This is a genomic window from Dryocola clanedunensis subsp. sulfonylureivorans (assembly GCF_016756775.1).
GTDB classification, from domain to species: Bacteria; Pseudomonadota; Gammaproteobacteria; order Enterobacterales; family Enterobacteriaceae; genus Dryocola; species Dryocola clanedunensis.
The window spans coordinates 57,672-105,318 of record NZ_JAERMU010000017.1 but is presented as its reverse complement, the minus strand read 5'-3'; the positions used below and the strand labels follow the sequence as shown (position 1 = coordinate 105,318).

Annotated in this window: 52 protein-coding genes (1 of these 52 running past the window's edge); 12 read left to right on the top strand and 40 right to left on the bottom strand. The window is 55.2% G+C overall.

What is annotated here, in order from left to right; translation table 11 throughout:
* The 9 genes from HYQ67_RS17360 to fkpA form a co-directional block, all read right to left on the bottom strand.
* Nucleotides 1–245 (bottom strand): GTP-binding protein (locus tag HYQ67_RS17360; RefSeq protein WP_000031670.1); only part of this gene is annotated, 245 nt, incomplete at its 3' end.
* A 71-nt stretch (nt 246–316) separates the two neighbouring features.
* Complete coding sequence (gene fusA / locus HYQ67_RS17355) at nt 317–2,431, bottom strand: elongation factor G (protein ID WP_202305541.1); 2,115 nt, start codon at nt 2,429–2,431, stop codon at nt 317–319.
* Nucleotides 2,432–2,524: 93 nt separating this feature from the next.
* The gene (gene rpsG / locus HYQ67_RS17350; RefSeq protein ID WP_017803037.1) at nt 2,525–2,995 is read right to left on the bottom strand and encodes a 30S ribosomal protein S7; all 471 of its coding nucleotides are present in this window, start codon (nt 2,993–2,995) and stop codon (nt 2,525–2,527) included.
* Nucleotides 2,996–3,090: 95 nt separating this feature from the next.
* Nucleotides 3,091–3,465, bottom strand: a complete 375-nt coding sequence (rpsL, locus tag HYQ67_RS17345) for a 30S ribosomal protein S12 (RefSeq protein ID WP_003023654.1) — start codon at nt 3,463–3,465, stop codon at nt 3,091–3,093.
* Nucleotides 3,466–3,590: 125 nt separating this feature from the next.
* Entirely contained in the window at nt 3,591–3,878 is a 288-nt protein-coding gene (tusB, locus tag HYQ67_RS17340; RefSeq protein ID WP_202305540.1) for a sulfurtransferase complex subunit TusB, read from the bottom strand.
* Between the two features lie 6 nt (nt 3,879–3,884).
* Nucleotides 3,885–4,244, bottom strand: coding sequence for a sulfurtransferase complex subunit TusC (gene tusC, locus HYQ67_RS17335; RefSeq protein WP_202305538.1), 360 nt, complete (start codon nt 4,242–4,244; stop codon nt 3,885–3,887).
* On the bottom strand, nt 4,244–4,630 hold the full coding sequence (gene tusD, locus HYQ67_RS17330) for a sulfurtransferase complex subunit TusD (RefSeq protein WP_202305536.1): 387 nt from the start codon (nt 4,628–4,630) through the stop codon (nt 4,244–4,246). The genes tusC and tusD overlap by 1 nt, the downstream gene beginning before the upstream one ends.
* A complete protein-coding gene (locus HYQ67_RS17325; protein WP_202305534.1) occupies nt 4,630–5,352 on the bottom strand; it encodes a helix-turn-helix transcriptional regulator in 723 nt (240 codons plus the stop codon). The genes tusD and HYQ67_RS17325 overlap by 1 nt, the downstream gene beginning before the upstream one ends.
* 181 nt (nt 5,353–5,533) lie before the next feature.
* Nucleotides 5,534–6,385 (bottom strand): FKBP-type peptidyl-prolyl cis-trans isomerase, encoded by an 852-nt coding sequence (fkpA, locus tag HYQ67_RS17320; RefSeq protein WP_202305532.1) that lies wholly within the window; start codon nt 6,383–6,385, stop codon nt 5,534–5,536.
* 227 nt (nt 6,386–6,612) lie between these two features.
* Between fkpA and HYQ67_RS17315 the strand changes: the two genes are divergently transcribed.
* Complete coding sequence (locus tag HYQ67_RS17315) at nt 6,613–6,831, top strand: protein SlyX (RefSeq protein ID WP_202305530.1); 219 nt, start codon at nt 6,613–6,615, stop codon at nt 6,829–6,831.
* A gap of 56 nt (nt 6,832–6,887) precedes the next feature.
* On the opposite strand, the gene slyD is transcribed toward HYQ67_RS17315, so the two are convergent.
* From slyD to kefG, 4 genes are all read right to left on the bottom strand, one after another.
* A complete protein-coding gene (gene slyD, locus HYQ67_RS17310) occupies nt 6,888–7,466 on the bottom strand; it encodes a peptidylprolyl isomerase (protein WP_202305528.1) in 579 nt (192 codons plus the stop codon).
* A 94-nt stretch (nt 7,467–7,560) separates the two neighbouring features.
* The gene (locus HYQ67_RS17305) at nt 7,561–7,761 is read right to left on the bottom strand and encodes a YheV family putative zinc ribbon protein (protein WP_202305527.1); all 201 of its coding nucleotides are present in this window, start codon (nt 7,759–7,761) and stop codon (nt 7,561–7,563) included.
* A 12-nt stretch (nt 7,762–7,773) separates the two neighbouring features.
* Entirely contained in the window at nt 7,774–9,579 is a 1,806-nt protein-coding gene (gene kefB, locus HYQ67_RS17300) for a glutathione-regulated potassium-efflux system protein KefB (protein ID WP_202305526.1), read from the bottom strand.
* The gene (kefG, locus tag HYQ67_RS17295) at nt 9,579–10,133 is read right to left on the bottom strand and encodes a glutathione-regulated potassium-efflux system ancillary protein KefG (RefSeq protein WP_202305525.1); all 555 of its coding nucleotides are present in this window, start codon (nt 10,131–10,133) and stop codon (nt 9,579–9,581) included. The genes kefB and kefG overlap by 1 nt, the downstream gene beginning before the upstream one ends.
* A 120-nt stretch (nt 10,134–10,253) precedes the next feature.
* Here kefG and HYQ67_RS17290 point away from each other — a divergent pair, with 120 nt between their 5' ends.
* Nucleotides 10,254–12,158 (top strand): ABC transporter ATP-binding protein, encoded by a 1,905-nt coding sequence (locus HYQ67_RS17290; protein ID WP_202305524.1) that lies wholly within the window; start codon nt 10,254–10,256, stop codon nt 12,156–12,158.
* A gap of 78 nt (nt 12,159–12,236) precedes the next feature.
* Here HYQ67_RS17290 and HYQ67_RS17285 read toward each other — a convergent pair whose 3' ends face one another.
* Nucleotides 12,237–12,836, bottom strand: a complete 600-nt coding sequence (locus HYQ67_RS17285; RefSeq protein WP_202305523.1) for a LysE family translocator — start codon at nt 12,834–12,836, stop codon at nt 12,237–12,239.
* Between the two features lie 61 nt (nt 12,837–12,897).
* Between HYQ67_RS17285 and HYQ67_RS17280 the strand changes: the two genes are divergently transcribed.
* The 3 genes from HYQ67_RS17280 (at nt 12,898) to HYQ67_RS17270 (ending at nt 15,159) form a co-directional block, all read left to right on the top strand.
* Nucleotides 12,898–13,914: a hydrolase gene (locus HYQ67_RS17280; RefSeq protein ID WP_202305522.1), complete on the top strand. Its 1,017-nt coding sequence runs from the start codon at nt 12,898–12,900 to the stop codon at nt 13,912–13,914.
* Nucleotide 13,915: 1 nt separating this feature from the next.
* Nucleotides 13,916–14,134 carry a YheU family protein gene (locus tag HYQ67_RS17275; protein ID WP_202305521.1) on the top strand — a complete coding sequence of 73 codons (219 nt, stop codon included), beginning with the start codon at nt 13,916–13,918 and terminating at the stop codon, nt 14,132–14,134.
* 155 nt (nt 14,135–14,289) lie between these two features.
* Nucleotides 14,290–15,159, top strand: coding sequence for a phosphoribulokinase (locus tag HYQ67_RS17270; protein ID WP_202305514.1), 870 nt, complete (start codon nt 14,290–14,292; stop codon nt 15,157–15,159).
* Between the two features lie 26 nt (nt 15,160–15,185).
* Here the strand turns inward: HYQ67_RS17270 and HYQ67_RS17265 are convergent, their stop codons facing one another.
* Nucleotides 15,186–15,590, bottom strand: a complete 405-nt coding sequence (locus HYQ67_RS17265) for an OsmC family protein (RefSeq protein ID WP_202305512.1) — start codon at nt 15,588–15,590, stop codon at nt 15,186–15,188.
* A 319-nt stretch (nt 15,591–15,909) separates the two neighbouring features.
* Here HYQ67_RS17265 and crp point away from each other — a divergent pair, with 319 nt between their 5' ends.
* Together crp and HYQ67_RS17255 are read left to right on the top strand one after the other, a co-directional pair.
* Nucleotides 15,910–16,542, top strand: a complete 633-nt coding sequence (gene crp, locus HYQ67_RS17260; protein ID WP_202305510.1) for a cAMP-activated global transcriptional regulator CRP — start codon at nt 15,910–15,912, stop codon at nt 16,540–16,542.
* Between the two features lie 187 nt (nt 16,543–16,729).
* Complete coding sequence (locus HYQ67_RS17255) at nt 16,730–18,817, top strand: YccS/YhfK family putative transporter (RefSeq protein ID WP_202305501.1); 2,088 nt, start codon at nt 16,730–16,732, stop codon at nt 18,815–18,817.
* 66 nt (nt 18,818–18,883) lie between these two features.
* On the opposite strand, the gene argD is transcribed toward HYQ67_RS17255, so the two are convergent.
* From argD to ppiA, 4 genes are all read right to left on the bottom strand, one after another.
* Nucleotides 18,884–20,107, bottom strand: a complete 1,224-nt coding sequence (gene argD / locus HYQ67_RS17250) for a bifunctional acetylornithine/succinyldiaminopimelate transaminase (protein WP_202305499.1) — start codon at nt 20,105–20,107, stop codon at nt 18,884–18,886.
* An 87-nt stretch (nt 20,108–20,194) separates the two neighbouring features.
* Entirely contained in the window at nt 20,195–20,758 is a 564-nt protein-coding gene (gene pabA, locus HYQ67_RS17245) for an aminodeoxychorismate synthase component 2 (RefSeq protein ID WP_202305498.1), read from the bottom strand.
* 33 nt (nt 20,759–20,791) lie between these two features.
* Nucleotides 20,792–21,394: a putative adenosine monophosphate-protein transferase Fic gene (locus tag HYQ67_RS17240; protein WP_202305496.1), complete on the bottom strand. Its 603-nt coding sequence runs from the start codon at nt 21,392–21,394 to the stop codon at nt 20,792–20,794.
* A gap of 105 nt (nt 21,395–21,499) precedes the next feature.
* Nucleotides 21,500–22,072, bottom strand: a complete 573-nt coding sequence (gene ppiA, locus HYQ67_RS17235; RefSeq protein ID WP_202305494.1) for a peptidylprolyl isomerase A — start codon at nt 22,070–22,072, stop codon at nt 21,500–21,502.
* A 280-nt stretch (nt 22,073–22,352) separates the two neighbouring features.
* Between ppiA and tsgA the strand changes: the two genes are divergently transcribed.
* Complete coding sequence (gene tsgA / locus HYQ67_RS17230; protein ID WP_202305492.1) at nt 22,353–23,540, top strand: MFS transporter TsgA; 1,188 nt, start codon at nt 22,353–22,355, stop codon at nt 23,538–23,540.
* Nucleotides 23,541–23,606: 66 nt separating this feature from the next.
* On the opposite strand, the gene HYQ67_RS17225 is transcribed toward tsgA, so the two are convergent.
* Nucleotides 23,607–24,896, bottom strand: coding sequence for a cytosine deaminase (locus tag HYQ67_RS17225; RefSeq protein WP_202305543.1), 1,290 nt, complete (start codon nt 24,894–24,896; stop codon nt 23,607–23,609).
* A 230-nt stretch (nt 24,897–25,126) separates the two neighbouring features.
* On the opposite strand from HYQ67_RS17225, the gene nirB reads away from it, so the two are divergent.
* The 4 genes from nirB (at nt 25,127) to cysG (ending at nt 30,376) form a co-directional block, all read left to right on the top strand.
* A complete protein-coding gene (gene nirB / locus HYQ67_RS17220; RefSeq protein WP_202305490.1) occupies nt 25,127–27,676 on the top strand; it encodes a nitrite reductase large subunit NirB in 2,550 nt (849 codons plus the stop codon).
* Complete coding sequence (gene nirD, locus HYQ67_RS17215; protein ID WP_202305488.1) at nt 27,673–27,999, top strand: nitrite reductase small subunit NirD; 327 nt, start codon at nt 27,673–27,675, stop codon at nt 27,997–27,999. Before nirB ends, nirD begins: the two co-directional genes overlap by 4 nt.
* A 183-nt stretch (nt 28,000–28,182) precedes the next feature.
* Complete coding sequence (gene nirC / locus HYQ67_RS17210) at nt 28,183–28,989, top strand: nitrite transporter NirC (RefSeq protein ID WP_202305487.1); 807 nt, start codon at nt 28,183–28,185, stop codon at nt 28,987–28,989.
* A gap of 13 nt (nt 28,990–29,002) precedes the next feature.
* Nucleotides 29,003–30,376, top strand: coding sequence for a siroheme synthase CysG (cysG, locus tag HYQ67_RS17205; RefSeq protein ID WP_202305486.1), 1,374 nt, complete (start codon nt 29,003–29,005; stop codon nt 30,374–30,376).
* Nucleotides 30,377–30,428: 52 nt separating this feature from the next.
* Here the strand turns inward: cysG and HYQ67_RS17200 are convergent, their stop codons facing one another.
* From HYQ67_RS17200 to HYQ67_RS17105, 20 genes are all read right to left on the bottom strand, one after another.
* Entirely contained in the window at nt 30,429–31,529 is a 1,101-nt protein-coding gene (locus tag HYQ67_RS17200) for an aminotransferase class V-fold PLP-dependent enzyme (RefSeq protein WP_202305485.1), read from the bottom strand.
* A gap of 53 nt (nt 31,530–31,582) precedes the next feature.
* Entirely contained in the window at nt 31,583–32,887 is a 1,305-nt protein-coding gene (locus tag HYQ67_RS17195) for a YhfT family protein (protein WP_202305484.1), read from the bottom strand.
* 10 nt (nt 32,888–32,897) lie between these two features.
* Entirely contained in the window at nt 32,898–33,251 is a 354-nt protein-coding gene (locus HYQ67_RS17190; protein ID WP_202305483.1) for a DUF2620 domain-containing protein, read from the bottom strand.
* 9 nt (nt 33,252–33,260) lie between these two features.
* Complete coding sequence (locus HYQ67_RS17185; protein WP_202305482.1) at nt 33,261–34,151, bottom strand: phosphotriesterase-related protein; 891 nt, start codon at nt 34,149–34,151, stop codon at nt 33,261–33,263.
* Nucleotides 34,129–35,367: a phosphopentomutase gene (locus HYQ67_RS17180; protein ID WP_202305481.1), complete on the bottom strand. Its 1,239-nt coding sequence runs from the start codon at nt 35,365–35,367 to the stop codon at nt 34,129–34,131. The genes HYQ67_RS17185 and HYQ67_RS17180 overlap by 23 nt, the downstream gene beginning before the upstream one ends.
* Nucleotides 35,360–36,535: a YhfX family PLP-dependent enzyme gene (locus tag HYQ67_RS17175; RefSeq protein WP_202305480.1), complete on the bottom strand. Its 1,176-nt coding sequence runs from the start codon at nt 36,533–36,535 to the stop codon at nt 35,360–35,362. Before HYQ67_RS17175 ends, HYQ67_RS17180 begins: the two co-directional genes overlap by 8 nt.
* A 93-nt stretch (nt 36,536–36,628) precedes the next feature.
* Nucleotides 36,629–36,985, bottom strand: a complete 357-nt coding sequence (locus tag HYQ67_RS17170; protein ID WP_202305479.1) for a PRD domain-containing protein — start codon at nt 36,983–36,985, stop codon at nt 36,629–36,631.
* Nucleotides 36,986–37,009: 24 nt separating this feature from the next.
* On the bottom strand, nt 37,010–37,915 hold the full coding sequence (gene yhfZ / locus HYQ67_RS17165; RefSeq protein WP_202305478.1) for a GntR family transcriptional regulator YhfZ: 906 nt from the start codon (nt 37,913–37,915) through the stop codon (nt 37,010–37,012).
* Between the two features lie 229 nt (nt 37,916–38,144).
* Nucleotides 38,145–39,149 (bottom strand): tryptophan--tRNA ligase, encoded by a 1,005-nt coding sequence (trpS, locus tag HYQ67_RS17160; protein ID WP_202305477.1) that lies wholly within the window; start codon nt 39,147–39,149, stop codon nt 38,145–38,147.
* Nucleotides 39,142–39,855 carry a phosphoglycolate phosphatase gene (locus HYQ67_RS17155; RefSeq protein ID WP_202305476.1) on the bottom strand — a complete coding sequence of 238 codons (714 nt, stop codon included), beginning with the start codon at nt 39,853–39,855 and terminating at the stop codon, nt 39,142–39,144. The genes trpS and HYQ67_RS17155 overlap by 8 nt, the downstream gene beginning before the upstream one ends.
* Nucleotides 39,848–40,525, bottom strand: a complete 678-nt coding sequence (rpe, locus tag HYQ67_RS17150; RefSeq protein ID WP_202305475.1) for a ribulose-phosphate 3-epimerase — start codon at nt 40,523–40,525, stop codon at nt 39,848–39,850. The genes HYQ67_RS17155 and rpe overlap by 8 nt, the downstream gene beginning before the upstream one ends.
* A 44-nt stretch (nt 40,526–40,569) precedes the next feature.
* Entirely contained in the window at nt 40,570–41,388 is an 819-nt protein-coding gene (dam, locus tag HYQ67_RS17145; RefSeq protein WP_202305474.1) for an adenine-specific DNA-methyltransferase, read from the bottom strand.
* Between the two features lie 66 nt (nt 41,389–41,454).
* Nucleotides 41,455–42,762: a cell division protein DamX gene (gene damX, locus HYQ67_RS17140; RefSeq protein ID WP_202305473.1), complete on the bottom strand. Its 1,308-nt coding sequence runs from the start codon at nt 42,760–42,762 to the stop codon at nt 41,455–41,457.
* 96 nt (nt 42,763–42,858) lie between these two features.
* Nucleotides 42,859–43,947 carry a 3-dehydroquinate synthase gene (gene aroB / locus HYQ67_RS17135; protein ID WP_202305471.1) on the bottom strand — a complete coding sequence of 363 codons (1,089 nt, stop codon included), beginning with the start codon at nt 43,945–43,947 and terminating at the stop codon, nt 42,859–42,861.
* Between the two features lie 58 nt (nt 43,948–44,005).
* Nucleotides 44,006–44,527: a shikimate kinase AroK gene (gene aroK / locus HYQ67_RS17130; RefSeq protein WP_064542836.1), complete on the bottom strand. Its 522-nt coding sequence runs from the start codon at nt 44,525–44,527 to the stop codon at nt 44,006–44,008.
* Nucleotides 44,528–44,846: 319 nt separating this feature from the next.
* A complete protein-coding gene (gene pilQ, locus HYQ67_RS17125) occupies nt 44,847–46,097 on the bottom strand; it encodes a type IV pilus secretin PilQ (protein WP_202305469.1) in 1,251 nt (416 codons plus the stop codon).
* On the bottom strand, nt 46,045–46,419 hold the full coding sequence (locus tag HYQ67_RS17120; RefSeq protein WP_202305467.1) for a HofP DNA utilization family protein: 375 nt from the start codon (nt 46,417–46,419) through the stop codon (nt 46,045–46,047). The genes pilQ and HYQ67_RS17120 overlap by 53 nt, the downstream gene beginning before the upstream one ends.
* Nucleotides 46,409–46,882: a HofO family protein gene (locus HYQ67_RS17115; protein ID WP_202305465.1), complete on the bottom strand. Its 474-nt coding sequence runs from the start codon at nt 46,880–46,882 to the stop codon at nt 46,409–46,411. The genes HYQ67_RS17120 and HYQ67_RS17115 overlap by 11 nt, the downstream gene beginning before the upstream one ends.
* Complete coding sequence (locus tag HYQ67_RS17110; RefSeq protein WP_202305463.1) at nt 46,872–47,408, bottom strand: PilN domain-containing protein; 537 nt, start codon at nt 47,406–47,408, stop codon at nt 46,872–46,874. Before HYQ67_RS17110 ends, HYQ67_RS17115 begins: the two co-directional genes overlap by 11 nt.
* A protein-coding gene (locus HYQ67_RS17105; RefSeq protein ID WP_202305461.1) for a type IV pilus biogenesis protein PilM crosses the window boundary here: on the bottom strand, nt 47,405–47,647 show its 3' portion. The gene runs 621 nt beyond the window's last position; only the last 243 of its 864 coding nucleotides appear in the window; its start codon lies beyond the right edge, outside the window; it ends in the stop codon at nt 47,405–47,407. The genes HYQ67_RS17110 and HYQ67_RS17105 overlap by 4 nt, the downstream gene beginning before the upstream one ends.

The window sequence follows — 47,647 nt, the reverse complement described above, 5'->3', positions numbered from 1 at the left end:
CAGTCAACGTGCGCATAGTGGCGAGTCGGGGTGTCATATTCAACGTGGGAAGTGTTGATGGTGATACCACGAGCTTTTTCTTCTGGTGCGTTATCGATCTGGTCGAATGCACGAGCAGCACCGCCGTAGGTTTTAGCCAGTACGGTAGTGATTGCTGCAGTCAGAGTGGTTTTACCATGGTCAACGTGGCCGATTGTGCCGACGTTGACGTGGGGTTTTGTACGTTCAAATTTTTCTTTAGACACGGCTATATTCCTTACTGTTGTGCTCTCCCCTCAAGGAGAGAGCACGGGATCATTGTTTTAAAAACCTGGGCTTATTTACCGCGGGCTTCGATTACGGCCTGAGCAACGTTGTTTGGCGCATCATCATACTTCAGGAATTCCATGGAGTAAGATGCACGACCTTTGGTCAGAGAACGCAGCTGAGTTGCGTACCCGAACATTTCAGACAACGGAACTTCGGCATGAATCTGAACGCCAGTAGCGTTAGATTCCTGACCTTTCAGCTGACCACGACGACGGCTAAGGTCACCGATAACGTCACCGGTGTTCTCTTCCGGAGTCTCTACTTCAACCTTCATGATAGGCTCAAGCAGAACTGGTTTCGCTTTCTTAAAGCCATCTTTGAAGGCGATAGAAGCGGCCAGTTTAAACGCCAGTTCAGAGGAGTCAACGTCGTGGTAAGAACCGAAGTGCAGACGCACGCCGAGATCTACTACCGGGTAACCAGCCAGTGGGCCAGACTTCAGCTGCTCCTGGATGCCTTTATCAACGGCAGGGATGTATTCACCAGGAATCACACCACCTTTAATGTCGTTGATGAACTCGTAACCTTTCGGATTTGAGCCCGGCTCCAGTGGGTACATGTCGATCACAACGTGACCATACTGACCGCGACCACCAGACTGCTTAGCATGTTTACCTTCAACATCGGTAACTTTCGCGCGAATCGCTTCACGGTAAGCAACCTGAGGTTTACCGACGTTCGCTTCAACGTTGAATTCACGCTTCATGCGGTCAACGATGATGTCGAGGTGCAGTTCACCCATACCAGCGATGATAGTCTGGTTAGATTCTTCATCAGTCCAAACGCGGAATGATGGATCCTCTTTCGCCAGACGACCCAGAGCCAGACCCATTTTTTCCTGGTCAGCTTTGGTTTTTGGTTCTACTGCGATGGAGATTACCGGCTCAGGGAATTCCATACGTTCCAGAATGATGACGTTGTCCGGATCACAGATAGTGTCACCCGTAGTCACGTCTTTCAGACCGATTGCAGCAGCGATATCGCCCGCGCGAACTTCTTTGATCTCTTCACGTTTGTTAGCGTGCATCTGTACGATACGGCCAAAACGCTCACGAGCAGATTTCACTGGGTTATAAACGGTATCACCGGAGTTAACCACGCCAGAGTACACGCGGAAGAACGTCAGGTTACCCACGAATGGGTCGGTAGCGATTTTGAATGCCAGAGCAGCAAACGGCTCATCATCACTAGCGTGACGCTCAGAAGGCGTGTCTTTACCGTCGTCCAGCATACCGTTGATAGCCGGTACGTCTGTTGGTGCTGGCAGGTAATCGATTACCGCATCCAGCATTGCCTGTACGCCTTTGTTCTTGAACGCAGAACCACAGGTCACGAGAATGATCTCGTTGTTCAGAACGCGCTGACGAAGTGCAGTCTTGATTTCTTCCTCGGTCAGGTCTTCGCCGCCCAGGTATTTTTCCATCAGCTCTTCGGATGCTTCAGCTGCAGACTCGATCAGGTTCTGGTGCCATTCTTCAGCCAGCTCGACCATGTCAGCAGGGATATCTTCGTATTCGAAGGTCACGCCAGCATCAGCTTCGTTCCAGTTGATAGCCTTCATTTTCACCAGGTCAACAACACCGGTGAAGCCTTCTTCGGCACCAATCGCCAGCTGAAGCGGAACAGGGTTCGCGCCCAGACGGGATTTAATCTGGCCTACAACTTTCAGGAAGTTAGCACCCATGCGGTCCATTTTGTTAACGAACGCGATGCGTGGAACTTTGTATTTGTTAGCCTGACGCCATACGGTCTCAGACTGTGGCTGAACACCACCAACTGCGCAGTAAACCATTACCGCACCGTCAAGCACACGCATGGAACGTTCAACTTCGATGGTGAAGTCAACGTGCCCTGGGGTGTCGATGATGTTTACGCGGTGTGGTTCATACTGCTTAGCCATACCAGACCAGAATGCAGTAGTCGCTGCGGATGTGATAGTGATACCACGCTCCTGCTCCTGCTCCATCCAGTCCATGGTTGCTGCGCCGTCATGAACTTCACCGATTTTGTGGTTTACACCGGTGTAGAACAGAATACGTTCGGTAGTAGTGGTTTTACCGGCGTCGATGTGTGCACTGATACCGATATTACGGTAGCGTGCAATGGGTGTTGTACGAGCCATTTGATTCCTCTATATCCTGGGACGTTCAGTTAAGTAACCCAAAGCGGGCAGCTTGAATGAAGCGCCCGCCTGGTGACTAATACTCCGAAGGGATTACCAACGGTAGTGTGCGAACGCCTTGTTGGCTTCTGCCATACGGTGAACGTCTTCACGTTTCTTAACTGCAGTACCTTTGTTCTCTGCAGCATCAGAAAGTTCGTTCGCCAGGCGCAGAGCCATGGATTTATCACCGCGTTTACGAGCAGCTTCTACGATCCAACGCATTGCCAGGGCATTACGACGAACCGGACGGACTTCAACTGGAACCTGATAAGTCGAACCACCTACGCGGCGGGACTTAACTTCGACAGTCGGACGAACGTTGTCCAGAGCGACTTCGAAAGCTTCCAGCTCGTTTTTACCAGAACGCTGAGCCAGGGTCTCCAGCGCGGTATAGACGATTGCTTCTGCAGTAGATTTCTTACCATCTACCATCAGAATGTTTACAAATTTGGCCAGCAGTTCTGATCCGAACTTAGGATCCGGCAGAATTTTACGCTGACCTATGACGCGACGACGTGGCATGGGAATACTCCGTTGTTAATTCAGGATTGTCCAAAACTCAAAGAGTTAAGTTTGACATTAATATAAAACGTTTGGCCTTACTTAACGGAGAACCATTAAGCCTTAGGACGCTTCACGCCGTACTTAGAACGAGATTGCTTACGGTCTTTAACGCCGGAGCAGTCAAGTGCACCACGAACGGTGTGGTAACGAACACCTGGCAAGTCTTTTACACGACCACCACGGATCAGAATCACGGAGTGCTCCTGCAGGTTATGACCTTCACCGCCGATGTAGGAGGTAACTTCAAAACCGTTAGTCAGACGAACACGGCAAACTTTACGCAGTGCGGAGTTCGGTTTTTTAGGAGTGGTAGTATATACACGAGTACATACGCCACGTTTTTGCGGGCAGGCTTCCAGCGCAGGCACGTTGCTTTTTGCAACTTTGCGTGCGCGTGGTTTGCGAACCAGCTGGTTAACTGTTGCCATTAAATAGCTCCTGGTTTTAGCTTTAGCTTCGTAAACACGTAATAAAAACGACCTCATATAATATGAGGACGCAGAATTTTAGGGCTGAGCCGAAAAGGTGTCAAGAAATATACAGCGATCCTGGTCTACCAGGTGATCTGCCGTTCGTGTTTAACCGTCAATCTGACGAAGTGATTATAGCTTACCGCGTCGATTTTGGTTGAAATTTGAGCAGCCAGGCCGCGGGCTTCGAGATCTTCATGCAGCGCAAAGAGAGATATGGGGGCGGCGAGCAGTAATTCAAGCGGGCGGCTTCCTGCGAGGGCTGCAATCACGCCATCCTGAATGAGTAACAGCTCGTCTCCTGCCTTCACGCAACGCAGCAGCGCGTTGATATCCATGGTAAAAGGCGAACGAGATAAAATGTGCAGCATGGGGCCTCAGAAAGTTAATACCACATCGAACTGATGCAGTTTTTCCCGCAACGCCTCCGCCGCGAGCACTTCAACGTCCACCACCCATGCACTGTTTTCAGCTAATCCGCGCTCATGAGCGGACTCTGCGCACAGATAGCATTGCTCAATATCGTAGAGTGGCAACACTCGAAAAGTAGCGATGTAATCGCGGGAAAGAATTTTGTCAGGCCTCTGGTCAGGTAATATCTGAAAAACGCCGTCGCCGATAAAAAACACGCCGATATCTTCCGACAGTGCCGAGGTGGCAAGCAAGGCATCTAACCCTTCACGACCTGCGGAGCTACCGTGAGGTGCCGAAGTAAACACAAAGGCCACGCGTTTCATCAGAATTGCACCGTTCTGTCACAGGTCAGTGACGCTTCAGCCAGCGCACCCAGTCCGCTCAGGATGAAACCGGGTTGCAGGTTGCTTGCGGCCAGACCGTTTTGTTTAGCTTCAGTCTCGTCCACAACACCGCGACGCAGAGCCGCTGCGACGCAGATATGAAGTGCAACGCCATGCTGCTCATGAAGGGTTTGCCACGCGCGTACAACGTCTACCTCATCGCTCGCAGGTGTCGTGAACTGATTAGCGTTGAGGACACCTTCGCGATAGAAGAACACGCTTTTCAGGGTATGACCTTCATTGATGATGGCCTGGGCAAACTGCAACGCGCTGCTGGCCTGCTGCGTTCCATAGGCCGGTCCGGTGACCATAATCGCAAAATGCATTACCGGTCCTGTCCCAGAAAATCCCCGTTCTTGAACTGGCGGATGTAGAGATAAACGGTGTGCTTGGAGATGTTCAGCCGGTCGGCCACCTGATTGATGGCGTCTTTGATATCAAAGATACCCTTCTCGTACAGGTTGAGGACAATCTGGCGGTTCTTGGCGTTATTGGAGACGTTACGATCGGCATTCACCTCTTCAATGGTGAACTCCAGCGTCTGGGTCACCAGATCCTCAACCGAGGAGGCAAAGTTGACGGAGGAAGGCACTTCCTGCGTTTCCGGCGGCACAAACGTCGCCATAATCTGCGAGAAAGGCACGTCCAGGTTGATATTGATGCACAGGAGGCCAATGACGCGTTCATCACGGTTACGAATGGCAATCGTCTCGGACTTCATCAGCACGCCGCTCTTGGCCCGCGTGAAGTAGCATTTGGAGACGCTGCTGTCGGCACCTGTCATGTCATGAAGCATGCGTAACGCCAGATCGGTAATTGGCGAGCCGATTTTTCGCCCCGTGTGCTCACCGTTAGCAATACGAATCGCTGAACACTTTAAATCCTGAAGAGAATGCAGGACGATTTCGCAATGGGAACCAATCAGCATCGCCAGCCCGTCGACCACCGCCTCATAGGATTTTAATATTTCGAAGTCGGTTGGTTCAAAAGGACGCTGGTCCAGCAGGTCAAGCTCGCTGGTTTCGTTGGTCAAAAGCGAATTGGACATTAAAAGATACCACCCTCTAAAGAGAGCCTGTCGCGCTTTATTGGTGTCAGGGCAGACTCATACTCAGTTGCAATGCTGCCTGTTAAGGTAATACAGCGTGAGACCAGCTTTCCAGTCTTTATTATTATATGCCGCGACAAATAAAAAACCGCCGCCCCTGAGGGCGGCGGCTTATGGCTGATTACTTGCTGTTTGCAGCGTCAGCTTTAGCCTCTGGCGCGGCTTCTGCTGCCTGCGCGTCTGCTTTAGGATCTGCCTTCGGTGCCGGTTTGATATCCAGCAACTCTACTTCGAAGACCAGAGTAGAGTTAGCAGGGATCCCCGGAACGCCAGTTTTGCCATAAGCCAGCTCTGGTGGGATAACCATCTTGATTTTGCCGCCTTTCTTGATGTTTTTCAGGCCTTCGGTCCAGCCTGGGATAACACCGTCAAGACGGAAGGAGAGCGGCTCACCACGGGTATAAGAGTTGTCGAACTCTTTACCGTCGATCAGCGTACCTTTGTAGTTCACGACTACGGTGTCGCTGTCTTTCGGCGCTTCACCGGAACCCGCTTTCTCTACCTGATACATCAGGCCTGTAGAAGAGGTTTTCACACCTTTCTCTTTAGCGAAAGCATCACGGAAGGTTTTGCCTTTGTCAGCATTCTCTTTCGCGTCTTTTTCCATCTTAGCCTGAGCGGAGGTCTTCACGCGGGCTTCGAATGCCTGCAGAGTCTTCTCGATTTCCTGGTCAGACAGTTTGCTCTTATCAGCAAACGCATCCTGAACGCCCGCGATCAGCTGGGTTTTGTCCAGTTTGATGCCGAGCTTCTCTTGTTCTTTCAGGGAGTTTTCCATGTAACGGCCCAGCGAAGCACCCAGCGCATAGGCAGATTTCTGGTCGTCATTTTTGAATGACGCGTTGCTTGCAGCAGGGGCAGCGGCGGCGTCTTTGGCAGGGGCTGCCGCGGTAGCTGGAGCAGCGAACGCCGGTGCGCTCAGGGCAACAGCCATTGTGGTCGCCAGTAACGTTACTTTAAACAATGATTTCATCCATTTCTCCAGGGCCGGGGCCTCTAACCCCAAGGTTATTTTAAATAAGAGACGTACTATAACGTCGCCAGAGAAAACTACACAATCTCCGTGCTCGTTATCGAGACAAATTCAGACTCTTTTTGTATGAAGAAGTTTCGTCTTACGCCAAATGGCGCTGTCACTAGCGTTATTTTTCAGTAAAATCCGTGCTAATTGTCCATCCGCAGGCAAGCAAGAGGTGAGCCATGCAACAAAAATCGACCGAACAACGGCTGGAAGAACTTGAGAGTCGTCTCGCATTTCAGGAGATCACTATCGAAGAGCTAAACCAGACAGTCACGGCGCACGAACTGGAGATGGTCAAACTGCGCGAACATTTTCGCCTGCTGGTAGATAAGCTTAAAGCAAGCCAGCCTTCGATGATCGCCTCCCAGGCCGAAGAGACCCCACCGCCGCATTATTAATTGCCGGAAAAGAAAAAGGCGCGTCAACCGACACGCCTTTTTTTATCGCTTTACGCTTAGTGACAGCCGCAGCCGCCATTACCGCCGCAACCACCTTTACCATGGTCGTGGTCGTGGTCATGGCCGTGACCACCACAGCAACCACCTTCGTGGTCGTGATGATGATCGTGCTCGCCGTGAACGTGGCCGTGAGCCAGTTCTTCAGCGGTAGCTTCACGAATCGCGATAACTTCAACGTTGAAGTTCAGGTTCTGACCAGCCAGCATGTGGTTGCCGTCAACAACGACGTGGTCGTCTTCAACTTCGGTGATTTCAACCGGGACCGGGCCCTGGTCGGTTTCAGCCATGAAACGCATGCCAACCTGCAGTTCGTCAACACCCATGAACACGTCTTTAGGCACGCGCTGCACCAGATTGTCGTCGTACTGACCGTAAGCATCGTTAGCACCGACGGAAACGTCAAACTTGTCGCCAACAACGTGACCGTCGAGCGCGGTTTCCAGCCCTGAAATCAGGGAGCCGTGACCATGCAGATAGTCCAGCGGCGCACTGACCGGAGACTCATCAACCAACACACCGTCTTCTGTACGTACCTGATAGGCCAGGCTGACCACCAGGTCTTTTGCTACTTTCATGATATCTCCTGAGCGTGGGAAAAAAACTGGCGACGATTGTAGCGGAAATCGACGCCGGTGTACCCTTAAGCTTAAAAAAACTCGGGGGATCTCGCTAGTCCGGATGGAAAATGCCGATGACCTGCTCTTGTTCGCGTACGTGCTCACGGGCCTGTTTATCCGCTTCCCGCATCTGATGACCGCACTTAACGCACTCAACGATATCGATATTATTCTCGCGCCACATCGCAAGAGAATCCTGAGCCTGGCACTGGGGACAGATGGCCCCGGCAATAAAACGTTTGCGCACTGACATTGGCTTTACCTTCTATTCAAACTCGTCCCAGCCATCTAACTGGCGACGCTCATACTGCATTTCACGTTCAAAAATCTCTTCCAGCTCCCGTCGGGCCTCTTTCACTCTGGAAATCTGCGCCGTATCCGTATGAATCGGCATCAGCTCACGCAGCATTCGCATATCCAGGCGGCGGAAGTGCAGCTGAGCTCGGTGAGCCTGATGAGGATGCATCCCAAGCGTCATCAACGCTTTACGACCAAGCTCCAGGGCGCTGGAGAATGTTTCACGTGAAAACTGTTTCACGCCGGCCTGCAATAATTCATGTGCTTCCACACGTCCTCTGGCCCGCGCCAGGATGGCCAGGTGTGGAAAGTGCTGCTGACACAGATGAACAATTTTCATCGTGTCCTCCGGTTCATTGCAGGTAATCACGATGGATTTCGCCGCCTCCGCACCGGCCGAGCGCAACAGATCAACTTCGGTCGCATCACCGTAATAAACTTTGTAACCATATTTGCGCATCAGGCTGACCGAGCTGATATCCCGTTCAAGTACCGTAATACGCATCTTGTTTGCCATAAGCAAACGCCCGATAACCTGCCCGAATCGCCCGAAACCAACAATAATGACCTGCGGCTGATCGTCTTCTACGTAGGGCTTCTCATCGTTCTCTTCAACAATATTAAAACGACGTGCAAGAATGGCATCAACGCCTTTCATTAATAACGGCGTCGTCATCATCGAGAGCGTGACGGTCACCAGCAGCATGGGCAGCTGATCCCCCTGAAACAGCTTCTGGGACGAAGCCGTGGAGAACAGCACAAACGCAAACTCTCCGCTTTGACTGAGCACGCCAGAGAACTGTAGCCGCTCCGAGCTGCGCAGCCCGTAAATACAGGAGATGACGTACAGCACGGCAAACTTCAGTGCCACCAGCGCAACGACACCGCAGATAACCAGCAGCAGATGGGTATAGAGCACGCCAAGGTTTAGCGCCATGCCCACCGAGATAAAGAACAGCCCAAGCAATAATCCTTTGAACGGATCGATAGCGATTTCCAGTTCGTGCCGGTATTCGCTTTCTGCCAGCAGCACGCCCGCAATAAACGTTCCCAGCGCCATCGACAGCCCCAGCGCGTCCATAAACAATGCCGAACCGAGTACCAGCAACAATGCGGCGGCAGTAAAGACCTCGCGCACGCCGGACCCGGCGATAAAGCGGAACAAAGGTCGCAGCAGATAGCGTCCGCCAATTAACATGCCCGCAAAGGCCAGCACTTTAAAACCAACCTTTATCCAGTCGGTATGTCCGTCGTCGTTGCCTGCCAGCAGCGGTACCAGAGCCAGCGCCGGGATCACGGCTAAATCCTGAAACAACAGCACCGAAAAGCCGAGCTGTCCCGCTTCGTTACGGTTCATCCCTTTGTCGCGCATCAGCTGTAAAGCCATCGCGGTCGAGGACATGGCGAGGCCAATGCCGCCAATCACCGCCGCCTGCCACGAAAACTTCGTCAGCATCAACAGCCCGGCAAGCACCGCGGCGCTCAACAGCACCTGCGCCGCCCCCACGCCAAATATAGATCGACGTAGCTGCCAGAGTTTCGACGGATTCAGTTCAAGCCCGATGATAAACATCAGGAACACGACGCCCAGCTCCGAGAAGTGGAGGATTTCATCCACGTCGCTGATAAAACCTAACCCCCACGGGCCAATGGCAATCCCCGCCAGCAAATAGCCAAGCACGGCACCAATGCCCAGGCGAGCGGCAATCGGCACGGCGACGACGGCGGCAAACAAGAAAAGTACGCCCGCCAGCAACAAATCAGACCCTTCCATCAGCGGCCTCCCGGCAATAATGGGGCTGCAAGCCAGTCGCCGTAGGCTCTCGCATGGCTCACCAGTTCCTGTTTTGATTGTCGCCGCGCCCAGTAAACGATCATGGGGTTCAGCCACTGCATCCGGCACATTGCCGCCGTTAGCTCAAAAGGGCGCAGGATATCGGTCAGTGGAAAACGATTAAAACCATCGTGGCGGTATGCGCCTTCCGGCTCACCGGTAGTAATCACGCTACGCCAGTATTTTCCCGCCAGCGCGTTGCCGCCAACGCCGCTGGCAAAGCCACGGCTCAGAACGCGGTCCAGCCACTCTTTTAGCAGCGCCGGACAGCTATAGGTATAAAGCGGATGTTGGAAAACAATGACATCGTGCTCTTGCAGCAGGGCCTGCTCGTGATAGATATCGATAAAAAAGTCGGGATAGTGTGCATAAAGATCGTGCACGGTAACATTTGCAAGCTGCTGAGCCGGCTGAAGCAGAACCCGGTTAGCGACCGAGTCCTGTGATTCCGGATGGGCATACAGCAGCAAAACTTTCGGCGGCTGCGACATCATTACCCTCCAGGGCGTCGTCATAGTGATTGTTTTGGGCTACCATGCAGCCCGACGTGATGCCAGGCACCACGTTACCCAAATATAATGACAATTTAACATACTCTGAACATACGGCGCTTTATGATTGTTTTCTCCTCGTTACAAATTCGTCGCGGCACCCGCGTCCTGCTGGACAACGCGACCGCCACCATTAACCCAGGCCAGAAAGTCGGTCTTGTGGGTAAAAACGGCTGCGGTAAATCCACGCTGCTGGCGCTTTTAAAGAACGAGATAAGCGCCGATGGTGGCAGCATGACCTTCCCGTCCAACTGGGCGCTGGCCTGGGTGAATCAGGAAACCCCGGCGCTGGATATGCCGGCCATTGAGTACGTAATTGACGGCGATCGCGAGTTCCGCCAGCTGGAAGCGGAACTGGCGCAGGCCAACGTGCGCAACGACGGTCACGCCATCGCCCTGGTTCACGGCAAGCTCGATGCGGTAGATGCGTGGACTATCCGCTCCCGCGCCTCGAGCCTGCTGCACGGTCTGGGCTTCAGCAACGAACAGCTCGAACGCCCGGTCAGCGATTTTTCCGGCGGCTGGCGTATGCGTCTGAACCTTGCCCAGGCGCTGATTTGCCGCTCCGACCTGCTGCTGCTTGATGAACCTACCAACCACCTTGATCTGGACGCGGTCATCTGGCTGGAAAGATGGCTGAAGAACTATCCGGGCACGCTGATCCTGATTTCTCACGACCGTGATTTCCTCGATCCGGTGGTCGGCAAAATTATTCATATCGAACAGCAGAGCATGTTCGAGTACACCGGCAACTATTCGTCGTTTGAGGGACAGCGTGCGACACGCCTTGCCCAGCAGCAGTCAATGTATGAAAGCCAGCAGGAACGCGTCGCGCATCTGCAAGGCTTTATCGATCGCTTTAAAGCTAAAGCCTCCAAAGCGAAGCAGGCGCAAAGCCGTGTGAAAATGCTCGAGCGCATGGAGCTGATTGCCCCGGCACACGTGGACAACCCATTCCACTTTAGTTTCCGCGCGCCGGAAAGCCTGCCGAACCCGCTGCTGCGAATGGAAAAAGTCAGCGCCGGTTATGGCGATCGCGTCATTCTGAACTCCATCAAACTCAACCTGGTGCCGGGTTCACGTATCGGCCTGCTGGGCCGCAACGGCGCAGGTAAATCAACGCTGATTAAACTGCTCGCGGGCGAGCTTGCACCGCTACAGGGGGATATTGGTCTGGCAAAGGGCATCAAGCTCGGCTACTTCGCACAGCATCAGCTTGAATATCTGCGCGCAGACGAATCCCCGCTTCAGCATCTGGCACGTATAGCACCTAAAGAGCTGGAACAGCAGCTGCGCGACTATTTAGGCGGCTTTGGCTTCCAGGGCGATAAGGTTACAGAGCGCACCGAGCGTTTCTCCGGCGGCGAAAAAGCTCGTCTGGTTCTGGCGCTCGTGGTCTGGCAGCGCCCTAACCTGCTGCTGCTCGATGAACCAACGAACCACCTCGATCTCGACATGCGCCAGGCGTTAACCGAGGCGCTGATCGACTTCGAAGGCGCGCTGGTTGTCGTCTCGCACGACCGCCACCTGCTGCGCTCAACCACCGACGACCTCTATCTGGTACACGACGGGAAAGTGGAAGCCTTCGATGGCGATCTGGAAGATTACCAGCAGTGGTTAAGCGATCTGCAAAAGCAGGAAAACCAGCCGGACGATGCCGCAAAAGACAACGCCAACAGCGCTCAGAACCGCAAGGATCAGAAGCGCCGCGAGGCAGAACTGCGCACCCTGACCCAGCCGCTGCGCAAGCAAATCACCACGCTTGAAAAGCAGATGGAAAAGCTCAACAAGCAGCTGGCAGAGGTCGAAGAGAAGCTGGCGGACAGCGCTATCTACGAGCAAAGCCGGAAAGCGGAAATGACCGAATGCTTGCAAACGCAGGTGAAGGTGAAGTCGGCGCTCGAGGGGTGCGAAATGGAGTGGCTGGACGCCCACGAGCAGTTAGAACAGATGATGCAAGGCGAGTAAGAATTTGTAGGTCGGTTAAGCGTAGCGTCATCCGAAAATGTAGATGGCGGGAGCGCTTCGCTTTCCCGCCTTACAGGATCAGCGCCAGATTAGCAGCACGCAGGCAGCCGTCAGCAGGCCCATAAAGATATTGAAGATGACCCAGGCGCGGCGGCTGCGCAGGAGTTTGCCAATCAGGCTACCGAACGCAATCCAGATGACGCCAGCCACAATGTTCACCAGCGCAATGCCAATGCTGATTAACACGACGGAATGCAGATACTGGGAACCGGCGAGGCTGAAGCTGGCAACCGCGCCCAGCGCCATCAGCCAGGCTTTCGGGTTGATAACCTGCAACAAACCACCCTGCCAGAAAGGGATAGGCGTCGGCGGTGCTGCATCGGTTTCCAGGCGTTCATAGGTGGCCGTGCCGATTTTCCATGCCAGCCACAAAAGATAAATACTCCCGGCAATCTTCAGGATAAGGTGGAGCGCCGGGTAGAGCAGGATAAGACTACCCACGCCGCAGGCCACCAGCAGTAAAATGCACTGCATGCCAAGCATGATGCCAATCATCAGCGGCAGACTGCGGATGAATCCGTAATTGGCCCCGGATGAGGTAAGTAACGTATTATTCGGACCTGGGGTGATCGCGGCGACCCAAAGAAAGCCCAGCATTGATAAGAAAAGCGTTTCCATGACGTGGGTGCTCCACACCCAAAAGTAATAATGAGCAACTGAACGAAACTAACAGTGTGATATGGATCAAACAAGCCCTGTAGAATTGAATTTTAATCATGATGACGGCGAGCCATTCCGCCCCATGCGCGGTATGAGCAACCCTCACCTGCAGACCATGCTTCCGCGTGTGATCCGTCGTCGTGTCAAATTTAAGCCCCACTGGCAGCGTCTTGATATGCCGGATGGAGATTTCGTCGATCTCGCCTGGAGCGAAGATCCTCGCGAAGCTATGCATAAACCTCGCCTGGTGGTGTTTCACGGCCTGGAGGGGAGCCTGCACAGCCCGTACGCTCACGGCTTGATTGAGGCGGCGCAAAAGCGCGGCTGGCTGGGCGTGGTGATGCATTTTCGTGGCTGTAGCGGCGTGCCAAATCGCATGGGACGAATCTATCACTCCGGCGAAATCGAAGATGGCAGCTATTTCCTTAACTGGCTGACGCAGCGCTATGGCGAAGTCCCTACCGCCGCGGTCGGCTACTCGCTCGGCGGTAACATGCTGGCCTGCCTGATGGCAAAACAGGGGGCAGACTGCACGCTGGACGCCGGGGTTATCGTCTCTGCACCACTGATGCTGGAACAGTGCTGTTATCATATGGAACAGGGCTTTTCGCGTTTTTATCAGCGCTACTTGCTCAATCTGCTGAAAAAAAATGCCGCCCGAAAACTGAGAAGCTACCCCGGCACGCTGCCGGTGGATCTGCGCCAGCTGAAGGGTGTACGCCGGATCCGTGAATTTGACGATCTGGTCACGTCAAAAATTCATGGTTTCGCCGATGCGCTGGATTACTACCGTCAGTGCAGCGCTATGCCGCTGCTGCCGGATATTGCCAATCCTACGCTTATCATTCATGCAAAAGACGACCCGTTTATGGATCACCACGTGATCCCCGATAAAACGACTTTACCGGCTAATATTGAATATCAGCTCACCACCCACGGCGGCCACGTTGGCTTCGTCGGCGGCACTTTACGCAAGCCGGAGATGTGGCTCGAACAACGCATTCCCGACTGGCTAACGCGGTACCTGGATAAATAACATGTTGCTTCCCTGGCAGGAAATAGACCCCGAGACGCTGGATAATCTCATCGAATCCTTTGTGTTACGTGAGGGGACAGATTATGGTGAACAAGAGCGCTCATTGTCGGCCAAGGTCGCAGACGTGAAACGCCAGCTGCAAAGCGGCGAGGCGGTGCTGGTCTGGTCTGAACTCCACGAGACGGTAAATATCATGCCGCGCGGCCAGTTCCGCGGCTGATTAACAATACTTCCGGCTCTGGCCGTTGTAGGGTGGATAAGCGCCAGTGCCATCTACCACTGCGCCCAGGTCAGGTGACGCAAAGCTTACCCGCCCTACGAAAACGCTCCGATCGCTTAACCTTACACTGAATTCACCCATGGAGTTGTCGCCCTATGTCAGCCAAACATCCGGTTATTGCCGTCACTGGTTCCAGCGGTGCAGGAACAACGACCACCAGCCTTGCCTTCCGTAAAATCTTCCAGCAGCTGAACCTGCGTGCCGCAGAAGTGGAGGGTGACAGCTTCCACCGCTATACCCGCCCGGAAATGGACATGGCTATCCGTAAGGCTCGCGACCTGGGGCGACATATCAGCTACTTTGGCCCGGAAGCCAATGACTTTGGCCTACTGGAGCAGACATTCGCCGAATATGGCCGTAGCGGTCAGGGCAAGTCCCGAAAGTATCTCCATACCTACGATGAAGCCGTGCCGTGGAACCAGATCCCCGGAACATTTACGCCCTGGCAACCCCTGCCGGAACCCACGGACGTGCTCTTCTATGAAGGTCTGCACGGCGGCGTGGTGACACCTCAGCATGACGTAGCTAATTATGTAGACTTGCTGGTAGGCGTGGTGCCCATCGTCAACCTGGAGTGGATCCAGAAACTGATGCGCGATACCACCGAACGCGGACACTCGCGGGAGGCGGTGATGGATTCCGTTGTCCGTTCGATGGATGACTACATCAACTTCATTACGCCCCAGTTCTCACGCACCCATATCAACTTCCAGCGCGTGCCGACGGTAGACACGTCGAACCCGTTTGCGGCTCGCGGCATTCCCTCGCTGGACGAAAGCTTTGTTGTGATTCACTTCCGTGGCCTGGACAATATCGACTTCCCTTACCTGCTGGCGATGCTGCAAGGCTCATTCATTTCTCACATCAATACATTAGTGGTGCCGGGGGGAAAAATGGGTCTGGCGATGGAATTAATCATGACGCCGCTGGTGCAGCAGCTGGCCGAGGGCCGGGATATCATTTAGGGCGGCGAAAACCGCCCTGAAAAGGTTTACGCTTCAATCACTTCATAACTGTGCGTAATGTTTGCCGCTTTCTCCAGCATCAGCGCAACAGAACAATATTTCTCCGCGGACAGATCAACGGCGCGCGATACGGCATTGTCCTTAAGATCTTTGCCGGTCACGATAAAGTGCAGATTGATGTGGGTAAACAGACGCGGCGCTTCTTCCCGGCGTTCGGAGGTCAGCTTCACTTCGCAGTCGGTCACATCGTGACGACCTTTTTGCAAAATCGACACGACATCAATGGCGCTACAGCCGCCGGCCGCCATTAGCACCACCTCCATCGGGCTTGGGGCTTTATCGCCGGAATTGCCGTCCATCAGGATCTGGTGGCCGGAAGCAGATTCCCCCAGAAAGGTTAACCCCTCAACCCATTTCACTCGTGCCTGCATGCTGCTTACTCCTGTTGAAGTTATTTCTTTCCAGAGTACGCGGATGCAACAGATCTGGCAACGGAAGGCGACCTGCGTCATGCTGAAACGAGACAACAGGAGACACCTGTCGAAAGCTATGCTAAAACAATCCGGATGCAACATTGTGACATTGATTTATTGATGTAACGTATGTATGCAGAGGAGATCACAAATTACAGGCGGCAAGAGTGACTTGCAGGCCATTTCCCGAAAGTGGGAAAATTCTAATGATTGCAACGCCGGACAGGGGTTAGCATCCTGTCTTTGGTAGCCAGTTTATAACAGAGGATAATCGCGCATGGTGCTTGGCAAACCGCAAACAGACCCGACTCTCGAATGGTTCTTGTCCCATTGCCATATTCATAAGTATCCATCAAAGAGCACGCTGATCCACCAGGGCGAAAAAGCAGAGACGCTGTATTACATCGTCAAAGGCTCGGTGGCAGTTCTGATCAAAGATGAAGAAGGTAAGGAAATGATCCTCTCTTACCTGAATCAAGGCGATTTCATCGGTGAATTAGGCCTGTTTGAAGAAGGCCAGGAGCGTAGCGCCTGGGTTCGTGCAAAAACAGCGTGTGAAGTTGCTGAAATTTCCTATAAAAAATTCCGTCAGCTTATCCAGGTCAACCCGGATATCCTGATGCGTCTCTCCTCGCAGATGGCTCGTCGTCTGCAAGTCACCTCAGAAAAAGTCGGTAACCTTGCCTTCCTGGACGTGACCGGACGTATCGCCCAGACGCTGCTGAGCCTGGCTAAACAACCAGATGCTATGACCCACCCGGACGGGATGCAGATTAAAATCACCCGCCAGGAAATCGGTCAGATCGTGGGTTGCTCCCGTGAAACCGTTGGTCGTATCCTGAAAATGCTCGAAGATCAGAATCTGATCTCCGCTCATGGTAAAACGATCGTCGTTTACGGCACTCGTTAATTACCGCATTAAAAATGGCGTGTCGCCCCGGCAACACGCCTTTTTTTGTCTCTGAATTCCTTCGCCTTATCAATAATTCAAGTTGCAGGTAGGCAGTGAGGAAGTTCATCCGCAGGTGCTGATATCCATAAGCATCTGGGGTGAGGGAGAACAGCCAACACCCCTGCGACCGGAAGAATGACGAGGAATGTGGCGCCGACTGATTTATCACCCCGAGGTTAACTATGCACTGCGCCAGACGCTGGTGTTGTGTTTACCTGTGGCGGTGGGTCTGGTGCTTGGCGAGCTCCAGTCTGGGCTGCTTTTCTCATTAGTGCCCGCCTGCTGTAACATTGCCGGTCTGGATACCCCTCATAAACGCTTCTTCAAACGCCTGATCGTCGGTGGCAGCCTGTTTGCTATCAGCAGTCTGATCATGCAGCTGATGCTGCTTTACACTACCGTCCCGCTACCCGTCATTCTCTTCAGCATGGCTATGCTGCTTGGCGTTACCGCTGAAATCAGCGCCCTGCACGCTCGCCTGCTCCCCGCCTCGCTGATCGCCGCTATTTTTACCCTGAGCATGGCGGGGAATATGCCAATATGGGAGCCGATGCTGCTCTATGTCTCCGGCACGATTTGGTATGGCGTCTTTAACTGGTTCTGGTTCTGGATGTGGCGGGAGCAGCCGCTGCGGGAGTCGTTAAGCCTGCTTTATCGCCAGCTGGCGGAGTACTGTGAGGCGAAATATAGCCTGCTAACCCAGCATACCGATCCGGAAAAAGCACTGCCGCCGCTGCTTGCCCGTCAGCAAAAAGCTGTGGACCTGATTACCCTCTGCTATCAGCAGCTGCACATGCTGTCTGCCAGTCAGCAAAATGGTTACAAACGCCTGCTGCGCGCCTTCCAGGTCGCGCTGGATTTACAGGAGCACATCTCCGTCAGCCTGCACCAGCCGGAAGAAGTCCAGAAGCTGGTCGAGAAAAGCCATGCCGAAGCGGTGATCCGCTGGAACGCACAGACTATTGCCGCTCGCCTGCGGGAGCTGGCGGACGATATTCTCTATCACCGCTATCCCCGCCGCTTCGTCATGGACAAGCAGATTGAGGCGCTGGAAAAGATAGCCCGTCAGAATCCGGATAATCCGGTAGGTCAGTTTTGCCATTACCATTTCAGCCGCATTGCCCGAGTGCTGAGGACCCAGCGCCCGCTATACGTTCGCGACCTGATGGAAGATCGCCAGCGCCGTCTGCCGCTGTGGGCCGCGCTCAAGAGCTATCTCTCCTTTAAGTCCGCCGCCTTACGCAACGCCGGGCGGCTCGGGGTGATGCTGGTCGTCGCCAGCCTGCTGGGCGCGTCCCTGCACCTGCCCAAGCCGTACTGGATTTTGATGACGGTAATGTTCGTCACGCAAAACGGCTACGGCGCCACGCGGGTGCGCATCCTCCACCGTTCTGCGGGAACCATCGCGGGGCTGGGCATCGCCGGTATCGCCCTGCACTTCCACTTCCCGCAGTACATCGCGCTGACGGCAATGTTAATCATCACGCTGGTGAGCTACCTGTTTATCCGCAAAAGCTACGGCTGGGCGACCATCGGCTTTACCGTCACGGCGGTATACACCCTGCAGTTGATAACCCTGAGCGCCGAGCAGTACATCGTTCCCCGGTTGATAGACACCCTGCTGGGCTGCCTGATCGCCTTCGGCGGCATGGTGTGGCTCTGGCCCCAGTGGCAAAGTGGCCTGCTGCGCCAGAATGCCCACGATGCGCTGGAAGCCGATCAGGAGGCCGTCAGGCTGATATTAAGCAGCGATCCGGAACCTACCCCGCTGGCTTATCAGCGCATGAGGGTTAACCAGGCCCACAACGCGCTGTTCAACTCGCTGAACCAGGCGATGCAGGAACCTGGGTTCAACTCGCACTATCTGGCGGATATGAAACTGTGGGTGACGCACAGCCAGTTCATCGTCGAGCACATCAACGCCATGACGACGCTTGCCAGGGAACACAACATGCTGACACCCGATCTCGCCCAGCGCTATCTGCAGTCGTGCGAAATCGCGCTGCAGCGATGCCAGCAGCGGCTGGAATACGACGGTCCGGGTGAAACAAGAGACGCAACAATTCTGGATGCCGAAGCGCTACCCACCGGGCCGTTAAGCACCATGGAGCAGCATTTACATCGTATTCTGGGCCACCTCAACACCATGCATACCATTTCGTCGGTAGCATGGCGTCAGCGGCCTCATCATGGGATATGGCTGAACCGGCGGTTAGGGCGATCCAGCAAGTAGAAAGGGATTTAGCATGAAGCGTCGGATGGCGCGGGCTTATCCGCCGCTTGACGTTCAAGGCGGTAGCTACAGCGCCTTAACGATATTGGCGACCGCCTGAGCAAAACGCTGCATGCCGTCGTTGATGTCTTCCTCTTCAACGATAAGCGATGGCGCGAAGCGCAGCACGTCAGGGCCGGCGTTTAACACCATTACTCCTTCATGCGCTGCGGCATACAGGAAATCACGGGCGTGGCCTTTGAACTGCGGCTTAAGCTCTGCCCCAATCAGCAGCCCCATACCGCGGATATCGCTGAACACGTCAAACTGCTCGTCAATTTTCTGCAAATGCTTCACAAACAGCTCCCGCTTCGCCGATACGCCTTTCAACACCTCAGGGGTATTGATGATATCGAATGCCGCACCTGCTACGGCACAAGCCAGCGGGTTGCCGCCATAGGTCGAACCGTGGGCGCCAACGTGGAATGCAGAGGCAATGTCCTGGGTGGTCAGCATCACGCTCACCGGGAAGCCACCGCCGAGCGCTTTGGCGCTGGTCAGGATATCCGGCGTCACGCCGTAGTGCGTATAGGCAAACAGCTCGCCAGTACGCCCCATGCCGCACTGGACTTCGTCAAAGACCAACAGCGCTTTATGTTCATCGCACAGTTCGCGTAACCCTTTGAGGAACTCAGGGGTGGCCGCAGTCACGCCGCCCTCGCCCTGAATGGGCTCAACCACAATGGCACAGGTATGGTCGTCCATTACGGCTTTCACCGCGTGGAGATCGTTAAACGGCACGTGAATGATATCGGCGGGCTTCGGCCCGAAGCCGTCGGAATACTTCGGCTGTCCCCCAACCGAAACGGTGAAGAGCGAGCGACCGTGGAAAGCGTTATGGAAGGCGATGATTTTGGTTTTGTACGGGCTATGGCGGGTGGATGCGTAATAGCGCGCCAGCTTAAAGGCGGTTTCGTTAGCTTCGGTGCCGGAGTTCATAAACAGCACGCGTTCAGCAAAAGTGGCATCAATCAGCTTACGACCCAGGCGCAGAGCAGGTTCGTTAGTGAAAACGTTGCTGGTGTGCCACAGGGTTTCGCCCTGGGTTTTCAGCGCCTCCACCAGCGACGGATGGCAGTGGCCTAACGCCGTCACGGCAATACCGCCAGCAAAATCCACATACTCTTTACCCTGCTGATCCCACACCCGGCTGCCTTTTCCCTTGACCGGGATAAATTCCGCCGGTGCATAAACCGGCAGGATCACGTCATCGAAGGTTGCGCGGGTAATTGCTGATTGTTCAGTTGCCATTTATTCCCCATCCATTTTATGCGTATACGTCATGTGAAAATATAATCACAAAATATGCATAAAAAATCATTTAATGGCAATCAAAAATCAACGATTGAGGAAATTGGCCAGCAGCTGATGACCTTGTTCACTAAGAATGCTTTCCGGGTGGAACTGCACCCCTTCAAGATCCAGCTCGCGATGGCGAATCCCCATGATTTCCTGTTTGTCCGTCCAGGCGGTAACTTCGAAGCATTCAGGGAGCGTGGCGGGGTCGATTAAGAGCGAATGGTAACGCGTGACGGTGAGCGGGCTATTCAGCCCGTTAAACACACCGCTGTTGTTATGAGCGATGGCTGAAGTCTTACCATGCATAACCTTTTCGGCGCGGACAATCTTCGCCCCGAAGGCCTGGGCAATGGCCTGATGCCCGAGGCACACCCCGAGCAGCGGAATTTTTCCGGCAAATTGTTCAATGGCGGCCAGGGAAATACCCGCGTCATCCGGCGTGCAGGGGCCTGGTGAGATGACGAGCTTTGCCGGAGCCATATTCGCTATCTGCGCGAGCGTAATATCATCATTACGCCTCACCACCACCTCAGCTCCCAGCTCGCAAAAATACTGGTAGAGATTCCAGGTGAAAGAGTCGTAATTGTCGATCAGCAGCAGCATGGTGGCTCCGGGCAAAAGAAGAACCGCACTATTCTATTCGCTTTCCCGCGCTTCGCTCACCACTTTAGTGAAAATCTCCGTCAGCGGCTGAAGATCCCCCAGCGCCCCCGACTGGTTAGCGCTTTGCCAGTCCGCCTGTTCCGTTTTGCTCCAGTCCAGCATATAGCCCGCGTGTATCGCCAGCTGTTCAAAGAAAACACGCTGCGCCCGGCCGCTGCCGACGAAGAAAGGATGAAGAACGTTAATTTCGCAGTAGTAGTGCGCCAGCCTTTCAATGAAAGCCTGTTCAGGGAGATCCAGCAGATAGCGTTCATCCTCCAGCTCCTGCATCAGGTCGTTGCCTTCATTTTCAATGTACTCGTAATGGCAGAAGCGGGTATCCCCGCAGGAAATATCCACTTCGCGCAGTTCACCCGCCCAGTCGAAGGCATCCTGGAAGAGTTGCTGGTGAATGGAGCACAGCCACGGCAAACCACGGTGAAGCGGGCCAAGCTCAATGGCGGCTGCACGTTGGGCAAACTGTTCATCCTGCGCATGCGGTTCAAGCACGTCCAGCCGGCTGCTGGCCTCAAATGAACGGCTGCGAAGCTGTTGCCAGAACCGGGATTTTTGCTTGTCAGTGAGTTTCTTGCCCATATCGCCTCCCTTAACGCATCGGTTTTGCCACAAGTATAAGCAGCATTCTGCACAGTTGCCGGGAAGGGAACGGTGCGCAGGCCAAAGCGGCCTGCGCAAGAGATGTTACGGCAGGATCTTAGCGGAGAGGATAACTACCGGTTTAGATGGAACATTCTGGTAAGGACCGACGTCATGAGACTGGACCTGGGAAATTTTGTCGGCCACGTCCATCCCTTTCACAACTTTACCAAATACCGCGTAGCCGAAGTCGCGCTGGCCGTGGTCAAGGAAGGCGTTATCGGCAACGTTGATAAAGAACTGGCTGGTTGCGCTGTCTTTATCGGCGGTGCGCGCCATCGAAACGGTGCCGCGGGTGTTACGCAGGCCGTTATCCGCTTCGTTTTTGATAGGTGGATTGGGCTGCTTCTGATTCATGTCTTCCGTGAAGCCGCCGCCCTGGATCATGAAGCCCGGGATGACTCGGTGGAAAGTGGTGTTGTTATAGAAACCGCTGTTGACGTAATCCACAAAGTTTTTCACCGATACAGGGGCTTTTTGGCTATTTAACTCAAGCTCAATATTACCGGCGGAGGTCGTCAATAAGACGTGCGGATCGCTGTTTGCTGCCAGAGCAGCAGGAGAGATAGCCGAGAGGGCGAATACAGCTGCAACAGCCGCCAGTGTCGATTTGAGCATCAGAAATTCCTTACGAAGGCAGTGAATGGAGCAAGTTGCTAGATTGTAAAGAGGAGCAGGCAGCGGCGCCAGCTCTTTACGGAATTTTACTTTGCAACAAAACAATAACTTAGGTGAATAAATCGAGTTTACAGATTTAAATATGTGATATCAGTCATGAAATGAAGGGCAATAACAAAACATAATTACAATGAATGTTTAATTGCGTCACATTCAAGGCTAGAATTTACCCGCTCACCGCGCTGTCAACGCGCTTTACACTTCTATTCACAGGCCAGATATGACTAACAGCAACCGTACCAAGCTGCTTTGGATCAGCTTTTTCTCCTACGCCCTGACCGGTGCGTTGGTGATTGTCACCGGAATGGTGATGGGAAACATCGCAGAATATTTCCAGCTGCCGGTTTCCAGCATGAGCAATACCTTCACCTTCCTGAACGCGGGCATTCTCATCTCTATTTTCCTGAACGCCTGGCTGATGGAAATTGTGCCGCTGAAAACCCAGCTGCGTTTTGGCTTTCTGCTGATGGTGCTGGCGGTTCTCGGCCTGATGTTTGGTCATAGCCTTACCCTCTTCTCCGCGTCCATGTTTGTGCTGGGGCTGGTCAGCGGGATCACGATGTCGATTGGTACTTTCCTGATCACCCATATGTACGAAGGCCGTCAGCGCGGTTCACGCCTGCTGTTTACCGACTCCTTCTTCAGCATGGCCGGGATGATTTTCCCGATGGTCGCCGCGATACTGCTGGCGCGTAGCATCAACTGGTACTGGGTCTACGCCTGCATCGGCCTGGTTTACGTTGCTATCTTCCTGCTGACCCTGGGCTGCGAGTTCCCGGCGCTGGGCAAACACGCGAAAAAAGACGATGCGCAGCCTGTGGTCAAAGAGAAATGGGGTATCGGCGTACTGTTCCTGTCCATCGCCGCCCTGTGCTATATCCTCGGCCAGCTGGGCTTTATCTCCTGGGTGCCGGAATACGCTAAAAGTCTGGGCATGAGCCTTAACGACGCGGGCGCGCTGGTCAGCAATTTCTGGATGTCTTACATGGTTGGCATGTGGATTTTCAGCTTCATTCTGCGCTTCTTCGATCTGCAACGCATTTTGATGGTGCTGGCGGGTGCCGCCACCGTGCTGATGTACCTGTTCAACACGGGCGAACCGGCGCATCTGGCCTGGTTTATTCTCGCACTGGGCTTTTTCTCCAGCGCGATTTACACCACTATCATTACGCTCGGCTCGCTGCAAACTAAAGTGGCCTCGCCAAAACTGGTTAACTTCGTGCTGACCTGCGGCACCATCGGCACCATGCTGACCTTCGTGGTCACCGGCCCGATTGTGGCAAGCAGCGGTCCGCATGCGGCGCTCCAGACGGCAAACGGCCTCTACGCGGTTGTCTTTATTATGTGCGTGGCGCTGGGCCTTGTGACTAAGCACCGCCAGCACAATACGGCGGCTGCGGCGCATTAATAGCGTCGGTTGACGCTGCGCTTATCTGACCTACGGGGCGAATACTGTAGGGGATAAGCGCCAGCGTCATCCACCAAAGAAGATCTCTTCGCTGTCGTTCAGCATCACCCAGGTCTGGGCAAGCTGCGTAGTGGCAATCACCCTCCCTTCCCGCACCGACCAGCGTACCGGCACCTGACGCCGCACCGCGTCGAAGCCGCTTTCCGCAGGCAGAATAATCAGATTAGCTGGCTTCCCGACTTCGATACCATACTCCGCCACGCCGAACGTCCGCGCGCTGTTATCCGTAATCAGCTTCAGGCTCTCATCTATCTGCTGGTAGCCCATCATCTGGCAGACGTGCAGCCCCATATGCAGCACCTGCAGCATGTTCGCTGTGCCAAGCGGATACCACGGGTCAAATACATCGTCATGACCAAAGCAGACGTTAATTCCCGCCTCCAGCAGCTCCTTAACGCGGGTCACGCCACGGCGCTTCGGATAATCGTCAAAGCGGCCCTGCAGATGGATATTGACCAGCGGATTGGCCACAAAGTTGATGCCGGACATTTTCAGCAGCCTGAACAGCCGTGAAGTATAAGCACCGTTATAAGAGTGCATGGCGGTGGTATGACTGGCAGTGACGCGCTCCCCCATGCCTTCCCGGTGGGCCAGCATGGCGACCGTTTCTAAAAATCGCGACTGCTCGTCGTCTATTTCATCGCAGTGGATATCCAGCGGGCGGTCATATTTTTTCGCCAGCGCAAAGGCTTTGTGCAGTGACTCCACGCCGTACTCACGGGTGAACTCGAAATGGGGAATAGCACCGACGACATCAGCCCCCAGTTTTAAGGCTTCTTCCAACAGCGCCTCACCGTTGGGATAAGAGAGAATCCCCTCCTGCGGGAAAGCGACAATCTGCAAATCAACCCACGGAGCCACTTCCTGCTTCACTTCCAGCATCGCCTTAAGCGCCGTCAGCGTGGGATCGGAGACATCCACGTGGGTACGCACATACTGAATGCCGTTGGCTATCTGCCATTTCAGCGTCTGCCACGCCCGCGCCTTCACATCCTCATGGCTCAGCAGCGCCTTGCGTTCGGCCCAGCGCTCAATGCCTTCAAACAGCGTGCCGGACTGGTTCCAGCCCGGCTGCCCGGCGGTCTGGGTGGTGTCCAGGTGGATATGCGGCTCGATAAACGGCCCCACGGCAAGACCACCGCGCCCGTTCAGGCGCTCCAGCGTCTCGGCCCGGGTATCCTGCTCCCCCATCGGCTCGATGGTTTTAAAGCGCCCCTCTTCTATAGTGAGCTGCCACAGGCCGGGCCGACCGGCAAGGCGGACGTTCTGGATGAGTTTCAAGGGAGTATTGTGCATCATGCCTCCGGGGCAAAAGAACCTTTCCTACTTTTTAGCATAAAGCTTACCCAACCGGCCGTTTAAATGGTCTATGGTGAAAAACCAACCAATTCCATCACTTAGAAAATTCCTCTTAAATCAAACATATACCCCTTAATGGGTATATAAAGGCGTATTTGATTTGCATCAATAATTACCCCAGCTGAATCGTTAAGGTAGGCGGTAATAGAAAAGAAATTGAGGCAATTATGAGCAAAGTCAAAATCGCAATTATCGGTAATGGCATGGTCGGCCATCGCTTTATCGAGGACTTACTTGATAAAGCTCAGCCAGGCCAGTTCGAGATTACCGTCTTTTGTGAAGAGCCGCGCAAAGCCTACGACCGCGTGCACCTGTCATCCTATTTTTCCCACCATACCGCCGAAGAGTTATCTCTGGTTCGCGAAGGCTTCTACGAGAAGCACGGCGTTAACGTGCTGATTGGCGAACGCGCCATCACCATTAACCGCCAGGAAAAAGTAATTCACTCCAACACCGGCCGCACCGTTTATTACGACAAGCTGGTCATGGCGACGGGCTCATACCCGTGGATACCGCCTATTAAAGGTTCTGAAACTCAGGACTGCTTCGTCTACCGCACCATCGAAGATCTGAACGCCATTGAAGCCTGCGCCCGCCGCAGCAAGCGCGGCGCGGTGGTCGGTGGTGGCCTGCTGGGCCTTGAAGCCGCAGGCGCGCTGAAAAACCTCGGCGTGGAAACCCACGTGATTGAGTTTGCCCCAATGCTGATGGCCGAGCAGCTCGACCAGATGGGCGGCGAGCAGCTGCGCAACAAAATTGAAAGCATGGGCGTGCGGGTTCACACCAGCAAAAACACCCAGGAGATCGTCCAGCAAGGGAAAGAAGCGCGTAAAACCATGCGCTTTGCCGACGGCAGCGATCTGGAAATCGACTTCATTGTCTTCTCAACCGGTATCCGCCCACGCGACAAGCTGGCCACCCAGTGCGGCCTGGAAACTGCCCAGCGCGGCGGTATCTCCATCAACGACAGCTGCCAGACTTCAGACCCGGATATCTACGCCATCGGCGAGTGCGCCAGCTGGAACAACCGCGTGTTTGGCCTGGTAGCACCTGGCTACAAAATGGCGCAGGTCACCGCTGACCATCTGCTGGGCAGCGCAAACGCCTTTGAAGGCGCGGACATGAGCGCCAAGCTCAAGCTGCTGGGTGTGGACGTTGGCGGTATCGGCGATGCCCATGGCCGCACGCCAAACTGCCGCAGCTACGTCTATCTGGACGAAAGCAAAGAAGTTTATAAGCGTCTGGTGGTTAGCGAAGATAACAAAACCCTGCTGGGCGCGGTGCTGGTTGGTGACACCACCGACTTCGGCAACCTGCTCCAGCTGGTGCTCAACGCCATCGAACTGCCGGAAAACCCGGACTCGCTGATCCTTCCGGCCCACGCGGGCAGCGGCAAGCCGTCCATCGGCGTGGATAAACTGCCGGACAGCGCGCAGATCTGCTCCTGCTTCGACGTCACCAAAGGCGATCTGGTAAAAGCTATCAACGGCGGCTGCCATACCGTGGCGGCCCTGAAGGCAGAAACCAAAGCCGGTACAGGCTGCGGCGGCTGTATCCCGCTGGTCACCCAGGTGCTGAACGCCGAGCTGTCCAAACAGGGTATCGAGGTTAACAACAACCTCTGCGAGCACTTCGCGTTCTCCCGTCAGGAGCTGTTCCACCTGATCCGCGTCGAACAAATCAAATCCTTCGACGAGCTGCTTAACAAATACGGCAAAGGCTACGGCTGTGAAGTCTGTAAGCCAACCGTGGGCTCCCTGCTGGCCTCCTGCTGGAACGACTACGTGCTGGAACCGCAGCACACGCCGTTGCAGGACACCAATGATAACTTCCTCGGCAACATCCAGAAGGACGGCACCTACTCGGTGATCCCTCGTTCTGCCGGTGGGGAAATCACGCCGGAAGGGCTGATGGAAGTGGGCCGCATCGCCCGCGAATATAACCTTTACACCAAGATCACCGGCTCCCAGCGTATCGGCCTGTTCGGCGCGCAGAAAGACGATCTGCCGGAAATCTGGCGTCAGCTGATTGATGCCGGTTTCGAAACCGGCCACGCGTACGCCAAAGCGCTGCGTATGGCGAAAACCTGCGTGGGCAGCACCTGGTGCCGCTACGGCGTGGGCGACAGCGTGGGCTTCGGCGTCGAGCTGGAACACCGCTACAAAGGCATCCGCACCCCGCACAAAATGAAGTTCGGCGTGTCCGGCTGTACCCGTGAATGTGCGGAAGCGCAGGGTAAAGACGTGGGGATTATCGCCACCGAGAAAGGCTGGAACCTGTACGTCTGCGGTAACGGCGGCATGAAACCACGCCACGCAGATCTGCTGGCGGCGGACCTTGATAGCGAAACCGTGATCAAATACCTCGACCGCTTCATGATGTTCTACATCCGCACCGCCGACAAACTGACCCGTACGGCTTCATGGCTGGACAACCTGGAAGGCGGCATCGATTACCTGAAGAGCGTGATCATCGACGACAAGCTGGGCCTCAACGAACAGCTCGAGTCGGAGCTGGCTCGCCTGCGTGAGAAAGTGATCTGCGAGTGGACTGAAACGGTGAACACGCCGGAAGCCCAGGTTCGCTTCAAACACTTTATCAACAGCCCGCAGCGCGACCCGAACGTGCAGGTCGTGCCGGAGCGCGAGCAGCACCGTCCGGCCACGCCGTATGAGCGTATTCCAGTCACCATGGTAGAAGCGGAGGAGATCGTATGAGCCAGTGGACTACCGTTTGTCAGTTAAACGACATCCTGCCGGCAACCGGCGTCTGCGCGCTGCTGGGGAACCAGCAGGTTGCAATTTTCCGCCCGCGTAACGACGAGCAGGTGTACGCCATCAGCAATATCGACCCGTTCTTTGAATCAAGCGTCCTGTCTCGCGGGTTAATTGCCGAACACCAGAATGAACTGTGGGTTGCCAGCCCGCTGAAAAAACAGCGTTTCCGCCTGCGTGACGGCCTGTGCATGGAAGACGAAAGTCACTCTATCGCGCACTTCGAAGCGCGTGTGCAGGACGGCATGGTGCAGATAAAAGCATAGGGGTTCCCCTTTCACCCTGACCCTCTCCCCAACGGGGAGAGGGAACTATTCCAGTACGGCCTCCACCTCAGAAAGAGCTAATAAAGCCAGAGGTTTCCCCCTCGCTCCTCAGGAGAGCGGGCCGGGATGGGGGTAAAGCATTCAGACTTATTTTTCTTTTTTTACTTTGTAGGGATAACAAAAATGTTCACCGATACCATTAACAAATGTGCGGCCAACGCCGCGCGCATTGCCCGCCTGTCGAAAAGTAATCCGCTCGGCTTTTGGGTTAGCTCTGCGATGGCAGGGGCCTACGTTGGCCTTGGCATCATTTTAATCTTCACGCTGGGCAACCTGCTCGATCCGTCGATTCGTCCCTTAGTGATGGGTGCCACCTTTGGTATCGCCCTGACGCTGGTGATTATCGCGGGCTCCGAGCTGTTCACCGGCCACACCATGTTCCTGACCTTTGGCGTCAAAGCGGGCACCATTTCCCACGGTCAGATGTGGGCTATTCTGCCGCAAACCTGGCTGGGTAACCTGGTAGGTTCCGTCTTCGTTGCCCTGCTCTATAGCTGGGGCGGCGGCAGCCTGCTGCCGGTGGATACCAGCATCGTACACGCGGTTGCGCTGGCAAAAACCACGGCTCCGGCCACGGTGCTGTTCTTTAAAGGGGCGCTGTGTAACTGGCTGGTTTGTCTGGCAATCTGGATGGCAATCCGTACCGAAGGTGCGGCGAAGTTCATCGCTATCTGGTGGTGCCTGCTGGCGTTTATCGCCTCCGGCTACGAGCACTCCATCGCCAACATGACGCTGTTTGCGCTCTCCTGGTTCGGCCATCATAGCGAGGCCTACACCCTTGCCGGTATCGGTCATAACCTGCTGTGGGTGACCCTCGGTAATACCCTTTCAGGTGTAGTATTCATGGGTCTGGGTTATTGGTATGCTACGCCAAAAGCCGAACGCCCGCAGCCTGAGCGCATCGCAACTGCTGAGACTGCACGCCTATAATTGAGGACCGTACGTGGATCACCTGCCGATATTTTGTCAGTTACGAGGTCGCGCCTGCCTGTTAGTTGGCGGCGGCGACGTCGCAGAACGTAAAGCACGTTTATTGCTGGAGGCAGGTGCGCTCGTCACCGTTAATGCCCTGGAGTTTACCCCGCAGTTTCAGGCGTGGGCGCAACAGGGCATGCTTACCCTTGAACAGGGTCCTTTCTCCCCTTCACTGCTCGATGTCAGCTGGCTGGCGATTGCCGCCACCGACGACGATGCGGTGAACCAGCAGGTCAGCGATGCCGCTGAGTCCCGCCGTATTTTCTGTAACGTGGTAGACGCCCCGAAGCAGGCCAGCTTTATCATGCCGTCGATTATCGACCGCTCGCCGCTGATGGTCGCCGTCTCTTCCGGTGGAACCTCGCCCGTGCTGGCGCGCCTGCTGCGTGAAAAGCTGGAGGCTATTCTGCCGCTGCACCTGGGTAAAATCGCAGGTTATGCGGGTACGCTTCGCGGTCGCGTGAAGGCGAAATTTGCCACGATGGGCGAACGCCGCCGCTTCTGGGAAAAGTTTTTCACCAATGACCGTCTGGCACAGTATCTGGCTAACGAAGACCAGAAGGCCATCGACCAGGAAACCGAATCGCTGTTTAACCAGTCGCTGGATCACCGCGGTGAAGTGGTGCTGGTCGGCGCGGGGCCGGGCGATGCGGGTCTGCTGACGCTCAAGGGCCTGCAACAGATCCAGCAGGCGGACGTGGTGGTTTATGACCGCCTGGTATCGGATGACATCATGAACCTGGTGCGCCGCGATGCGGACCGCGTGTTCGTTGGTAAACGCGCTGGCTTCCACTGCGTGCCACAGGAAGAGATCAACCAAATCCTGCTGCGTGAAGCCCAGAAAGGGAAGCGCGTGGTGCGTCTGAAGGGCGGGGATCCGTTTATCTTCGGGCGCGGTGGCGAAGAGCTGGAAACGCTGTGCAACGGCGGCATTCCGTTCTCCGTCGTGCCGGGCATTACCGCCGCTTCCGGCTGCTCCGCCTATTCCGGCATCCCGCTGACCCACCGTGATTACGCGCAAAGCGTGCGCCTGGTTACCGGGCATCTGAAAACTGGCGGCGAGCTGGACTGGCACAACCTGGCGGCTGAAAAGCAGACGCTGGTGTTTTACATGGGCCTGAACCAGGCCGCCGCCATTCAGGAAAACCTCATCAGGCACGGCATGCCGGCGGATATGCCCGTGGCGCTGGTGGAAAACGGCACGTCCGTTAAGCAGCGCGTGGTAAACGGTGAGCTGAACCAGCTTGGCGAGCTGGCAACCCAGGTGGAAAGCCCGGCGCTAATCATCGTCGGGCGCGTTGTTGCCCTACGCGACAAGCTGAACTGGTTCTCGAATCACTGACCGTACCGGGTAACTATCGGTGGATGGCGCTGGCGCTTATCCACCCTACCGCTTATCCGCCCCACCACTTATCCGCGCAACAACTTTCCCGCAATATTCGTAATACCGTCTCGCTTCCGCTGCGGTTCGGGTTAATGCGGATCATGCGTTGTTCAAGCGTAGGATCGGACTCACGGAATGTCCCTGACACGCGGTAAAACAGCGGCGGGATTTCGTATTTCGACTCTGCCCCCACCGGATACGGCAGCGCGCCCAGCTTCTGCGCGGCATTCAGCACCTCTTCTGCAATCGGCTCGTGAAACTCCACCAGTAATACCTTCGACTGCGCGTTGGCGATAAACGCCTGCTTCACTGCGGGGATCTTGCCGCCGTTTAACTCAGCCACCAGCCTGTCGTTCACCTGTGCCTGAACGGCATGCATCACCGGGGCAAAAACCAGCCCGCGCAGGGCCTCCATCGCCTGAACGCCCTGCACCTGGCTGCCGCCGGAATACATGCTCTTACGAATATTGGCGACCGTGTCCGCATCGCCAACTACAACGCCTACGCCAGCCGGGCCAAACAGCTTAAAGCAGGAGAACGTGGAAAGCGTCGCGCCGCATTCGCAGCCGATATTTTCCACTTTCATCACCGCGTAATTATCGTCCGTCAGCGACGGCAGGCCGTACTGATTAAAACAGGCGATAACTTCCGCCAGGTCGTAAGCATCGTCCATTTTCTGACGGGTATGCTGGATTAACGCCGCCTGTGGGCGATGCTGTTCAATCGCTTTTCTCACCGCCTCTGGCTGATTGAAATCGGCACGAATCAGCTGCAAACCCATCTGCTCTGCAATAACTGCCGTAGTGGGATAAAGCGGCGCGTCGTGGATCAGCAGCCTTTCTCCGGCCTTCAGCATTGCCGCCAGGCCGCTGCGGATCGCGCCGGTTCCGGCCCCCTGCACCAGGGCCGCGGCCGGAGCACCAAAGAACGCCGCCAGAACCGTCTCCACACGCCGTGTCATCTGCGGCTGATTCAGTCCGGGAACCAGCCCTAAATCGCCGGCGTTCAGAAAATCGCTGCCGGGGAAATGACGGCAAATGGTATCCACCAGGCGGAACTGTTTGCGCTGCGCCTGCTCCATCGTCAGGCTTTGTAGAGGCCAGGTTTTCACTTGTACGTAACTCCATGAAGGCCCGCCGGTCGTTCAGCGAGCATAAACAGGGATCAGGCCGGAACGAACAGGCCGCAGTAGTAGAGAATGTTCAGCACGATGCCGGTTATCAGCACCGCCACAACGGGCGAGGCCATTTTCTGCACCGGACGGCCCAGCGACTCGTTCAGGAAATAGAGCGCGGCGGCGATGGTAAAGCCGGTATAGCCCGCCATTTTAATCGCCGCGAAGATAGAGCCGACCAGCAGCGCCATTTCCATCAGCATATTCATGGCGTTACGGATGTTATCCGAAGCGTTACGCACCGAAGGATAGCGGCCCAGCCATTTGCCGATGGAGCGCAGCAGCAGCACCTCGATGGAAATCACCGCCGCGCCGACGACAAACGCCAGAATCGGGTTTGAGATGAGATAGCCGACGGCAAATACAAAGGTGAAGCCCGCCACGGCATAGACGCCGGTCGCCAGCGCGGTAGTGGCAATCATCGGCACAAAGCCGAGGCCGCGCATAAACTCCGCCAGCGCCGCCTGGTTAATCAGCGTCTGGGACTGCGCCGGATCCAGCCCAACCTTGTAGGCTTTCTCCAGGGTAAAGATAGAGACTTCCGAACCGGCAAAAATCTTCATGCTGGCAACCGCGGCAATCAGCCCGCCAACTATGGCGATATAAGGCAGGTTTTTGATGATGCGCGATGTTCGCTCCTCAAAGACCGACAGGCCACCATCGTCCTGTTCTCGCTCCTTACGGGTGCGATGATCCTGAGTAATCGCGATGCCCAGCAGCATCACCATGCCGACGAAGATCTCGATGGACTCCGGGTTCAGGTGCGGGAAGAAGCGCACGATGATCACCCGCGTCATCAGCACTACCACCGCCGCGAACAGGCTGTTCTTCCAGCCGAACTGATAGAAAATCGCTACCAGCGGGAAGAGCGCAAACGCGGAGACGACCGGCGAGCTTAGCTCGCCAAGCGATCCGAGCACGTCCACCGGCAATGCGGTCAGCAGATGGTTAACCGGGATCAGGCAGGTCAGGATCAGCACGCCCCATACCGCGCCCAGCCCGAACGCCAGCAGGCTGTTAGCCGCCAGCACACCGAGAATATCCGTCGGCAGGAACAGCAGCCAGCTGTTGAGCAGGCCGGTTTTCAGGGTGAAAGAGATCCCCACCGAGGCCACAAAGCCGATGCTCAGACCGAACGCAATGCTCCCCGCCTCCCGGCGGTTCATATTGCCTTCAATCAGCTGCGGCAGAATCGGGCGGATCCCGTCGTGGAACACCGCCGCTGACTTATGCGCCAGCAGTGCGGTCATCCCCGTCAGGCACGCCACCACTAATATCTGAATGTAAAAATCCATAGCGTAGCCTTTATTTCAGATGGGCAACGAGCATCGGGATCGCATGTTCAATATGCTCAACCGACAGGCCGAAGGCGACTTTGCCGTCGGCAACCATTTTCGCGACCTGCTCCTCTTTCGCTTTGATACCCGGTTTAGCGATGGTGCAGCTTTTGTTGTAGCCAATTACCGCGATGGCGATGGACAGCGCCGCCCCGGCCCCGGTATTACACGCGCCGATATAGTAGTCGAGCTGGCCGGATTTCACCTTCATTGCAGCCTCCATATCGTTGTAGATAAACACTTCAAAGGAGCCTGGCGCTGTCGTTTCGATGGTCTTTTTAATGAGTTCGCGCTGTAAGCCAGCGACACCGATCTTTTTCATGGGTAATCCTTATTTAAAGAAGACAGAGGGGTTGTCACGTAACATCAAATCAACGTCGGCCTGGGTGAAGCCAGCCTCCAGCAGCAGAGGCACGAACGTTGTCAGCAAATAGTCGAAGCCCAGGCCACCGTTAGCCTTCAGGTGGGAGCGACGGGTAATATCCATGGAGAGCATGACGTGGCCGAGCAGCCCGCGGCTGGCGATCTCCTGCAGCATCGCCACGCGCTTCTCGTCCGGGTAATAATTGTTTTTGCCGACGGTGTCGAACTGCACGAAAGCGCCCTGGTCGATCATCCGCAAAATATTGTCGAGGTTGTCTTTCAGGTCGCAGTGACCGACGACCACGCGGGAGAGATCCACGCCGTGCTCTTTAAGCAGCGCCAGCTGTTCCAGCCCCATGGTGCTGAATGAGGTGTGCGTCGAAATTGGCCGCCCGGTTTCACGGTGGGCGATGGCCGCAGCGGCGAAGACTTTCGCCTCATCCGGCGTGATGACGTCCACGCTCGAGCCAATTTCGGCAATGATGCCCGCCTTCAGCCCCGTATCGTCGATGCCGATTTCGATTTCATCGATCATCTCCTGGGCCAGCTTCTCCACGCTGGTGCTGGCGACGTGCGCCGGGAAAAAATCGTGCTGGTAGTAGCCGGTGCAGGCCACCACGTTCATGCCCGTGTCCCGCATAATATCGATCATAAACTGCGGATTGCGGCCCATGTAGCGGTTGGTCATCTCGATGATGTTGCGCACGCCCTGGCCGTAGAGCGTCTTCATCTCCTCGCAAATCAGGTCGTACTGGTCCAGGCGGCAGTCAATATTGTTTTTGAATGACGACAGGTCGATGTGCAGGTGCTCGTGGGCATAGGTGTAGCCCGACGCATCAATGCGCGATGGTGCAGCCATGAGTGCCTCCGGAGATCTGGGAAAGGAAAGAGGTGCCGTTTTGCGGCGTCTTAGCGCTGAAGTAGTCGCAGACAGTCGCACCTACGTCAGAAAGGGTGGTTCTCACGCCGAGACAAGCAGGCTGAATACCTGGCTGCCAGACCAGCAGAGGAACGTTTTCACGGGTGTGCCTGCTGTGGCCGATGGTCGGGTCGTTGCCGTGGTCCGCCATCACCACCAGGAAATCTTCAGGCTGCATGGCCCGCATCAGCCTTTCCAGGTTGCGATCGACCAGCTGCAGACGTTCGGCGTAGCGCGCCACGTCTTCCGCGTGCCCGGCAAGATCGGTTTCCTGGATGTTGGTACAGATAAAGGCATCCCCCGGCTGGTTCAGCTCGTCGAGGGTGATATCCATAATGCGCTGGCTATCCACCAGATTCTGGTAGCTCACGCCATGCGGGTTAATGGCAATGTCAGCCACTTTCCCTACCAGCACGGTTTTGATGTCCGCGTCATGCAGCTGCTGTGGCACCTGGACGCTGGCATCTACGCCATAACCCATGTGCACCACCTGGAAGCCGTTTTTGTAAACTCCCGAGCGCGGCGCGTTGATGCCGATATAAATTCCCTGCTTTTCTTCGGCGGCATCCGGGATCTGCTGGCTGCTCTCGAGGATGCCCCCAAAAGCAATGACGCGCCCAACCTTCACGCAGCGACGAACCACTTCACCAATTTTTCGTACATCTTCGAAAGAGATAGCGGCAAGATTGGCGGAAATATTAAATACCTGGCCTAAATCAGCTTCAAGGTTATCGCCGATGGCCACGGCTTCGTTTACCCACAGGTACTGCAAACCTTCACCGACACGCGCCACCCGCCAGCCTTCGGCAAGCAGGGCCTGTTCAACCTCATCGATCACGGCGGAGAACGGCATGCGCAGCGGAGCCTGCGGTAATGTGCCGAGGATTTCCTGATGGCCCATAAAAGTATCGCCGCCCTCGTGCTGCAGCATCGCGGTGCCGTATACCGCGCTTTCAGAAGATTTCATCGCCCCGGCCTCAAAACCCAGAGCATTTATCAGCCCCAGCTTTTCCAGCACCGGCAGACGCAGCCGGGGGAAGTGCTGAAGAATATGCCCGCAGGTGTTGGCCCCGATATCCTGAGGCCGCACCTGCGGCACGTCGTCCATCGCGCCGACGCCAAAACTGTCTATCACCACCACCACAAATTTACCCACGCGGACCTCCTGAAATGGGGTTACCGAGGCTGTCATACAGCGCTTCAAGCACCGGCCTGCCCGCCTGAACGCCGCTGACCAGCGCAACGTCGCTGCGGGTGACGAAAATTTGGGTGCGAAAACACATCACTACCGGGCTGCCGACCGGGAACTCACCCGCCAGCGGCAGGTGATAATCAATGCTGCTGTCGTCCATCGGCAGCAGATTTGCCGCCACGGCGGCGCTTCCGCGCACCGGGTAAACCAGCGCGTTCTGCGCGTGGCCGCGACGGTAGTAGCCGCCGCCAAAGCAGTAGCTGTTGCCCTGAAACTGGTGGGAGATCTCGGTGAGATACAGCATGGCGATGCGCTCCGGCTGGTTGCCGCGCTGATTGGAAGGTATCGTGCCGGTCAGCGCGTGGCCGGGTTCCGCATGAGTAACGCCATGCTGAGCCAGCAGCGGAAGCGAGCTGCAGCTGGTTGCCGACGGAGCGTTGATCTGTTTTATTTCCACGCCCGCTTCCTGCAGGCGGTCACGGGCCTTAAGCAGCGTTTGCAGATTCGGCGTGGGCAGCGTCTGCTGCTGCTCTTCGTCCCACAGCAGGCAAGGAAAATGGGTCAGTCCCGTAAGCTTAACGCCCGGCAAAGTGCGAATTACCGCGACAACTTCGTCCAGCACCGCAAGCGGGAAGCCCGCTTCCTGGCCGGGGTATAGCCTGTCCTGCTCGTCGAAGATTTTCAGCATGATGGGCTGCACGTGGCCGTGAAGCTGAGCGGCGGCAGATAGCTCCCGCGCTTTTTCCAGCGAGAAGACGGTGACCATCTCAGTCGATGCAGCAACGGTCGCTGCAATTTGCCCGTGTGGCACCTGCACCAGATGCCCGACGTGGGAAACCTGCACGTCAGCATTACGCAGCGTGCGGGCCTCTTTAAAATCAACAGCCACGGTGCCGTGAAAGCCCAGCTCCGTGAGCCGTTTCGCCAGCCAGGGATTGCGCCCGAGCTGCTTCGTCATCAGATAGAGCGTAATACCGTGCCGCTCCGCCGCCGCCAGCAGGCGTCGGCCGTTTTCCATAACCTCGTCGACATCGATAACCCAGGTGTCCGGCAGTATGGCGCCCTGCTGCCATAGCTCCCGCGCGGCCTGTATCAGTGCCGGATTTTGTGCCTTGAGTGCCTCAATAAACATACCCTTGCCTCTCGACTCCGTGCGGATGATATATTCTTAAATCATCATTTTTTTGAATATTTAATGTGAAGGTAGCTGCTCGTCGATAACGCTTTAGCTTCTGCTGCCCATCCACAGGCTGAACAGGTTTGCCATCAGATAGCCCTCTTCGTTAGGGTGTAGCGTCACATTAAAGGGCGCCAGCATTGACTGATGCACGGTAAGCAGATGAACCCACTCCTCTGAATTAACGATTTCACTCAGCAGCTCGTCGTCCAGCGGGCCAATCTCTTCCCCACGGCGGCTGCGCATCAGGGCGTTAGCCATATGGGTCAGGGCCATTTCGCCCTGCTCATTGCGCACCGGGATCCCCCAGACGGTCTCCAGCTGGGTCACCACCTGCATCATGCCCTCACAGATATCCTTATCAATAATCCCTGCGTCACACAGCAGGTTAAGACGATTTTCCATACTGCTTTGCCTCTTGATAAACGCTCAGTAACTCGGCTCCTGGCTTCCGGACAGCACGCGCTGTTGATGGGCCAGCAGCTCATTTTTATTCACGACCGTGCGCAGCAGCTGCTGAATCGGCACATCGTCCGCGCGCGTCAGCACTACGGCTTCCGACGCGTGCACAAAGCGCGGATCGCCGGACAACGGTTCCGCCACGAGACCATATTTTTCAAGATCCGCCTCGTTGGTGACGTTCCAGATCACCGCATCGATCTCACCTTTTGCGATGCGCTGGAGACACTCGTGGTAAGGCACATCAAGCCTTTCGACCGTTTTGCCGGAAAAATGAATGTCCGTCATGATGCGCTGATCGGCGGAACGCGGATCCTGGCCCACCCGCCTAATCTTTTGCCCCTCGCCCGCCCGGCAAATCAGCTTGTGCTCGCCAACGTAGGTATGCGGACCAAGCTCCAGCGCCATGCACAAATCCCCGCTATCCAGGTAGCTTTGCGCAGCAAGGCGGGAAACCACCGCCAGGTCGTAAACGCCGTTGATCAGGCACTCGACGCGCACGTCAGACCCGCGCATGTGGGCGTAGTAAAACGGGATGCCGTCAAACTGCGCTTTCAGCCCGCTGGCTAAACCTTCGTATAAACGCGTATAGGGCAGCGGCATGGCACACACAACATTGCCAATATCGGCGAAGGCCAATAAGGCTTTGTTATCCATGCTGACCAGATAGCTGCCGTTACGCCCGCGTCGCTCAACCAATACTGCACCTGCTTTCTCAAGAGTTTTTAATGCCGCCTGAATCAGTCCCACGGAAAAGCGGCATTCCGTCGCCAGTTCATCAATGGTTTTCAGTCGATTACCGGACTTTTCGCCCAGCAGATAGCGCGCCAGGCTGGCCTGCGCGACGCCCTCTTTCTTGATAAAGCTACGGCTCATATTTAATCTTCATTTTATTGAATGGTTATATCTTCATTAAAATGAATATAAATGGCAAACGGGAAAGATGCAAAAGGAGAATGGGGTCACAAAAGAAGGGAGATTAGAGGAAATCTGTGGTTCAGATAACCCTCACCCCGGCCCTCTCCCTGGAAGGGAGAGGGAGAATACCAACTCGGTCTGGTCCCCTCGCCCCTTTGGAGAGAGGGTTGGGGTGAGGGGAAAAGATTTACGGCTGAGGCACGAATCCGATAACTTCGTAGACCTTTTTCAGCGTCGCGCCGGCGTGGCTGCGGGCTTTGGCAGCACCGTCTTTCATCACCTGCTGCAGGAACGCTTCGTCGTTGCGGAAGCGGTTATAGCGCTCCTGCAGTTCGATAAGCATGCCGGAGACGGCTTCTGCGACTTCGCCCTTCAGGTGGCCATACATTTTGCCTTCAAAATGCTGTTCCAGCTCCTGAATGGATTTGCCCGTCACGCCGGACATGATATCCAGCAGGTTGGACACCCCGGCTTTGTTCGCCACGTCATAACGTACGACCGGCGGCTCTTCGGAGTCAGTGACCGCGCGCTTAAGCTTTTTAACCACGGACTTCGGATCTTCCAGCAGGCCGATCACGTTGTTACGGTTTTCGTCTGACTTGGACATTTTACGGGTCGGCTCAAGCAGAGACATGACGCGCGCGCCGGACTTAGGAATAAACGGCTCCGGCACTTTGAACACTTCGCCGTACAGGGCGTTGAAGCGGGCGGCGATATCGCGGCTCAGCTCCAGGTGCTGCTTCTGATCTTCGCCCACCGGCACCAGGTTGGTCTGGTAAAGCAGGATATCGGCGGCCATCAGCACCGGATAGTCGAACAGGCCGGCGTTGATGTTTTCAGCGTAGCGCGATGACTTGTCTTTAAACTGGGTCATGCGGCTCAGCTCGCCGAAGTAGGTATAGCAGTTCAGCACCCAGCTCAGCTGCGCGTGTTCCGGCACGTGGGACTGCACGAAGATGGTGCTTTTTTCCGGGTCGATGCCGCAGGCCAGATACAGCGCCAGCGTATCAAGCGTCGCCTTACGCAGCTTAGTAGCATCCTGGCGTACGGTAATCGCGTGCTGGTCAACGATGCAGTAAACGCAGTGGTAATCGTCCTGCATCTGAACCCACTGACGCAGCGCACCCATGTAGTTACCGATGGTTAATTCGCCTGAGGGCTGCGCGCCGCTAAATACGATGGGTTTACTCATGATCTGCTTCCTGATTATCTTTGCAAGAGAGCCCGAACGCGGGCAATAGGTCACTGAACTTATCCAGTACGTAATCTGGTTTGCTCAGCTCTATGGACTCGCCATAGTTGTAGCCGTAGGTCATCCCCACGCTCGGGCAGCCTGCGGCCTGAGCGGCGAGGATATCATTGCGGGAATCCCCGACAAACAGCATTTCAGCCGCGCTGATATTCAGCGTTTCCATTACCTTCAACAGCGGTTCCGGGTGCGGCTTTTTGTTCTGCACGTCGTCGCCGCCGATGATGACGGTGAAGTGTTTCGCGATGCCGAGGCTTTCAAGCAGCGGCAGCACGAACGGCGTAGGCTTGTTGGTCACCAGCCCCATCGGCACGCCTTTTGCGGCAAGTGCTGCCAGCGTATCGGCAACGCCCGGGAACAGGAAACTGCCTTCGTCGACGGTTTGCGCATAGTAGCTGTCGAAAAGCTTACGGGCCATCAGGCACTGGTCGAACGACGGTTCCTGGCCTTTCAGCGCCCAGGTCAGCGCGCGCTGCACCAGCACGTCCGCGCCGTTACCAATCCACTTCTCGACGTTCTCTTCCCCTGCCGTTGGCAGTTCGAGAGCATAGAGCGCCTGGTCCATCGCCTGGGTCAGGCCCAGCGCGGTATCCACAAGGGTGCCGTCTAAATCAAAGGCGACACCGCGAATTGTTTCTAACTTATCCATGACTTACCTTTGCCAGCTCGTCGCGCATGCGATCGATGACTTCTTTATAATTCGGTTGGCTGAAAATCGCCGAACCCGCGACAAACATGTCTGCACCGGCTGCGGCAATCTCGGCAATATTGTCGACTTTTACGCCACCGTCGACTTCCAGGCGAATATCGTAGCCGGAGGCGTCGATACGTTCACGGACCTGGCGCAATTTTTCCAGCGTATGAGGAATAAAAGATTGCCCGCCGAAGCCCGGGTTGACCGACATCAGCAGGATGACGTCCAGCTTATCCATCACGTGATCCAGCCAGCTCAGGGAGGTTGCCGGGTTAAACACCAGGCCGGCCTTACAGCCGTGCTCTTTAATCAGCTGAAGCGAACGGTCAACGTGCTCGGAGGCTTCCGGGTGGAAGGTAATAATACTCGCGCCCGCACTGGCAAAATCGGGAATGATGCGGTCGACGGGCTTGACCATCAGATGAACGTCAATGGGTGCGGTAATACCGTAATCACGCAGGGATTTGAGCACCATCGGCCCGATGGTCAGATTAGGGACGTAATGGTTATCCATAACATCGAAATGGACGACATCACTACCTGCAGCCAGCACGTTGGCCGTGTCTTCGCCCAGACGGGCAAAGTCGGCAGAGAGGATTGAGGGGGCAATCAAATACTGTTTCATCCGCTTCTCCAGTAGTATTTCATTTTTGAGGCGAACGAAACGGCTCAGACTACCCCATAGAGCGCCAGCAGTTCGTTCACCTTGTTACGCGTTCCACCATTGCTGCTGATGCTGCGTCTGACCTGTAGCGTCAGCAGCTGCGTCGCCTCTTGATACCAGACGCGAGTCAGTTCCGTCGCATGGTTCGATATCAGCACCGGTATATTGCTTTGTTGCAGGCGCACAGCCAGCTCGGCCAGATGCACCTGCTGCGCCATGTTAAAACTGTCCGTATGGTAGGCCGTAAAGTTTGCCGTAGCCGATAACGGCGCATACGGTGGATCGCAATACACCACGGATCCCTGCGCAACATCCGTCATGCTCACGTCGTACGACTGGCAGACAAAGATGGCACGCTGCGCCCGCTCGGCAAAGTTATACAGCTCCTCTTCCGGGAAGTAGGGCTTGCGATAACGACCAAACGGCACGTTGAATTCACCACGCAGGTTATAACGGCACAGTCCGTTGTAACAGTGACGGTTCAGGTATAAAAACAGCACCGCCCGACGAAACGGATCTTGACACTGATTAAACTCCAGGCGAAAGCGATAGAATACTTCGCTGTCGTTACACTCAGGCGTGAACAGGCTGCGGGCTTCCCGAACATACTCGTCCGTTCGCACTTTGACAATGTTGTAGAGGTTAATCAGATCGCTGTTGATATCCGCAAGGATATAGCGGGAATAGTCAGTGTTCAGAAAGACCGAGCCTGCTCCTACGAACGGCTCAATCAGACAATCACCTTCTGGCAGATACTTCTTTATGTCGTCAAGCAGGGGGTATTTACCCCCCGCCCATTTCAGAAAAGCGCGATTTTTTTTCATGCTGCCTAACTATTTACACCTTCTCCAGCTGTGGAAAAGTTCCGACAGCGATGCGCTTCTTCTTCATTACTTCAGATCTGACTGCACCTGATGTATTGGTTTTGCCCACGGGTTTTTCGCCTGCACGTCAGCAGGCAGCGTTGAAACTGCACGTTTCGCTTCTTCTTTGTTGGCATAAATCCCGCTGACCAGTACATACCACGGCTGCCCGTTACGCACGGTCTGGTAAACCATGTAGTGCTGCAGATTCTCTTTCTTCGCCCACGCATTCAGGTTATTCGAGTTAGAAGAAGAGCTGAGCTGTAACGTGTAGTGGCTGCCCGGAGCGCCTTTAATCGCAGTGGCATCACCAGTGACAGCAGTCCCGCCAGCAACTGGTGCGGCGGCGCTGGCTGCGGCCGTCGTCGTTGGCGCGACAACTTTCGCCGTAGACGTTGATGTGGTAGCAGGTGCTTTCGCTGCAGGCGCTTTCACCGGCTCCTGCTTAGCAGGCGCTGGCTCGCTAGTTTTAGCCGTTGCCACCGGCTTAGGCTGAGCTTTCACCGTCGCCTGTGGCTTGCTTGCCGCAGGCTGAGTTTTATGTGGCTCAATCACCGTTTTCTTGCGCTCAGGACGCGGAGCGGTATGGTGCGCTGGCTGGTTATTCGACGTCGCCTGGGTTGGCTCTTTCGAAGTGTTATTCCCTGCCATGCGCGCAACGGTTGCAGGCTGGGTTGGCAACGTAGAGCCGCTGGCGGCGTTATCAATCTGACCCTGTTGTTGAGTCAACGCGTTGTTCAGATCGCCCTGAACCTCCACACGCTGCTGGCCTGCTGGCGTTGGCTGAGTTTGCGCTTCAGTTGGGGTTGAAGAGATAGGCGGCAGGCTGACATCCTGTGGATTACCCGCGTTGCCCTGCAGAGGCTGACCGTTGTTCGCCTGAGCGGCGCCGTTAGCCTGGTTGCCGGCATTTCCCGTCGCGCTGGAAAGATCGATATTTCGCTCAGCGTTTGGATTTTTATTCGCAGTATCTGGTTCAGAAGAAGGCGATTTAAGCGCTGAACCAATACCGATAATCAGCAGCAGCAGAACCAGAATACCAATCCCCATCATCAGGTGCTGACGAGACACGGGAACTTTCTGTTTAGGGGCTTTTTTACGACCACGTGCCGGACGGCGTTCTGCAGCTTCTACTTTCAGCTCATCTTCGGCTTCGTACTCTTCTTCGTCACGAGGACGGCGTGAACGCGACGGGCGCGGTTCATCGGTATCAAGGTCGACATCATCGACATTGAGCTGAGGTTCGTTATCGAACTCTTCAGATTTGCGCGAACGGTCGCGACGTCGATCGCTGGGATCGGGTTTCAGCTCGTCTTCCGGTTTGAATTCATCCATTTAACACCCCACTCAAAGGCTGATGGCAGCATTAGCTGATCCATTTCACCTGAAGTTAAAAGTCGCCGGGTTGCAGCGACCAATTATTTCTAATAGTTACGCCTGCTGACAATCAGCAATGGCGGACAAAACGACATGGTGTGGCACTCCGCCACGAACTTCACTCTTTCCAATAGCAAGCGGCAGCACAAGGCGCAGCTCACCTGCCAGTACTTTTTTATCGCGCATCATGTGGGGCATGTATGCGTCTGCTGGCATTTCTTGCGGCCCGGTAACAGGCAGCCCTGCACGTTGTAACAACGCAATTATCCGTTGCACATCGGCTTCGCTCAATTGCCCCAGACGAAGCGCTGTGCGAGCAGCCATAACCATACCGGCAGCAACCGCTTCACCGTGTAACCAGTTGCCGTAACCCATTTCGGCTTCAATGGCGTGACCAAAGGTATGGCCCAGATTCAGTAAAGCACGTAAGCCGCTTTCGCGCTCGTCTGCTGCGACAACTTCGGCTTTCAGCTCACAACAACGACGAATGCAGTAAGCCATTGCTTTACCATCAAGGGCTAACAGCGCATCAAGATTATCTTCCAGCCAGTTAAAGAAGGCCGCATCGAGGATAATGCCGTATTTGATCACTTCAGCCAGGCCCGACGCCAGTTCCCGCTTCGGTAACGTGCTCAGACAGTCGAGATCTATCACCACCGAAGCCGGCTGATAGAACGCGCCAATCATATTTTTACCAAGGGGATGGTTAACGGCCGTTTTGCCGCCAACAGAGGAATCCACCTGCGAAAGCAGCGTGGTCGGAACCTGGATAAAACGGACGCCCCGCTGATAGCTCGCTGCGGCAAAACCGGTCAGATCACCAACGACGCCGCCACCGAGGGCAATAAGCGTTGTGTCGCGACCGTGTGGTTTTTCCAGCAGTGCCGTAAAGACGGTATCGAGTACAGCCAGACTTTTGAATTGTTCGCCATCCGGAAGGATGACGGAATCGACTTTAACGCCCGCTTGCTCAAGCACGCCCCGCACCTTATCCAGATAGAGTGGTGCAAGGGTTTCATTGGTTACCAACATCGTCTGATCGCCCGCTTGTAGCGGACCAAAAGACGCCGAGTTATTAAATAACCCGGCCGCGATGGTAATAGGGTAACTACGTTCCCCGAGAGTAACTGCTAACCTCTCCATAACGCGAAGTCCACCTTTAGAAGCTTTGCCCGCAGGCGTTTTTTCGATTAAGCCAGAATCAATTGCTTTCCAACATATGAATAATCTGGTTAGCAACCACTTTGGCACTTTGGTCGTCAGTGCGAATCGTCACATCAGCAATCTCTTCATAGAGAGGATTGCGTTCCTGCGCCAGAGCTTCAAGAACCTCACGCGGTGGCGTCTCAACCTGCAGCAACGGACGCTTTTTATCGCGCTGTGTGCGAGCAAGCTGCTTCTCGATTGTGGTTTCAAGATAGACCACAACGCCACGGGCGGAGAGACGGTTACGGGTTTCACGAGACTTCACAGAGCCGCCACCAGTCGCCAGCACAATGCCCTGTTTTTCAGTGAGTTCGTTAATGATTTTCTCTTCGCGATCGCGGAAGCCATCTTCGCCTTCAACGTCGAATACCCAGCCCACATCAGCTCCGGTACGTTTCTCAATCTCTTGATCAGAATCGAAAAATTCCATATTGAGTTGCTGAGCTAACTGACGCCCAATAGTGCTTTTGCCGGCACCCATAGGCCCAACCAGAAAGATATTGCGTTTCTCTGCCATTTTTTCGGTACTACTAAGACAATTCGTTGATGATAAACCCACCCGGTAACATACTGCTGCGGCGGGACATGAACTGAAACCTCATAAGCGATAGTGCGAGAGTCAGACTAAAAATTATCTCAACACTCAAGGTAGTTTGGCAACCGATTAAATCACTCAACGTCTTAAGGGAGCGATAAAAGCATAAATCAGGTTTATCGGTTACAGGATTTCATTACCCTGCCTCTCGAAACGGTACACCTTGTAAGCTAATTCCTCTCTGGCGTCAAACACCTGAGCAGGGATTGGGAGAAAAACCCTTCTATTGCACAGAAAATGGCTACGGAACGGAGATTAGCCTCGGTGTAATAAAAACCACCAGCTCACGGCGTTGATGATCTTTCGCATCATGCCGAAACAACCCACCGATAAGGGGTATGCTGCCCAGCACGGGGATCCGATCCTGGCTGTCTTTATTGTGCTGCTGGAAAATGCCGCCCAGGGCCAGCGTTTCGCCCTCTTTGACTGACACCACCGTTTCGATTTCCTGTTTATCGATTGCCAACGCTTCGCCATCTGCTTGCTGAATGCTTCTGCCGGGCATGTTTTGACTGATACGTAGCTTCAGACGAATATTGCCCTGCGGTTGAATAGTAGGCGTAACTTCCATTCCTAGCACAGCTTCTTTGAATTCAATCGCCGTCGCCCCACTTTCACCGCTGGAAACCTGGTAGGGAATTTCCGTGCCCTGCTTGATGCTGGCTGGCTGTTGATGCGCCGCCATTAGCCTGGGGCTGGCGATAATCTCCAGCTGCTGCTGTTGCTCCAGCGCGGAAAGTTCCATTTCCAGCAACCGACCGTCGATACGCGCAATATTAAAACCGGCTCTTGCCGTTGCGGCGCCCACAGAGACATCAGCCCCCAGGGTTGTTGGCTTGTATAAGCCCGGCTCCTTTTTAGCCTCCGCCAGGCTCCATTTAACACCCAGTTCATGGAGTTTGTTCTGATTAATCGTCACGATATGCGCGGCTATCTCTACCTGCCCCATCGGCAAATCCATCTCTTTTACCCATCCTGAAATCTCTTTCAGTACGGCTTTGCTGTCATGGACGATCAGGCGATTCGTTCGGGTATCGACAGATACGCTACCGCGAGGGCTAAGAAGTTTATCTCCCATTCCTTTGAGCGAGGCTGCCAGTTCAGCAGCATCTGCATACACTGGCGAAAAGACTTGATGAGCAAGGGGTTGTTTAAGCAAACGCTGTTTGTGCTGCTCCTCCTGTAACGACCGCATCTGCTGCTGGCGCTCCCTTGACCAAATTTGCACAACGTTGCCTTCTCGCTGCTGGCTCAGCCCTGCGGATTTCAGCACCAGCGCAAACGCCTGCTGAACAGGAACATTCATCAGATGCAAAGAAACGACGCCTTCCACGCCCGGCGCAATCAGCAGATTAATGTTTTGATTCTCGGCCAGTGCCTGTAGAACCTGTGCGACGGGGGCCTTATCCAGCACCAGCGAAACGCCTTTATCCGCAAGGCTACTCAGCGGCCACGCCGCCAACAGAATGAACATTCGCATCCATGCCATCATTTGCTCCTTTGATATTCCATTTATAAACTGGCGATGCACACTCTGCGGGCAGAGTGACCGATAATTGCTGCGCAGTGATGCCGTTGACCGGTACGTCTGCTTCGATATTCATGTGGGTAGTGACGCGTCGCCAGCGCTTTTGAGGGTCCTGCATGATGGCAATAGCTCCGGTGCTGGCGCTAACCACGCCCCGAAGCCCCCACTGTTCAAGTCTGGCCGTTAACGCCTCGCACGGCGTAACCAGCGGTTGAAAAGGATTTCGCGGTAAGGCAACGGCCGCCGGGATCCCCATGAGCAAAATAAAAAAGAGATTATGAGCCATGGTTAACGTCCAGATTCAATGTCAGGTTTAACCGGTCGCCTTCCGGCTCGATGGAAAATGCTCGCAGCGTGACACCAACATAGCCGGACAGAATCACAAATATCGCCGGCAGCTTTTCCCAGGCAATCCGCACTTCCAGCGTTGCGGGCTGGTTTTCCGGCGACCACCTCTGCAAGTCCGCACCGCTTCTGGAAAGCAGGTCCGTTAGTGAAAAAGGGCGAACAACAGTACTGTTGCCGGCCTGCCTTATGCGGTTCGTCGACAGCGTTAGCGTCATGATCTTTTGACGTAGCTGTGTCACTTTGCCGCGGGCCTGATGATGCGCCTGCACTGTTGCAGGCAGGCGTGCCTGCCGCGGCTGGATGACAACATATTCCATCGCCGCAAAGAGCAGAGCACTGGCACCCAGCAGGCTCAGGGCCTTTACCCAACCAGGCGCGGTTATCCAGCGTTCAGCTATCATCCCTCACCTCCGTCAGGTTTAGACTTACCATGAACCTGAGCTTTCCGCCTGATTCGTGGCTTACCTCCCCCATTTTCACGTCTGCTACCCTGTTCAGATTCTGAAAATGCGCTTCAGCTAAATGAAGGTCTTCGGCCTTTGAGGCATTCCCTGCGACCCTCATTTTTCCATTGCTCATAGACAAATGGGTTAGCCACACGCTGGCAGGCAGCCCAGAGGCCAGTTCAGTAAAAAACGGCTGCCAGGCTTTTACGCTACTACGTCGGATATTTAGCTTTTGCTGTGCCTGTTGTACGCGCTCCAGCTCCAGTAGCGCCTGTTGCTTTCGCTGATAAGCATCTTGAATGTGCGCCAGATATTCTCCCCGCAGATGCTGTTGCTCAAGCTGCAGGAGCAGTGAACCTGTTCGGGTAAGGCCCGAAAGAGAGAGACAAAGAAGGCAGCCCAATGCCAGCAGTCCCCAGAAGCGTAGGCACTTCTGCCGTGACTGCCGCCGCCACGGCAACAGATTAATAACCGCCATCATCGGCTTATCCGACCAATCGCTAAAGCGATTGCGACCGTAAAGCTTCCGCCGTGTCGCGGTACTGGTGGTTGTAGTCGCGTTAACGCACGCCAGGCATCGAGAGGCTTTGCTTCCAGGGGCAGGGGCTCCGGTAGGGCACTGCTCAGCGCAATCTCCCCGGGGGTGGCGCTAAGATGCAGACAGAGATCGGCAAACGTTTCTGCCTGGCCAGCATCCACCCATCCCCACGTTGGCGGCTG

What these genes read in the sequence shown, in the direction of transcription:
- fusA (WP_202305541.1), bottom strand. Translation starts at nt 2,431, where the DNA reads ATGGCTCGTACAACACCCATTGCACGCTACCGTAATATCGGTATCAGT.
- rpsG (WP_017803037.1), bottom strand. Translation starts at nt 2,995, where the DNA reads ATGCCACGTCGTCGCGTCATAGGTCAGCGTAAAATTCTGCCGGATCCT.
- rpsL (WP_003023654.1), bottom strand. Translation starts at nt 3,465, where the DNA reads ATGGCAACAGTTAACCAGCTGGTTCGCAAACCACGCGCACGCAAAGTT.
- tusB (WP_202305540.1), bottom strand. Translation starts at nt 3,878, where the DNA reads ATGCTGCACATTTTATCTCGTTCGCCTTTTACCATGGATATCAACGCG.
- tusC (WP_202305538.1), bottom strand. Translation starts at nt 4,244, where the DNA reads ATGAAACGCGTGGCCTTTGTGTTTACTTCGGCACCTCACGGTAGCTCC.
- tusD (WP_202305536.1), bottom strand. Translation starts at nt 4,630, where the DNA reads ATGCATTTTGCGATTATGGTCACCGGACCGGCCTATGGAACGCAGCAG.
- HYQ67_RS17325 (WP_202305534.1), bottom strand. Translation starts at nt 5,352, where the DNA reads ATGTCCAATTCGCTTTTGACCAACGAAACCAGCGAGCTTGACCTGCTG.
- fkpA (WP_202305532.1), bottom strand. Translation starts at nt 6,385, where the DNA reads ATGAAATCATTGTTTAAAGTAACGTTACTGGCGACCACAATGGCTGTT.
- HYQ67_RS17315 (WP_202305530.1), top strand. Translation starts at nt 6,613, where the DNA reads ATGCAACAAAAATCGACCGAACAACGGCTGGAAGAACTTGAGAGTCGT.
- slyD (WP_202305528.1), bottom strand. Translation starts at nt 7,466, where the DNA reads ATGAAAGTAGCAAAAGACCTGGTGGTCAGCCTGGCCTATCAGGTACGT.
- HYQ67_RS17305 (WP_202305527.1), bottom strand. Translation starts at nt 7,761, where the DNA reads ATGTCAGTGCGCAAACGTTTTATTGCCGGGGCCATCTGTCCCCAGTGC.
- kefB (WP_202305526.1), bottom strand. Translation starts at nt 9,579, where the DNA reads ATGGAAGGGTCTGATTTGTTGCTGGCGGGCGTACTTTTCTTGTTTGCC.
- kefG (WP_202305525.1), bottom strand. Translation starts at nt 10,133, where the DNA reads ATGATGTCGCAGCCGCCGAAAGTTTTGCTGCTGTATGCCCATCCGGAA.
- HYQ67_RS17290 (WP_202305524.1), top strand. Translation starts at nt 10,254, where the DNA reads ATGATTGTTTTCTCCTCGTTACAAATTCGTCGCGGCACCCGCGTCCTG.
- HYQ67_RS17285 (WP_202305523.1), bottom strand. Translation starts at nt 12,836, where the DNA reads ATGGAAACGCTTTTCTTATCAATGCTGGGCTTTCTTTGGGTCGCCGCG.
- HYQ67_RS17280 (WP_202305522.1), top strand. Translation starts at nt 12,898, where the DNA reads ATGGATCAAACAAGCCCTGTAGAATTGAATTTTAATCATGATGACGGC.
- HYQ67_RS17275 (WP_202305521.1), top strand. Translation starts at nt 13,916, where the DNA reads ATGTTGCTTCCCTGGCAGGAAATAGACCCCGAGACGCTGGATAATCTC.
- HYQ67_RS17270 (WP_202305514.1), top strand. Translation starts at nt 14,290, where the DNA reads ATGTCAGCCAAACATCCGGTTATTGCCGTCACTGGTTCCAGCGGTGCA.
- HYQ67_RS17265 (WP_202305512.1), bottom strand. Translation starts at nt 15,590, where the DNA reads ATGCAGGCACGAGTGAAATGGGTTGAGGGGTTAACCTTTCTGGGGGAA.
- crp (WP_202305510.1), top strand. Translation starts at nt 15,910, where the DNA reads ATGGTGCTTGGCAAACCGCAAACAGACCCGACTCTCGAATGGTTCTTG.
- HYQ67_RS17255 (WP_202305501.1), top strand. Translation starts at nt 16,730, where the DNA reads ATGTGGCGCCGACTGATTTATCACCCCGAGGTTAACTATGCACTGCGC.
- argD (WP_202305499.1), bottom strand. Translation starts at nt 20,107, where the DNA reads ATGGCAACTGAACAATCAGCAATTACCCGCGCAACCTTCGATGACGTG.
- pabA (WP_202305498.1), bottom strand. Translation starts at nt 20,758, where the DNA reads ATGCTGCTGCTGATCGACAATTACGACTCTTTCACCTGGAATCTCTAC.
- HYQ67_RS17240 (WP_202305496.1), bottom strand. Translation starts at nt 21,394, where the DNA reads ATGGGCAAGAAACTCACTGACAAGCAAAAATCCCGGTTCTGGCAACAG.
- ppiA (WP_202305494.1), bottom strand. Translation starts at nt 22,072, where the DNA reads ATGCTCAAATCGACACTGGCGGCTGTTGCAGCTGTATTCGCCCTCTCG.
- tsgA (WP_202305492.1), top strand. Translation starts at nt 22,353, where the DNA reads ATGACTAACAGCAACCGTACCAAGCTGCTTTGGATCAGCTTTTTCTCC.
- HYQ67_RS17225 (WP_202305543.1), bottom strand. Translation starts at nt 24,896, where the DNA reads ATGCACAATACTCCCTTGAAACTCATCCAGAACGTCCGCCTTGCCGGT.
- nirB (WP_202305490.1), top strand. Translation starts at nt 25,127, where the DNA reads ATGAGCAAAGTCAAAATCGCAATTATCGGTAATGGCATGGTCGGCCAT.
- nirD (WP_202305488.1), top strand. Translation starts at nt 27,673, where the DNA reads ATGAGCCAGTGGACTACCGTTTGTCAGTTAAACGACATCCTGCCGGCA.
- nirC (WP_202305487.1), top strand. Translation starts at nt 28,183, where the DNA reads ATGTTCACCGATACCATTAACAAATGTGCGGCCAACGCCGCGCGCATT.
- HYQ67_RS17195 (WP_202305484.1), bottom strand. Translation starts at nt 32,887, where the DNA reads ATGGATTTTTACATTCAGATATTAGTGGTGGCGTGCCTGACGGGGATG.
- HYQ67_RS17190 (WP_202305483.1), bottom strand. Translation starts at nt 33,251, where the DNA reads ATGAAAAAGATCGGTGTCGCTGGCTTACAGCGCGAACTCATTAAAAAG.
- HYQ67_RS17185 (WP_202305482.1), bottom strand. Translation starts at nt 34,151, where the DNA reads ATGGCTGCACCATCGCGCATTGATGCGTCGGGCTACACCTATGCCCAC.
- HYQ67_RS17175 (WP_202305480.1), bottom strand. Translation starts at nt 36,535, where the DNA reads ATGTTTATTGAGGCACTCAAGGCACAAAATCCGGCACTGATACAGGCC.
- HYQ67_RS17170 (WP_202305479.1), bottom strand. Translation starts at nt 36,985, where the DNA reads ATGGAAAATCGTCTTAACCTGCTGTGTGACGCAGGGATTATTGATAAG.
- yhfZ (WP_202305478.1), bottom strand. Translation starts at nt 37,915, where the DNA reads ATGAGCCGTAGCTTTATCAAGAAAGAGGGCGTCGCGCAGGCCAGCCTG.
- trpS (WP_202305477.1), bottom strand. Translation starts at nt 39,149, where the DNA reads ATGAGTAAACCCATCGTATTTAGCGGCGCGCAGCCCTCAGGCGAATTA.
- HYQ67_RS17155 (WP_202305476.1), bottom strand. Translation starts at nt 39,855, where the DNA reads ATGGATAAGTTAGAAACAATTCGCGGTGTCGCCTTTGATTTAGACGGC.
- rpe (WP_202305475.1), bottom strand. Translation starts at nt 40,525, where the DNA reads ATGAAACAGTATTTGATTGCCCCCTCAATCCTCTCTGCCGACTTTGCC.
- dam (WP_202305474.1), bottom strand. Translation starts at nt 41,388, where the DNA reads ATGAAAAAAAATCGCGCTTTTCTGAAATGGGCGGGGGGTAAATACCCC.
- damX (WP_202305473.1), bottom strand. Translation starts at nt 42,762, where the DNA reads ATGGATGAATTCAAACCGGAAGACGAGCTGAAACCCGATCCCAGCGAT.
- aroB (WP_202305471.1), bottom strand. Translation starts at nt 43,947, where the DNA reads ATGGAGAGGTTAGCAGTTACTCTCGGGGAACGTAGTTACCCTATTACC.
- aroK (WP_064542836.1), bottom strand. Translation starts at nt 44,527, where the DNA reads ATGGCAGAGAAACGCAATATCTTTCTGGTTGGGCCTATGGGTGCCGGC.
- pilQ (WP_202305469.1), bottom strand. Translation starts at nt 46,097, where the DNA reads ATGATGGCATGGATGCGAATGTTCATTCTGTTGGCGGCGTGGCCGCTG.
- HYQ67_RS17120 (WP_202305467.1), bottom strand. Translation starts at nt 46,419, where the DNA reads ATGGCTCATAATCTCTTTTTTATTTTGCTCATGGGGATCCCGGCGGCC.
- HYQ67_RS17115 (WP_202305465.1), bottom strand. Translation starts at nt 46,882, where the DNA reads ATGATAGCTGAACGCTGGATAACCGCGCCTGGTTGGGTAAAGGCCCTG.
- HYQ67_RS17110 (WP_202305463.1), bottom strand. Translation starts at nt 47,408, where the DNA reads ATGATGGCGGTTATTAATCTGTTGCCGTGGCGGCGGCAGTCACGGCAG.